General features: G+C 68.7%; 47 protein-coding genes, 1 tRNA gene and 1 riboswitch (2 of these 49 cut by a window edge). Of the genes, 12 read left to right on the forward strand and 36 right to left on the reverse strand.

The annotated features are described in order from the left end of the window. The 17 genes from G1H10_RS20170 to G1H10_RS20250 form a co-directional block, all read right to left on the reverse strand. Positions 1-1,295: the 5' portion of a glycoside hydrolase family 31 protein gene (locus G1H10_RS20170; RefSeq protein WP_216853473.1), read on the reverse strand. Its footprint begins 1,006 nt before the window's first position; 1,295 of the gene's 2,301 nt are visible here — the first part of the coding sequence; its start codon is at positions 1,293-1,295; the stop codon falls past the left edge of the window. After that, complete coding sequence (locus G1H10_RS20175; RefSeq protein WP_163741107.1) at positions 1,292-2,482, reverse strand: glycoside hydrolase family 15 protein; 1,191 nt, start codon at positions 2,480-2,482, stop codon at positions 1,292-1,294. Before G1H10_RS20175 ends, G1H10_RS20170 begins: the two co-directional genes overlap by 4 nt. Before the next feature lie 179 nt (positions 2,483-2,661). Further along, positions 2,662-3,927, reverse strand: coding sequence for an ABC transporter substrate-binding protein (locus G1H10_RS20180; RefSeq protein ID WP_163741108.1), 1,266 nt, complete (start codon positions 3,925-3,927; stop codon positions 2,662-2,664). A 38-nt stretch (positions 3,928-3,965) separates the two neighbouring features. Further along, a complete protein-coding gene (locus tag G1H10_RS20185; RefSeq protein WP_163741110.1) occupies positions 3,966-4,913 on the reverse strand; it encodes a carbohydrate ABC transporter permease in 948 nt (315 codons plus the stop codon). Continuing rightward, positions 4,906-5,748 carry a carbohydrate ABC transporter permease gene (locus G1H10_RS20190; RefSeq protein WP_376778646.1) on the reverse strand — a complete coding sequence of 281 codons (843 nt, stop codon included), beginning with the start codon at positions 5,746-5,748 and terminating at the stop codon, positions 4,906-4,908. The genes G1H10_RS20185 and G1H10_RS20190 overlap by 8 nt, the downstream gene beginning before the upstream one ends. Positions 5,749-5,861: 113 nt before the next feature. Beyond that, positions 5,862-7,070, reverse strand: coding sequence for an ROK family transcriptional regulator (locus tag G1H10_RS20195; protein ID WP_216853474.1), 1,209 nt, complete (start codon positions 7,068-7,070; stop codon positions 5,862-5,864). A 275-nt stretch (positions 7,071-7,345) separates the two neighbouring features. Next, on the reverse strand, positions 7,346-8,359 hold the full coding sequence (locus G1H10_RS20200) for an SIS domain-containing protein (protein WP_163741116.1): 1,014 nt from the start codon (positions 8,357-8,359) through the stop codon (positions 7,346-7,348). 5 nt (positions 8,360-8,364) lie between these two features. After that, positions 8,365-8,532, reverse strand: a complete 168-nt coding sequence (locus G1H10_RS20205) for a Trm112 family protein (protein ID WP_163741118.1) — start codon at positions 8,530-8,532, stop codon at positions 8,365-8,367. After that, entirely contained in the window at positions 8,533-9,975 is a 1,443-nt protein-coding gene (locus tag G1H10_RS20210; RefSeq protein WP_163741120.1) for a phosphomannomutase/phosphoglucomutase, read from the reverse strand. A gap of 54 nt (positions 9,976-10,029) precedes the next feature. Then, a complete protein-coding gene (locus tag G1H10_RS20215; RefSeq protein WP_163741122.1) occupies positions 10,030-10,485 on the reverse strand; it encodes a MarR family winged helix-turn-helix transcriptional regulator in 456 nt (151 codons plus the stop codon). A gap of 199 nt (positions 10,486-10,684) precedes the next feature. After that, positions 10,685-11,689 (reverse strand): S1C family serine protease, encoded by a 1,005-nt coding sequence (locus tag G1H10_RS20220; RefSeq protein ID WP_163741124.1) that lies wholly within the window; start codon positions 11,687-11,689, stop codon positions 10,685-10,687. A 171-nt stretch (positions 11,690-11,860) separates the two neighbouring features. Continuing rightward, the gene (locus tag G1H10_RS20225) at positions 11,861-13,312 is read right to left on the reverse strand and encodes an aldehyde dehydrogenase family protein (RefSeq protein WP_163741126.1); all 1,452 of its coding nucleotides are present in this window, start codon (positions 13,310-13,312) and stop codon (positions 11,861-11,863) included. Beyond that, positions 13,302-14,462 (reverse strand): mandelate racemase/muconate lactonizing enzyme family protein, encoded by a 1,161-nt coding sequence (locus G1H10_RS20230; protein WP_163741128.1) that lies wholly within the window; start codon positions 14,460-14,462, stop codon positions 13,302-13,304. Before G1H10_RS20230 ends, G1H10_RS20225 begins: the two co-directional genes overlap by 11 nt. Beyond that, the gene (locus G1H10_RS20235) at positions 14,459-15,457 is read right to left on the reverse strand and encodes an NAD(P)-dependent oxidoreductase (protein ID WP_246219728.1); all 999 of its coding nucleotides are present in this window, start codon (positions 15,455-15,457) and stop codon (positions 14,459-14,461) included. Before G1H10_RS20235 ends, G1H10_RS20230 begins: the two co-directional genes overlap by 4 nt. After that, the gene (locus tag G1H10_RS20240; RefSeq protein WP_163741132.1) at positions 15,345-16,310 is read right to left on the reverse strand and encodes an ABC transporter substrate-binding protein; all 966 of its coding nucleotides are present in this window, start codon (positions 16,308-16,310) and stop codon (positions 15,345-15,347) included. The genes G1H10_RS20235 and G1H10_RS20240 overlap by 113 nt, the downstream gene beginning before the upstream one ends. A gap of 86 nt (positions 16,311-16,396) precedes the next feature. After that, positions 16,397-17,212: an ABC transporter ATP-binding protein gene (locus G1H10_RS20245; protein WP_163741134.1), complete on the reverse strand. Its 816-nt coding sequence runs from the start codon at positions 17,210-17,212 to the stop codon at positions 16,397-16,399. Next, positions 17,209-18,033: an ABC transporter permease gene (locus G1H10_RS20250; protein ID WP_163741136.1), complete on the reverse strand. Its 825-nt coding sequence runs from the start codon at positions 18,031-18,033 to the stop codon at positions 17,209-17,211. The genes G1H10_RS20245 and G1H10_RS20250 overlap by 4 nt, the downstream gene beginning before the upstream one ends. Before the next feature lie 135 nt (positions 18,034-18,168). Between G1H10_RS20250 and G1H10_RS20255 the strand changes: the two genes are divergently transcribed. Continuing rightward, entirely contained in the window at positions 18,169-18,831 is a 663-nt protein-coding gene (locus tag G1H10_RS20255; protein WP_163741138.1) for a GntR family transcriptional regulator, read from the forward strand. A 64-nt stretch (positions 18,832-18,895) separates the two neighbouring features. Here the strand turns inward: G1H10_RS20255 and lysA are convergent, their stop codons facing one another. The 4 genes from lysA to G1H10_RS20275 all read right to left on the reverse strand — a co-directional run bounded on the left by lysA (position 18,896) and on the right by G1H10_RS20275 (position 24,162). Then, positions 18,896-20,320 (reverse strand): diaminopimelate decarboxylase, encoded by a 1,425-nt coding sequence (lysA, locus tag G1H10_RS20260; protein ID WP_163741139.1) that lies wholly within the window; start codon positions 20,318-20,320, stop codon positions 18,896-18,898. After that, complete coding sequence (gene argS, locus G1H10_RS20265) at positions 20,320-21,978, reverse strand: arginine--tRNA ligase (RefSeq protein ID WP_163741141.1); 1,659 nt, start codon at positions 21,976-21,978, stop codon at positions 20,320-20,322. The genes lysA and argS overlap by 1 nt, the downstream gene beginning before the upstream one ends. Beyond that, a complete protein-coding gene (locus G1H10_RS20270) occupies positions 21,975-22,271 on the reverse strand; it encodes a helix-turn-helix domain-containing protein (RefSeq protein ID WP_163741143.1) in 297 nt (98 codons plus the stop codon). The genes argS and G1H10_RS20270 overlap by 4 nt, the downstream gene beginning before the upstream one ends. Before the next feature lie 115 nt (positions 22,272-22,386). Then, positions 22,387-24,162, reverse strand: coding sequence for an LCP family protein (locus G1H10_RS20275; RefSeq protein WP_163741145.1), 1,776 nt, complete (start codon positions 24,160-24,162; stop codon positions 22,387-22,389). 134 nt (positions 24,163-24,296) lie between these two features. On the opposite strand from G1H10_RS20275, the gene map reads away from it, so the two are divergent. From map to G1H10_RS32475, 4 genes are all read left to right on the forward strand, one after another. Continuing rightward, positions 24,297-25,064 (forward strand): type I methionyl aminopeptidase, encoded by a 768-nt coding sequence (gene map / locus G1H10_RS20280; protein WP_163741147.1) that lies wholly within the window; start codon positions 24,297-24,299, stop codon positions 25,062-25,064. Between the two features lie 45 nt (positions 25,065-25,109). Beyond that, a tRNA-Arg gene (locus G1H10_RS20285) sits at positions 25,110-25,182 on the forward strand. A 375-nt stretch (positions 25,183-25,557) separates the two neighbouring features. After that, positions 25,558-25,863 carry an AAA family ATPase gene (locus tag G1H10_RS35090; protein WP_376778644.1) on the forward strand — a complete coding sequence of 102 codons (306 nt, stop codon included), beginning with the start codon at positions 25,558-25,560 and terminating at the stop codon, positions 25,861-25,863. Then, a complete protein-coding gene (locus tag G1H10_RS32475; RefSeq protein WP_216853476.1) occupies positions 25,838-26,470 on the forward strand; it encodes a DUF4143 domain-containing protein in 633 nt (210 codons plus the stop codon). The genes G1H10_RS35090 and G1H10_RS32475 overlap by 26 nt, the downstream gene beginning before the upstream one ends. A 31-nt stretch (positions 26,471-26,501) precedes the next feature. Here G1H10_RS32475 and G1H10_RS20295 read toward each other — a convergent pair whose 3' ends face one another. The 6 genes from G1H10_RS20295 to G1H10_RS20320 form a co-directional block, all read right to left on the reverse strand. Then, positions 26,502-26,939, reverse strand: a complete 438-nt coding sequence (locus G1H10_RS20295; RefSeq protein WP_163741149.1) for a tyrosine-type recombinase/integrase — start codon at positions 26,937-26,939, stop codon at positions 26,502-26,504. A gap of 28 nt (positions 26,940-26,967) precedes the next feature. Beyond that, positions 26,968-27,867, reverse strand: a complete 900-nt coding sequence (locus G1H10_RS20300; protein WP_163741151.1) for an alpha/beta fold hydrolase — start codon at positions 27,865-27,867, stop codon at positions 26,968-26,970. Between the two features lie 101 nt (positions 27,868-27,968). After that, positions 27,969-29,381 (reverse strand): erythromycin esterase family protein, encoded by a 1,413-nt coding sequence (locus tag G1H10_RS20305; protein ID WP_163741153.1) that lies wholly within the window; start codon positions 29,379-29,381, stop codon positions 27,969-27,971. A gap of 14 nt (positions 29,382-29,395) precedes the next feature. After that, the gene (locus G1H10_RS20310; protein WP_163741155.1) at positions 29,396-29,932 is read right to left on the reverse strand and encodes an anthrone oxygenase family protein; all 537 of its coding nucleotides are present in this window, start codon (positions 29,930-29,932) and stop codon (positions 29,396-29,398) included. A 58-nt stretch (positions 29,933-29,990) separates the two neighbouring features. Then, a complete protein-coding gene (locus tag G1H10_RS20315; RefSeq protein ID WP_163741157.1) occupies positions 29,991-30,512 on the reverse strand; it encodes a GNAT family N-acetyltransferase in 522 nt (173 codons plus the stop codon). Beyond that, positions 30,505-31,053: a dihydrofolate reductase family protein gene (locus tag G1H10_RS20320; protein WP_163741158.1), complete on the reverse strand. Its 549-nt coding sequence runs from the start codon at positions 31,051-31,053 to the stop codon at positions 30,505-30,507. Before G1H10_RS20320 ends, G1H10_RS20315 begins: the two co-directional genes overlap by 8 nt. Positions 31,054-31,427: 374 nt before the next feature. On the opposite strand from G1H10_RS20320, the gene G1H10_RS20325 reads away from it, so the two are divergent. Next, positions 31,428-34,160, forward strand: coding sequence for a helix-turn-helix transcriptional regulator (locus G1H10_RS20325; RefSeq protein WP_163741160.1), 2,733 nt, complete (start codon positions 31,428-31,430; stop codon positions 34,158-34,160). 386 nt (positions 34,161-34,546) lie between these two features. Here G1H10_RS20325 and G1H10_RS20330 read toward each other — a convergent pair whose 3' ends face one another. Beyond that, positions 34,547-35,140 carry a helix-turn-helix domain-containing protein gene (locus G1H10_RS20330; protein WP_163741330.1) on the reverse strand — a complete coding sequence of 198 codons (594 nt, stop codon included), beginning with the start codon at positions 35,138-35,140 and terminating at the stop codon, positions 34,547-34,549. A 102-nt stretch (positions 35,141-35,242) separates the two neighbouring features. Here G1H10_RS20330 and G1H10_RS20335 point away from each other — a divergent pair, with 102 nt between their 5' ends. Further along, positions 35,243-36,208 (forward strand): NAD(P)/FAD-dependent oxidoreductase, encoded by a 966-nt coding sequence (locus G1H10_RS20335; RefSeq protein ID WP_163741161.1) that lies wholly within the window; start codon positions 35,243-35,245, stop codon positions 36,206-36,208. 158 nt (positions 36,209-36,366) lie between these two features. Here G1H10_RS20335 and G1H10_RS20340 read toward each other — a convergent pair whose 3' ends face one another. From G1H10_RS20340 to G1H10_RS20350, 3 genes are read right to left on the reverse strand one after another with little or no spacing between them, the layout of a single operon-like run. Next, positions 36,367-37,191: an ABC transporter ATP-binding protein gene (locus tag G1H10_RS20340; protein WP_216853478.1), complete on the reverse strand. Its 825-nt coding sequence runs from the start codon at positions 37,189-37,191 to the stop codon at positions 36,367-36,369. After that, the gene (locus tag G1H10_RS20345; RefSeq protein ID WP_163741163.1) at positions 37,188-38,255 is read right to left on the reverse strand and encodes a FecCD family ABC transporter permease; all 1,068 of its coding nucleotides are present in this window, start codon (positions 38,253-38,255) and stop codon (positions 37,188-37,190) included. Before G1H10_RS20345 ends, G1H10_RS20340 begins: the two co-directional genes overlap by 4 nt. After that, complete coding sequence (locus G1H10_RS20350) at positions 38,252-39,208, reverse strand: ABC transporter substrate-binding protein (protein WP_174264532.1); 957 nt, start codon at positions 39,206-39,208, stop codon at positions 38,252-38,254. The genes G1H10_RS20345 and G1H10_RS20350 overlap by 4 nt, the downstream gene beginning before the upstream one ends. Before the next feature lie 73 nt (positions 39,209-39,281). After that, positions 39,282-39,427, reverse strand: a riboswitch (cobalamin riboswitch). A gap of 203 nt (positions 39,428-39,630) precedes the next feature. On the opposite strand from G1H10_RS20350, the gene G1H10_RS20355 reads away from it, so the two are divergent. The 3 genes from G1H10_RS20355 (at position 39,631) to G1H10_RS20365 (ending at position 47,552) form a co-directional block, all read left to right on the forward strand. Continuing rightward, positions 39,631-42,063 carry an Ig-like domain-containing protein gene (locus tag G1H10_RS20355; protein ID WP_163741165.1) on the forward strand — a complete coding sequence of 811 codons (2,433 nt, stop codon included), beginning with the start codon at positions 39,631-39,633 and terminating at the stop codon, positions 42,061-42,063. Positions 42,064-42,489: 426 nt separating this feature from the next. Then, complete coding sequence (locus tag G1H10_RS34650) at positions 42,490-44,751, forward strand: LPXTG cell wall anchor domain-containing protein (protein ID WP_163741167.1); 2,262 nt, start codon at positions 42,490-42,492, stop codon at positions 44,749-44,751. 479 nt (positions 44,752-45,230) lie between these two features. Further along, the gene (locus G1H10_RS20365; RefSeq protein WP_163741169.1) at positions 45,231-47,552 is read left to right on the forward strand and encodes an Ig-like domain-containing protein; all 2,322 of its coding nucleotides are present in this window, start codon (positions 45,231-45,233) and stop codon (positions 47,550-47,552) included. 196 nt (positions 47,553-47,748) lie between these two features. On the opposite strand, the gene G1H10_RS20370 is transcribed toward G1H10_RS20365, so the two are convergent. Then, on the reverse strand, positions 47,749-48,681 hold the full coding sequence (locus G1H10_RS20370; RefSeq protein ID WP_163741171.1) for a DinB family protein: 933 nt from the start codon (positions 48,679-48,681) through the stop codon (positions 47,749-47,751). A 49-nt stretch (positions 48,682-48,730) separates the two neighbouring features. On the opposite strand from G1H10_RS20370, the gene G1H10_RS20375 reads away from it, so the two are divergent. Beyond that, complete coding sequence (locus G1H10_RS20375) at positions 48,731-49,783, forward strand: helix-turn-helix transcriptional regulator (protein ID WP_163741173.1); 1,053 nt, start codon at positions 48,731-48,733, stop codon at positions 49,781-49,783. 22 nt (positions 49,784-49,805) lie between these two features. On the opposite strand, the gene G1H10_RS20380 is transcribed toward G1H10_RS20375, so the two are convergent. Further along, positions 49,806-52,658, reverse strand: coding sequence for an FAD-binding and (Fe-S)-binding domain-containing protein (locus tag G1H10_RS20380; protein WP_216853479.1), 2,853 nt, complete (start codon positions 52,656-52,658; stop codon positions 49,806-49,808). A gap of 126 nt (positions 52,659-52,784) precedes the next feature. Between G1H10_RS20380 and G1H10_RS20385 the strand changes: the two genes are divergently transcribed. Beyond that, entirely contained in the window at positions 52,785-53,873 is a 1,089-nt protein-coding gene (locus G1H10_RS20385; RefSeq protein WP_163741177.1) for a trans-sulfuration enzyme family protein, read from the forward strand. A gap of 110 nt (positions 53,874-53,983) precedes the next feature. Here G1H10_RS20385 and G1H10_RS20390 read toward each other — a convergent pair whose 3' ends face one another. The 3 genes from G1H10_RS20390 to G1H10_RS20400 all read right to left on the reverse strand — a co-directional run. Beyond that, positions 53,984-54,907: a type IV toxin-antitoxin system AbiEi family antitoxin domain-containing protein gene (locus G1H10_RS20390; protein WP_163741178.1), complete on the reverse strand. Its 924-nt coding sequence runs from the start codon at positions 54,905-54,907 to the stop codon at positions 53,984-53,986. Between the two features lie 842 nt (positions 54,908-55,749). Next, positions 55,750-56,913, reverse strand: coding sequence for an ABC transporter permease (locus G1H10_RS20395; protein ID WP_163741180.1), 1,164 nt, complete (start codon positions 56,911-56,913; stop codon positions 55,750-55,752). Further along, positions 56,910-57,671, reverse strand: partial view of an ABC transporter permease gene (locus G1H10_RS20400; protein WP_163741182.1) — the 3' portion only. Its footprint extends 393 nt past the window's final position; the window shows 762 of its 1,155 coding nt (coding positions 394-1,155); the start codon falls outside the window, past its right edge; its stop codon occupies positions 56,910-56,912. Before G1H10_RS20400 ends, G1H10_RS20395 begins: the two co-directional genes overlap by 4 nt.

Raw genomic sequence — 57,671 nt, forward strand, 5'->3', positions numbered from 1 at the left:
TCCTCGCCGTACGCGATCACCGGCGCGTCGTCGGGAACGTCGGCGCCGAGCTCGTGGCGGGTCTTCAGCAGCGGGATCTGCCACAGGATCACCTTGATGCCGCGGTCGTGCAGTTCGTCGACCATGGCCTTCGGATCCGGCCAGACGTCCTCGCCGAAGACGGCGAACGTCTGCTCGTCGCTCCATGCCTCGATGACGACGACGCCGACCGGGATGTCCAGGTCGCGGTGGCTGTCCATCCGCTCCATGACGATCCGCTGCGTGTTCCACTCGTTGCCGGACGCCCACAGCCGGAACACCCAGGACGGGAGCTCCTCGGCGCGCCCCACCTCGTCGGTGAACGCCGCCAGCACCTCACTCGGCGAGCCGTGGTACATGCCGACCTCGACCGACTCGTCGGCGGTACCGCCCAGGGCCACCTCGACGACGAGCCGCTCCGGCGTGGCGGCACCGACGTCGAACCAGGTCCGGCGCGACGTGCGCACGTGGAAACCCCAGCCGGAGCCTGACTCGGACACCACGTGTGCGAACGGCATCGGCAGGTACGTGCGGCCGTGCCGCCCCTGCGCCTTGTACTGCTCGAAGACGACGGCATCCAAGGTGCGGCCACGCTGGTCCACGGCGTCGAACCGCTCACCGAACCCGACGACGTGTTCATCCGGCTTCAGCCGCAACGCGAACCGCGCGCGGTGCACCGTTCCGTCCGCCACGAGCCATTCCACGCTGCCGTCGATCAGCCTCTCCGCTGCCCCGCCTGCTGGATGCGGCCCGTCCGTACTCGGCCCGTTCCCATCCTCCCGGGCCGTGTGCGGCTGGGCCGCATCCAGGGTCAGCATCCCTGCGCCTTGCACCCATCGCGCCGGGACGAACTCGAACCACCCGGTGCTGTCCTTCCGGCCGTCGTCGGCGACCGCGTGGAAGCGATACCGGTAGGAAGCACCGGCGACGACCGGCTCGGTGACCACCTCCCAGCCGCCGCCGTCCGCGGTGCTCGCCTCCGCCTGCGCCTCGGCCAGATGGCCCTCCCCACCCGCCAGGGCGGCGGCGTCCGCGCCGTCCGTGACCGCCCGGCTCAACGTGAGCACCGTCGAGGAAGCCTCGTCCGGTCCGTGCCATCTCACCCACTCGCAGGTCACGTCGGTGACGCCGGGATCGGCGACGACGCCGAGCCGCACCGGCTGTCCCGCCTCCGGCAACACCGGGTTCCGCTGATCGGGCGAGACCGCGTACGGATGCTCCACCCCATGCGGCCGGTGTCGCAGCAGCTGCTCCGAGTCGTTGATCGTCGTCGTCATCGCACGCCTCCGTGGTGGGCGGTGTCCAGCAGGCCGAGCTCGTCGGCGAGGATCAGGTACATCCCGTGTGACCAGAGCAGCGGCGTGGCCACCGGCCCCCACCGCTCGATCCATTCGGCGCGATGCTCGGGTGCCAGCAGGTGATCCGGGACCTGTTCGGGCAGCTCCCCGCGGTCGGTGGCGCGCTCCGCGATCCAGGTCAGGTATCGCCGGGCCGCCGCATGATCCCCCGCCACGGCGCGGTTCCAGCCCTGCAGGGCGGAGAGGAGCAGCCACTGGCCGCCGCCGTAGAACACGTCCGCGGAGAAGCGGTGCACTCCGCCGTCGACGTCGAGGTCCGCCGCGATCGCGTCCAGCGTCGCCGCCGCGATCGGGTCGTCGACGTCGACCAGTCCGAACGGGACGACGCAGGCGGCGAGCGAGGCGTCCACCGCGTCGGTGCCGAGCCACTTGGTCAGGTGACCGCCACGCACCCCTTCGTCCAGGGTGAGCTTGCGGATCTCGGCCGCGATCTGGCTCGCGCGCGCCGTCCGGACGTCGTCCAGCGCCCCGCTCGCGACGACGGCGGTCAGGCCGCCGTACAGGGCGCCGAGCGTGGAGACGTGACGCTGCTCGAGATGTTCCTCCCACCAGTCGTAACAGGGCCGGTCCCAGAAGGCGGCGACGTAGTCCACGCACAACTCCATGCCGGCGCGCCACCGCTCGAGATTCAGCCCGTGACGTCGGGCGTGGGTGGTGACCGCCCACAGCCACATGCCGTAGCCGTCGGTCTGGAAGTCCCACCATTCGACGGAGCCTTCCCCGCCGGAGAGGGTGAACCGGGTCGGCAGCATCCGCTCGACCGGAACCTCCTGCCCGGCGGCCGCCGCGGCGACCAGCGCCTCGATCTGGGCCTGCCGCGACGTCAGCACCCCGTTCACCCAGTCATGGAACCGGTCCGCGGACGCCACGTCGCCGTACCGGGAGATCCCCTCCGCGGTGAACGACCCGTCCCGGAACCAGGCGAACCCCTGATAGGCGGAGAACGTCGGCGACGCCGGGTACGCCCCCGATGGATGCTGGTGCTCGACGATCACCCGGTGGCTCCGGTGGGCGAGATCCACGAAAGCGCTCCTACCGGCGAATCCGGCCTGGCCGACGACCCCGGACCGGTCAGGGTACGGCGACGGGCGTTGCTGATGAGTCATGCGCGAGCAGTTCCTTTACAACGGTGTGTCATGATCAAACCCGAGCCTGGAAATGGGCGACGGCGAATTCGTCTCGCTCTCACGCGATCGGCGGACGGCCTGGTGAGTCTGGTTGCGTTCTCGTGCCGCCGATCGAAGATCGCTCGACGAGCTTCCCCGTCGCCCATTCCGCATGCATGTCAGAGCAGGTCGTTGACGCGTTGCTCGGCGTCGGCCAGCGCGTCCTCGACGCTCTTGCGGCCGGCCGCGGCGTTGCCGAGCTCCTCGCTGACGGCGTCCTGCATCTCCTGCTGCCGTTCGATGACGGGCGGCAGCACCACCGCGTCCAGCGAGTCCAGCACCGCCTGCCGGTTCTCCGGCGGGGTGACCTCCAGGTAGCCGGTCAGCTTCGACTCGTCCGCCACCGGCGGCAGCTCCCATGACGTCTCCAGCCGGATGTCAGCCGTCGTGTCCGACGCGGCCAGGAAGTCGATCCACTGCTGCGCCGCCTCTGGGTGCTCGCTGTCCGCCGATACCACGGCGCCGTTGGCGAACATCGCCGACGCGTTCTGCGTGTTCCCCGGCTCGACGACGATGTCCCATTCGAACGACGTGTCGGCCAGCCCGCCGAACATCCAGATGCCGGTGTGCCACATGGCGAGCTTGCCCTCAGCGAACAGGTTGGAGTCGAAGTCCGGGGTGCCCGCACCGTCGGCCTCGGTCGGCATGGTGGTACCGGACTTCTCCACCAGCCAGGTGGCCGCCTCGACACCGGCCTCGGAGTTGAATGCCGCCGCGGTACCGTCCTCGTTGAGGAACTCGCCGCCGGACTGCGCGAGCGTCTTGTAGAACTCGTGGAAGCTGATCGGCTGGTAGTCGCCCCAGACGCCCGCGTCGGCGTCGGTCAACGCCTCCGCGGCCGCCTTCTCGTCCGCCCACGTCCACTCGCCGGTGGGCAGGTCGACGCCCGCCTCGTCGAAGAGGGTCTTGTTGTAGAACAGCACGACGTTGGAGAACGACGTCGGCACGCCGTACTGGGTGCCGTCGCGGTTGAACGCCTCCAGCAGCGAATCCTGGTAGGCGTCGCCGTTGATCTCGTCCAGTGCGGCCAGCGAGCCGTTCTCCGCGTAGGTCACGAAGTTCTCGTAGTTCAGCTCGAAGGTGTCCGCGACCGTCCCACCCGCGACCGCGGTCTGCAGCTTGGTGAAGTAGTCGTCGTACGGGACGGTCTCCACCTCTACCTCGATGCCCTCGTTGGCTTCCTCGAAGGCCTCGACGATGGCGTCCAGATCCTCCTCGTGGCCGTCGTTGGCGGAGAAGTTCATGTACCGGATGGTGGTGGTTCCCTCGGCACTGTCCGAGTCCGAACTGCTGCTCGCCGAACCCTGCGAGCACGCGGCCAGGCCGAGCGCGAGCACGGCCGTGCCGGCCAGGGCGGTGAATCTAATGGAGCGTCGTCGCACCATGATCGTGTCCTTTCTGCTGATGGAGAGAGTTCGGGGGGTCATTTGAAACCGGTGTGCGCCATCCCCGCGATGATGTGGCGCTGCGCGAACATGTAGACGATCGCGATCGGCAGGATCGACACCACCGACCCGGCCATCACCACGTTCCACTCCGTGGTGAACTGCCCGTGCAGCGTGGACAGCCCCAGCGGCAGCGTCATCAGCTCCGGCGAGCGGACCACGACCAGCGGCCAGAGGAAGCTGTTCCAGCTGCTCATGAAGGCGAAGACGGTGAGTGTCGCCAACGCCGGACGGACCAGGGGCAAGATGACGGTGGCGTAGATGCGCAGGTGGCTGGCGCCGTCGATGGTCGCCGCCTCGTCCAGTTCCCGAGGTACGCTCTCCATCGCCTGCTTGAGCAGGAAGATGCCGAACGCGGACGCCACCGACGGCGCCAGCAGCGCGAAGTAGGTGTCGTTCAGGTTGAGCCGGGTCATCTGGATGAACAGCGGCACCACCAGCACCTGCAGCGGCACCATCAGCGTCGCCAGGTAGAGCGCGAAGATGACGTTCTTGCCCCGGAACTGCAGCCGGGCGAAACCGTAGGCGGCCATCGAGCCGGTCACCAGCTGGCACAGGGTGGACGCGACCGCGATGCCGAACGAGTTGAGCACGATCCGCCACATCGGCAGCGTGTCGAACAGCGTCCGGTAGGCGTCCATCGTCGGGTCCTCGACGATGAGCGACGGCCCGCCGGAGAGGTTCCCACCCGGCGTGATCGAGGTGACCACGGTCCAGAGGAACGGGAAGAGCATGATCAGCCCGCCGAGCCCCACACCGAGGTAGAGCAGCACACGGCCGACGTCGGCCCGGGGCGGCGCGCCGTCTCCGCCGCCGCGGGCAGACCATCGGCGCCGCACCGTCGGCGGCTGACCCGCCGCAGTCCCGGCGGTCGTGCCCGGCGTGGTGCCCGGCGTGGTGGTGCCCGGCGTCGTGGTCTCAGGCATAGTGCACCCACTTACGCTGGCCGCGGATCTGGACGGCGGTGACGGCCAAGATGACGGCGAAGAGCAGCCAGGACAGCGCCGACGCCTCGCCGGCCCGTCCATAGCGGAAGGTCAGCTCATAGATCTGCCCGACGACCACCTGGCTCGACCCGGCCGGGCCGCCGCCGGTCATCACGTACACCTGGTCGAACACCTGGAAGCCGTTGATCAGCGAGATCACGACGACGAAGAACGTCGACGGGGAGAGCAGCGGAAGCGTGACCCGCCGGAACTGCTGCCAGGCCGAGGCGCCGTCGATCCGCGCCGCTTCGTACAGCTCCTGCGGGATGGTCTGCAACCCCGCCAGCAGGATCACCATGACGAAGCCCAGGTCCTTCCAGGCCGAGGCGAGGATCACCGACGCCATCGCCCAGCTCGGATCCGTCCACCAGCCGGGCTGCGGCAGGTTCAAGAAGCCGAGGATCTGGTTGACCAGACCGTTGGACGGGTTCAGCAGCCACTGCCAGACCAGGGCGACCACCACCCAGCTCGTCACCACCGGCAGGAAGTAGGCGGCCCGGAAGAAGGTCCGCCCGGCCAGCCGACGGTTGAGCACGACGGCCAGCGCGAGGCCCCCGGCGTACACCAGCGGGAAGTAGCCGACGATGTAGAGGACGGTGTGGCCGAACACCTCGCGCGTCGTGGGGTCGGTCAGCAGGTGGGCATAGTTGGCGAACCCGACCCATTGCATCTCAGAGATCAGGTTCCACTCGTGCAGGCTCACCCACGCCGACGAGACCATCGGCACGAACGTGAACAGCAGCAGCGGGACCCCGCTCGGCAGCAGGAAGAACATCGCCCAACCGGCGGTGCGCAGCCTGGACCGGCGGCGGGCGGATCGCCTGCCGTCCTGTGGCCGCGGCGGGGTCGCCGCCGGGCGGTCGCGCACGATCTGGTCGGAGGCCATGCTCACCTCGCCGCCTGACCGGCGTGCAGCCGTTCGCGGACGAGCCGGCCCTGGTCGCCGGCGGCGCCGGCGATGTCGAACGGCGACGCGAAGACCAACGCGGCCGCCCCGAGCGCCCATTTGTCCTCCGCCCACGGCTCGACGACGTAGGTCAGGTCGCGGCGGGCGGGCATGAGATAACGCCGGAACGTCTGCTCGAACCCGGCGGCCCAGTAGGTCCAGGCGTCCACGCCTTCACCGAGGACCACCACGATCTCCGGGTCGACGGTGTGCACGACGCCGGCCAGCGCGCGGCCGAGCATCGCACCGGCGTCGGCGTAGATGGTCCGCGCGTCCTTGTCACCGGCGGCCGCGGCCCGCAGCAGGCCGTCCATGCCGGCGGCGGGGTCGATGACGCCGCGATCCACCGCCGCCCGGACGAGCGCGCCGGCGCCGACGTGTGCCTCCAGGCAGCCGTGCGATCCGCACTCGCAGACCGGTCCGTCGGGGGTGACGGGGATGTGCCCGATCTCACCGGCGCCGCCGCCGGCGCCCCGGTAGACGGCGCCGTCCACGACGATGCCGCATCCGACGCCGCGCCCGATGGTCACCACGAGGTACGAGGAGTGCGACTGGCCGATCCCGTAGAGCCGTTCGGCTACCGCAAGGGTGTTGACGTCGTTCTCCACCAGCACCGGGACGCCGAGGGCGGAGCGGAGCATCTGCCCGACGCGGGTCTCCGCCCAGCCCAGTGTGGGCGCCGAGACGACGCCGGTGGCCTGCGAGTCGACCGCCCCCGGGATGCCGACGCCGATGCCGAGCAGGTGCCGGTCGGTCTGGTCGGCCATCGCCTGCCGGAGGATGTCGGCGAGCCGGTCCAGCGCCGCCGGGGATGCCGGGTCGAAGGGGTACGTCTGCGACGAGCGCACCACGCCGTCCAGCTCGACGTCGACGACGGCGACGTGGTCCGCGGTGACCTTCGCGCCGATCGCTCCGCCGGCAGACCGGACGAGCCCGAGCAGGCGCGCCGGCCGTCCCCCGTGCGAGGGCACATGGTCGAGCTCGTGCACCAGTCCGCGGCTGAGCAGGCCCTTGATCGCCTGTGTCACCGTGGCCGGGCTGACCTGCAGGATCCGCGCGATATCCGCTCGGGATACCGGGCCTCTGGTGCCGAGGAGCCCCAGAATGGCCGACGGCACCAGATCACCGCGGGCTGCCGAACCGGAAGGCACGTCGCATCGCTCCATTCACACTAAATTTAGCTATAAATAAACACGCGAATGATGTGCCGTCAACACGTACATGGCAGAGCGAAACGAACCGTGACCAATCCGAAACATCGGCCACGTGAACCGAGGCACCGGGGCAGCGTGGAACCGAGACACCCAACGCTCGGCGAGCGTCAGGTACCGGTTGTGGCCCTTATCAGGGCACAAACCGGTACCTGATCACCGTCGCCGTACCGCGCAGACGGGCGGCCCCGGCGGCATTCGTGCCGGGCGGCGTGTCAGTCCTGGCGGCCCAGGCCCAGCCCGAGGTAGGCGGCCGCATAACGGCCCGTGGCCAGCAGGGTGGCGAACCGCGCCATCTGCGAACCTTCGACGGCCAGCACCGGCTGCACCCGTACGGAAGCCCGCTCGGCGGCCTCCTCCAGGCGGCGGCGCGCCGCAGCCGCGATCGCCGGCTCCGTCCCGTCGTCCAGGATCACCAGCGCGGGCCTCAACTCACTGGCGCCGTCCTCGAACGGATCGGCGAAGATGTCCGCCTCCGGCGCCCCGGCCAGCAGAGGGACGAGTTGCGCGTCGTCGCCGGCGACAGCTGGGCGGCCGCTGGCCGCACGCAGGCTCTCCGCGACCCGCCGGGCGGCCCGTGCGGCCAGCACCGAGCCGCCCCACACGACCGGGGTGCTGTCGGCCAGCGCCAGCGCCACGTTCTTCGCCGGATTGGCGTCGCTCTCGACGCTCGGTGAGCAGTCCTTCGCGACCTGGTCCAACGCCTCCGCGACCGGCTCCGCCTCCACCTCCGGCCCGAGCCCGAGCAGGTGCAGTGCGCAGAGCACCGGCACGGCCAGCGCGGTGGTGTCCGCACTGCCCGCCGGCAGGAAACACGTCTCCCGCCCGGCCGCCGCGGTGTGCAGCTGCGACCCCTCCGGCGCGGCGACCAGCAGCGAACAGCCACGGCGTCGCGCTTCCGCTGCCGCCACGACCTCCTCCTCGCGGTCACCTTCGGGGCAGACCACAACCACCAGGTCGAGCGGACCCGCCCACGCCGGCAGACCGCCGTACGGCCACACCACGAACGGCACCGGGCAGACCGGCTCGAGCACCGCCCGGAACAGCCGACCGTGCGGGCCGCTGGCGATGATGGCGCGCGGCCGGTCCATCTGGTCGACCTGCGCCAGAACGTCGGCCGCGGCCGTATGCGCGCGCCGGACCTCGGCACCCCAGCCGGCGATCCGCCGCAGCTCGTCATCGATCGTGTTCAGCGCCTGTGGATCATCGAGCGAAGCGTCGTCGAACATCGGTATCAGACCTGCCGTGCGTGGTCGACCAGCAGGACCGGGATGTCGTCCCGGACCGGGTACGCCAGGCCGCAGCTCTGGCACACCAGCTCGTCCGAGTCGATGCGCTCGTCCAGCGAACCGTGGCAGGCCGGGCACACGATCACGTCCCGTAGCACCGGATCGAGTCTCATCTACTCTCCCTTCGCCGCCTCGCGCACCAGCGCGAGAACGTCGTCGCGCACTGTCTCCATGGTGATGCGGTCGACGCCTTCGACGTTCAACCTGAGCAAGGGCTCGGTGTTCGACGGACGCAGGTTGAACCACCACATCGGACTTCCAGTGTGCTCGACGGTCAGGCCGTCCAGGTAGTCGATCGCGATATCCGGCTCGCCCGCGTACGCCGACTCCACCGCCCGCAGCGTGCCGTCGACGTCCTCGACCCGGCTGTTCAACTCGCCGGAGAGGACGTAACGCGCGTACGGGGCGAGCATCGAGGACAGTTCTTCCTCCACCGATCCGAGTGCGGCGAGCGTGTGCAGCGCCGCCAGCATGCCCGAATCCGCGCGCCAGAAGTCCCGGAAGTAGAAGTGCGCCGAGTGCTCGCCGCCGAAGACCGCGTCGGTCTCGGCCATCCGCGCCTTGATCAGCGAGTGGCCCACCGGCGTCCGCACCGGCGTGCCGCCGTTCTCGCTGATGATCTCCGGCACGGCATGCGACGTGATGAGGTTGTGCACCACGGCGGATCCGGGCGCGCGCCGCAACTCCCGCACGGCGATCAGCGCCGTGAGCGTCGACGGCGACACGATCTCGCCGCGCTCGTCGACGACGAAACACCGGTCCGCGTCGCCGTCGAACGCCAGCCCGAGATCCGCGCCGCGCTCGAGCACCGCGTGCTGCAGGTCGACGAGGTTGGCCGGTTCGATCGGGTTGGCCTCATGGTTCGGGAACGTCCCGTCCAGCTCGAAGTAGAGCGGGATCACGGTCAACCCGGGCACGTCGAGGACGGCCGGCACGGTGTGTCCCGCCATGCCGTTGCCGGCGTCGACCACCACGGTCAGCGGCCGGATGGTGGAGAGGTCGACCAGGCCATGCAAGTATGCCGCGTACTCGGCGAGCATGTCCCGGCGGTCGATCCGGCCCGGCGCCGCCGCCTGGCTATGCAGGCTTCGCTCGGCGGGCGTCTGCAACCGCGACACCCACGTGTCGCGGCGGGGACCGTCGTCGTTGAGGATCCGCTCAGCGATCTCGCGCACGTCCGCCAGCCCGGTGTCCCGGCCGACCGGAGCCGCGCCGGCCCGGCAGAACTTGATGCCGTTGTACTCGGCCGGATTGTGGCTCGCGGTGAACATGGCACCGGGCAGACTCAGCGCGCCGCTGGCGAAATAGAGCTGATCGGTCGACGCGAGGCCGATGTTGACGACGTCGACCCCACGCGCGGTGACACCGTCGGAGAACGCCGCCACCAGGCTCAGCGACGTCGGGCGCATGTCGTGGCCGACCACCATCGCCGTGGCCTCCGCGGCGAGGACATCCGCAGTGGCGGAACCGAAGGCGCGGGCGACGTCGACGTCCCACTCATCCGGAACGAGGCCACGGACGTCGTACGCCTTGACGATGGCACCGAGATCACGCACGCGGCGACTCTACCGCCACCCGCATGGTCGCCGTCCGCGGCCCTGACGACGATGTCACTCGATGATGCGCCGGAGGTACGACGTCAGCTGCGCGAGTTCATCGCCGGTGAACCGTTCGACCATGTAGTCCCGTACGCCGCGCTCGTGCGTCTCGGCCGCCTCGTCCAGTCGCCGCTGACCTTCGTCGGCGAGCGCCGCGTAGAACCCGCGACCGTCTTTCTCCGCCGGCACCCGGCGGACGAGACCTTCGCTGATCATCCGGTCCACCAGCCGGGTCAACCCGCTGGGAGACAGCATGACCTTGTCTGCCAGCTGTGACATGCGCAGACGATGCCCTTCTGCCTCGGCGAGCCGGGCCAGCACCTCATACCAGGCGAGCGGCAGCCGATGCAATTCGGTCAGATCCGCCTCCAGCTGACGAGCGACGTGTGAGTGGGCACGGTCGAACGCCCGCCATGCCTCGAGCTGTTCGGGGCTGACGCGCTCATCTGGGCCGGGCATAAGATCCATCGCTAAATGATCATAGGGGTCGCCATTACAAGATCAACAGGGCCATAGTGCTGCTGTAACAGTAATGAGAGCTGACGTGGACGCGTAGGGCCGAAGGTCCATATGACATGCCTCCCCGACGTGATAACAGTCGCCGGCCTCGGGACCGTAGAAACAGACATACCCGGCACCCGAGATGATCATGCTCGCCTGCGGCGTGCTACTGATCGATCAGCTCCACCGGATGCGCCACCACGTCCACCATCGCCCCGTTACGGAACGTCGTGATCGGCAACGGTACGTCGATGGCCTCGGCGAACATGCGGCGTTGCAGGGCCTGCGCATCCACCACCGGCTCCTGCGCGATGGTCACGATGAGGTCGCCGGCGCGCAGTCCGGCCACCGCAGCCGGACTGCCGGGCTCCACATGGGCGATGCGCACCCCTCTGCTCCGGCCGATCCGCTGCGCCAGCTTGGGCGGCAGCGGCGCCGGCGACGTGGCCACGCCGAGGAAGGCCCGACGCACGCGACCTTCTCTCATCAGGGTGGACACGATCCGGTCGCTGGTGGCGTTCATCGGGACCGCGAGACCGAGACCGACGCCGGCCACCGCCGTGTTGATCCCCACGATGCGGGCGGACGCGTCGGCCAGCGCACCACCGGAATTGCCCGGGTTGAGCGCCGCATCGGTCTGGATGACGTTCTCGATGATGCGTACCGTGCGGCCGCTCTGCGCCGGCAACGACCGGCCGAGCGCGCTGACCACACCCGCCGTGACCGACCCGGACAGCCCGAGCGGGCTGCCCACCGCCACCACCAGCTGCCCCACGGTGAGATCGTCGGCGCGTCCCAGCGTGGCCGGCGCAGGCGTCGGGCCGTCCGCCCGCACGACGGCCAGGTCGGAGAGCCGATCCCGGCCGACGACGGAGAACCGGGTCTCGGATCCATCCGAGTACGACGCGGTCCCGCTCGTCGCCGAACCGACGACGTGCGCGTTGGTCAGGATGAACCCGTCGTCGGTGAACACCACGCCGGATCCCGTCCCACCGCCACCTCGGCGGCCACCGCGTTCGGTCGTCACCGCCAGGCTCGCCACCGACGGCAACACGCGCCGCGCCACCCCGCTCACCACGCGCGAGTATGCGTCGAGCGCTTCCCCACCGACCTCGGCCGCTTCCCGGCCGGCCTCCTCGGAGGGACTCCATCCTGTCTCGTCCGGCACCATCGTGCGCACCTCCCCGCGTCCGAAATGCCGGGATAACGCGCGAGGCCGCGGCGGCTACTCCCGTGTACGCTCACAGCGCAACACGGGAGCAGCCCCGTCCGCACCGTCACGGCGTTCTGCGGCTCGAACCCCGGAACGCGTGCTCTGCCGGACGCGGAGGCGGGCGAAGGATCAGCGCGCGAAAGAGAGCGTCTGCTCCTCGGTGAACTCGTACAGGCCGGACAGCCCGCCCTCCCGGCCCATACCCGCGTAGCCGAACCCGCCGAACGGGACCTCCGGGGTGTTCGGTGCGCCGTTGTTGATCCCCACGATCCCGATCTCCAACCGCCCGGCGAGCCGCGCGGCGTGCTCGGCGTCGTCCGACATGACGTAGCCGCCCAGCCCGCTGCGCCAGCCGTTGATCTCGGCGACGATGTCGTCTTCCGCCGTGTACGGGCGCACGACACACACCGGCCCGAAGACCTCCTCGTTCCACAACCTGATCTCCGAGGTCGCCTCGACGAGCGTGGGAGCCACGAAGTAGCCACGGCCGCTCGGCTGCGGCGTCAGCGGCGCCCGCGACACCGGGCATCCGGCGGCCTCCGCCTCCGCCACCAGCCGCTCCAGCCGCTCCACGTGGGCGGGACGCAGCATCGGCCCGACGTCGACGGCGGCGTCCGACGGCGCCCCGGTCACCAGCGCCTCGATCCGCGAGCGCAGGGCGCCTACGAACCCGTCGTACATCGACTCGTGCACGAACACGTTGTTGGCCGCGATGCAGGAGGCCCCGTTGTTCCGGAACTTCGCCACGAGCAGCGCCTCCAGCGAGGCGTCCGGGTCGGCATGCTCGGTGACGATGAACGGGCCCTTGCCGCCGAGCTCCATCGTGACTCGGGTCATCGTCCGCGCCGCTCGCGCCGCCACGGACGCGCCGACCGCGGTCGAGCCGGTGAAGGTCACCGCGGCCACGAGGTCGGAGTCCACCAGGGCGGTGGTGAGCTTCTCGCCGTCGCCCACCACCACGTTGACCGCCCCGGCCGGCAGGTGCCGCTCGCAGATCTCGGTGAAAGCCAGGCTGGTCAGCGGCGTCAGCTCGGAGGCCTTCTGTACGACGGTGCACCCCGCCGCCAGCGCGGGCGCGACCTTGCGCGCCGGGATCGACAGCGGGAAGTTCCACGGGCTCACCGCGGCCACCACACCGACCGGCTTGCGCGTCACGGTGAAGCGTCGCAGCGCCGTGACCACACCCTCATCGCGAGGCACCGTGGCCGCGTCGGCGAACCATTCGAGATACAGCGCCGAGAAACCGACCTCGGCCGTCGCCTCGCTCAGCCGCTTTCCGGACTCCGCGCTGATCACGGCGGCGAGCGCAGCCGTGTTCGCGCGCAGGTCGGCCGCGATGGCACGCAGCGCCGCGGCCCGCTCGCGGGCGGGTGTCGCGCTCCATCCGGGCAGCGCTGCATAGGCGGCGCGGGCGGCGTCGTCCGCCGTCACCGGATCGACCCAGCCGACCCGAGCCAGCCGCTCGCCGGTGGCGGGGTCAGGGAGGTCGTGCGGCTCACCGGCGACGCCCGCGCCGGCGACCCGAGCGCCGTACGCCACGCTGCCCGCCTCGGGGATGAAGGTTCGGGTGTCAGCGGTCATGGATGCTTCGCTCCTCCTGGTAGACACGGAATCGGGCGACGGTCTCGGGGTCGAGCTCGACCCCCAGGCCCGGCGCCTCGGGCACGCTGAGCGCGCCGCCGCCCCATCCGAGCGGCGTCGTCAGCAGGTCCGTACGCAACGGATTGGGCCGGACGTCGATCTCGACCCAATCCACGTGGTCATAGGCCGCGGCCAAGTGCGCACTGGCCGCGACCCCTACCGCACTCGAGTAACAGTGCGGCGCCACGCGCAAGCCGGCCGACGCGGCGTACTCGGCCACCGCCCGGCCGACGGTGAAGCCACCGGACTTGGCCAGATCGGGCTGAACCAGGGCGACCGCCGACGAGTCCACGCACGCTTCGAACGCGTCGATGCCGTAGATGTTCTCCCCTGTCGCCAGCGGCAGCACACCGTCGGCCGCCAATTTCTGCAGATCCTCGATCCGGTCTCCGGACAGCGGCTCCTCGAGCCACCGCACGTCGTGTGCGGCCAGCATCGGCATCGTCTCCAGCGCCGCCCGCACGTCCCAGGCCTGATTGGCGTCGGCGAACAGCTCCACGTCGGCCCCGATGCAGGAACGGGTGGTGGACAGCGTCCGCTCGTCCCGCTCCGTGCCGAACCCGAGCTTGGTCTTCACCGCACGGTAGCCGTCCGCCATCGCCACGGCGCACAGCTGTTCGACGTCGGTGGGGCCGATGCCGCTGGCGTAGGCGGGCACCGTCGGCGCCGCGGCCGTCCCGCCGAGCAATCGGTGGACCGGCTGCCCGGCGACCTTACCGGCGAGGTCCCACAGGGCGATGTCGATGCCGCTGATCGCCTGCCAGATCGGTCCGATGCCGCCCGCCTGCCGACCCACCGGGAGCAACCGCTCGGTCAGGAGTCTGAGCACCGCGCCCGGATCCGACGCGTCGCCGCCCAGCAGGAGCGGCGCGACGCCTTCGCTGAACGTCGCGACGCGTTCGCTGTGTGCCCAGGAGGGATAGTTGATCCAGCTCTCACCGAGCCCGGTCACGCCACCCGCCTCGACCTCCACCAGGCACACGCGCCGATCCTTGAGCTGGCCGAACGCCATGTCCACCACACCGGTGATCGGCGCGGCGACGATGGTGATCCGCAGCCTCTCGATCGGGAGCGGGTCGCCCGCGGTCACCGGCCGCCGCCGAACTCGGCGTAGGCCCGGGCCAGCGCACCGCTGTCCCGGGTGCCCAGGCCGTGATCGAGGCCGATCTCGTTCACGTCGACGATCGCTCGGGCGAGCGGCGCGGGCGATCCTGAGGACTCGGCCAGTTCCAGCGCCAAGCGGTTGTCCTTCGCCAGCAGTTCCAGCGCGAACGCCGGATCGTCGTCGCCGCTGACCATCTTCGGCGCGATCTCCTTGAACAGGTTCGACACGGTGGCGGCGCCGGACTCGGCGACCGTCTCCACGAAGGTCCGCCCGTCCACGCCGTTGCGTTCGCACAACGTGATCGCCTCGGCGGTGATCGCGTTGATCGCACCGAACATCAGGTTGTTGGCGATCTTCACCACCGAACCCGCGCCCGTCTCGCCCACCCGGACGACTCTGGCGGCGACGGTGGACGTCAGGGCCGGACGGACTGTATCGATGACGCCGGCCGGCCCGCCGCATACCAGCGTCCACGACCCGCAGGTCGCCGGGCGGCCGAGCACCGGAGCATCGACGTAGGTGACGCCGTGCTCGGCCAGCTCGGCGGCGGCCGTACGTGCCGTACCCGGATCGATCGTGGACAGGTCGATGACGACGGCCCCCGCCGGCGCCTTGACCAGAACCTCCGCCGCCAGCGCGCGGACATGCTCGGGTTTCGGCACCGAGACCAGGATGAGGCCGGCGTCGGCGACCACCGACGCGGCGTCGTCGCTCACCGGAACGCCGGCGGCCTCGGCAGCCTCGCGCGCCGCCGGCGACGGATCGAAGCCGCGCACGTCATACCCCGCGGACGCGGCCCTCGCTGCGGAGCGTCCGCCCATGGTGCCGAGTCCGAGCACTCGTATCTGTGCTGCCATCACTGTCCCTTCACTGTTCTTTCCAGTCGGCGTAGGCGTCCATGTAGATGCGTGTGTCGACGAATTCGCTGGGCTCGACGAACTCGTCGATTCCACCGAGCTCGACGAAGATCTGCTCCACATCGCCGATGCTGGCTTCGAGGTCCCCCGACTCGTACTGCTGCGCCCAGGTGTCGTTGTCGTATAAGCGGGCGAACTCGAACTGTCGCAGCGTGTCCTCCAGTTCCTGGCTCTCGGCGTAGGCGGCCTCGTGCACCGTGGTCATCGCCGCGCGGGTGTCGGCCAGCAGCTCGTCGTTGATGTCGAGCCATGCCCGGGTGAGCTTGACCAGGGTCTCGCGCTCGGCGTCGTAGTAATCGTTGTTGGCCACCCAGCCACCGATGATCGAGGACTCCGGGTAGTAGTCCTTCGCCGAGCTGACCAGCTCGGCTTCGGGCATCTCGTTCATCACCGTCTTGTCGAACGGCACCCACAGCACGACCGCCGGGACCTGCCCGGAGACGAACGCCGTGACGGCGGACGGCATGTCCGCATTGGCCACCCTGACCTCGCTCGGGTCCACGCCTTCCTGCTTCAGCGCGTTGTGCAGGTACACATGTGCGGTGGTACCGGCGGCGGTGATCACCTGCTTGCCGGCGAGATCCTCGACGGAGCTGATCCCGGAACCGGGCGCGGCCCACAGCTGCGCGGTGTCGAACTCCACGTCGTTGGCGAGGAAGACCTTCCCGGTCCCCTGCGCCGGGAAGTTCGACAACACCGCCCCCATGATCGCGACGTCGACGGAGCCGCCGGACAGTGCTTGGCTGAGCGCCGTGCCGGTGTCGAACTCGATCGGTTCCAGCTCCACCCCGTGCTCTTCGAAGATCTCCTCCTCGATGCCGAGCCACATGTGCGAGTCGACGGCTACGGTGTGCAGGTATCCGACCTTGACCACGGTCAGCCCGTCGTCACTCGTGGCCGGTGCGCTGCTCTCCAAGGCACACGAGGATATCAATGCGGCTCCGGCCAGCCCGGCTATCATACCCGCGAGCCGTCTCGACCCGTGCGGCGCTCTCCATACCCTCATCGCACACGCTCCACGGACTCCGAGCGCAGCAGCTCCTCGAGATGTCTCCTCAGCTCGACGAACTGCGGAGACAACCGCGTCTCGGCCGACCGAGGCGCCGGTATGGCGACGTCGACGACCTCGCGCACGTCCGTCGGGCGCGCGCTCAGCACCACCACCCGGTTGGACAGGAAGATCGCCTCCTCGACGCTGTGGGTGATGAACAGCGCCGTGCGCCGCTCGGACAGCTGCGTCTCATGCAGCAGCTCCTGCATGCGCTCGCGGGTCTGTGCGTCCAGCGCGGCGAACGGCTCGTCCATCAGCAGCACCCGTGGATCCGTGGCGTAGGCGCGGGCGATGGCGACGCGCTGGCGCATCCCGCCGGACAATTCCTTCGGATACGCCGAGGCGAACCGTTCGAGGCCCATCAGGTCCAGATACCGCTGCACCACGTCCTTCCGTTCGGCCTTGGGCCGGCGGTTGGCGCGCAGGGTCAGACCGTATTCGATGTTCTTCGCCACCGTGAGCCATCCGAAGATCGCGTACTGCTGAAAGACGACGCCGCGGGATGGATGCGGGCCGTCGACGACGGCACTGCCCACCCGGACCGATCCGTCGTCTGGGCTGGTGAAGCCCGCCGCCATGTTCAGCAGCGTCGTCTTGCCGCAGCCGGACGGGCCGATCACGGAGACGAACTCGCCGGGCTCGACGGTGAACGAGCAGTCGTCCAGCACCTGAAGGTGGTCGCCATCGCGCGTGTAGTGCTTGCCTATCCCGTCGAAGACGATGCGGTCGGATGCGGTCGCGTGGTTCGCCTCTGCGGTGAGGGTCATCGCGTCTTCTCCTGCCAGGTAGTGAGCCGAGACTGGACGAGCTTGAGGACCAGGTCCATGAAGAGGGCGGCGAAGCCGATCATGGCGATGCCGACGAACATGTCAGGGATCCGGTAGAAGGTCGCCGCGTCTTGGACGGCCGCGCCGAGGCCGCGCTGCGCGGCGACGAGCTCGGCGGCGACGACCGTGGCCCAGGAGACGCCGAGAGCCACCCGCACGGCGGTGAACAGGTGCGGGATGGACGCCGGCACCACGGTGCGGGCGAACACCTCCCACCGATTGGCGCCGAGCACTCTGGCCGCCCGCACCAGCAGCGGGTCGATGCTGGAGATGCCCTCGAACAGCACGATCACCGCCGCGAAGAACGAGGCATAGACGAGGATCGAGATCCGGGCGTCCTCACCGATGCCGATGTAGACGATCGCGAGCGGCACAAGTGCGATAGGCGGCAACGCCCGGAAGAAGTTGACCAGCGGCTCGGCCATCGCACGCAGGGTCGGATACCAAGCGAGCAGGAACCCGATCGGCAACGCGAGCAGCGAGCCGACGGTGACGCCGATGCAGACCCGGGTCATGCTGACCCGGACGTCGAACAGCAGATCCTGCTCGGTGAACAGGATTCGGCCCGCCGACACCACCTCGTCGGGACGAGGAATGCCGCGCCCGGAGACGATCCCGGAGACGGACACGAGGTACCAGACTCCGATCGCCAGCGCGGCACCGAGAATGCCGAGCCCGACTCGGCGGGTGGTACCGCTCAGCGAGCCGGACGCCGGTGACCGGCGCCGTGGGGCGGAACGAGCCACGGTGGTCGTTGTCATCTCAAGCGCCCTTTCGATCGACGTTGTGTCGGGACGCTACGAGAGATTGCATGCAATTTCAAGCCCGATCCTGCTACTACGTCATCACGAAACCACGGTATGCTGCCTAATTACATGTAATTTCGCGGAGGTGTGATGACGACCGAGACGAGCAATCAGGAGCGTGGCCTAGCCGAACGGGCCTATCTCACGCTGCGCGCGGCCATCCTCGAGCACGAGCTCGCACCGGGGACGCGACTGTCGGTACCCAACGTCGCGGAGCGGCTCGGGGTGAGCCGGAGCCCCGCGCGCGAGGCCATCGCCCGCATCACGTACGAAGGGCTCGCGCATTTCGAGCCGAACAAGGGCGCCGTCGTCGCCGATGTGGACGCTGCCTCGCTCGTCGAGATCTACGAGGTCCGGGAGGCGCTCGAGGGACTGGCCTGCCGGCTCGCCAGCCGACGGATGAGCCCCCAGGACGTCGACGGGCTCCGCGACCTGCTGGCGCAGCACGCGGCCGCAGTGGAGGCAGGCGACGTCGAAACCCATTACAAGCTGGACATGCGCTTCCATGCCCGCATCCGGGAGCTCGCCGGGAACACCCGGCTGACCACGCAGCTCGAGCTGCTCCAGCGGCAGATCAGGCTGGCGATGTACACGACACATCGCTCGCCTGGCGGCATGCCACAGGCGGTGACGGAACACCGCCGAATCGTCGACGCCCTGGAGTCCGGCGACCCCGTCCTCGCCGAGGCCGCCGGCCGTTCTCACATCGGCCGGCTACTGCGCGACCTGTCCGCAGCCGAGCGGGTCGGCTAGCGCCCGGCGGCGGAGTGCGTGCCGTGACGCACCCGGTGCAGGACGCATGTACGGGTGGGCCGGGTCAGCCGACGTCGAGGGTGAGCAGGTCGTCCTCGGTCTCACGCCGGACGATCACCCGCGACTCGCCGGCGTGGACCGCGACGACCGGCGGACGCGGAACGTGGTTGTAGGTGTTGGCCATGCTCCGGGTGTAGGCGCCGGTTCCCGGCACCGCGATCAGATCACCTGGCTCGACGTCCGCCGGCAGGAACTCGTCCCGCACGACGATGTCGCCACTCTCGCAGTGTTTGCCGACGACGCGGGCCAGCACCGGCTCCGCCTCCGAACGGCGCGAGGCCAAGGTACAGGAGTAGTCGGCGTCGTAGAGCGCGGTGCGGATGTTGTCGCTCATGCCGCCGTCGACCGAGACGTAGCGGCGTACCGCACCACCGTCCAGCTCGACCGCCTTGATCGTGCCCACCTCGTACAGCGTGAACGTGCTCGGCCCGGCGATGGCGCGGCCCGGCTCGATGCTGATGCGCGGGACGGCCAGACCGTATCCGGCGCATTCGTGCTGAACGATCGCGGCCATACCGGCGGCCAGGTCCTCGGCGGGCTGGGGATCGTCCTGGCTGGTGTAGGCGATGCCGAAACCACCGCCGAGGTCCAGCTCGGCGAGTTCGACGCCGTGCTCGTCGCGGATCTCGGCATGCAGTCCCAGGACGCGGCGGGCGGCCACTTCGAATCCGGAGGTGTCATAGATCTGCGACCCGATATGCGAGTGCAGCCCGATCAGCTCCAGCGACGGCTCGGCGAGAATGCGCCGCACCGCCTGCGCGGCCGCTCCGCCGGCGATGGAGAATCCGAACTTCTGATCCTCGTGGGCGGTGGCGATGTACTCGTGCGTGTGCGCCTCCACCCCGACCGTCGTCCGGAGCATCACCGGAACGCGCACGCCGCGCTCCTCCGCGATCGAGCCGAGCCGGGAGATCTCGTCGAAGGAGTCGACGATGATCCGGCCGATTCCGGCGTCGACCGCACGAGACAGCTCGGCGACCGACTTGTTGTTGCCGTGCAGACCGATGCGCTCTACAGGGAAGCCCGCACGCAGCGCGACCGCAAGCTCACCACCGGAGCAGACGTCCAGATTCAGGCCCTCTTCGGCGATCCACCGCGCCACCGCGGTGCAGAGGAACGCCTTACCGGCGTAGTAGACGTCGGCCCCGCCGTCGATGGCCGCGAACGCACCGGAGAACGCGTCCCGGAATGCTCGGGCGCGGGAACGGAAGTCGAGCTCGTCGAGTACGTAGACCGGCGTGCCGTGCTCGGCCGCCAGCGCCCGGACGTCGATCCCGGCCACGCGCAGGGCGCCGTCGTCGCCGCGCATGACGGTCGCCGACCACAGCCCGGGATACAGCGCGTTGACATCCTCGGGGATCCGCAGCCAGGACGGGTGCCGCCGCTGCCCGGCCTCGGCGTGCAGCGCGCCCGCCTCATGTGTGTGCATCACATCCGCTCCGGAGCCGCGACGCCGAGCATCGCCAGACCGTTCGCGACCACGACCCGGGTGGCCTCGACCAGCCAGAGCCGGGCCCGGTGCACGTCATTGGGTTCCTCGTCACCCATCGGCAGCACCCGGCAGACGTCGTAGAACTTGTGAAAGGTCGACGCGGTCTCCTCCAGATACCGGGCGATCCGGTGCGGCTCGCGATACTCCGCCGCCGTCGCGACCACGCGCGGGAACTCGCCCAGCGCGGCCAGCAGCAGCGACTCTCGCTCGTGCTCGAGCAGCTCCGGCCGCAGCTCGCCGCGGTCGACGCCGAGTTCGTCGGCGTTACGCAGGATCGAGGACAGCCGCGCGTGCGCGTACTGCACGTAGAACACCGGATTGTCCGAGGTCTGCTTGGTGATCTGCGCGACGTCCAGCGTCAGCGGGGAGTCCGCCGGGTACCGGCACAACGAGTACCGCAGCGCGTCGACACCGGCCGCGTCGACCACCTCACCGAGAGTGAGCATGGATCCGGCCCGCTTGGACAGCCGCAGCTCCTGGCCCTCCCGCATGATCTTCACCAGCTGCCCGATCGGGATCTCGATGTTGTAGTCCGGGTCGTCGCCCGCACACGCCGCCATCGCCTTCAGCCGGCCCACGTAGCCGTGGTGGTCGGCACCGAGCAGATACAGGCAGATGTCGAAGCCGCGCTCACGCTTGTCCACGTAGTACGCGGTGTCCGAGGCGAAGTAGGTGTAAGACCCGTCCTGCTTGATCAGCACGCGGTCCTTGTCGTCCCCGTAGTCCGTGGTCCGCATCCACAGCGCGCCGTCGGCCTCGAACAGGTGGCCGTGCTTGCGCAGCACGTCCAGCCCGTGTTCCACCTGGCCGGAGTCGTGCAGTGTCCGCTCGGAGAACCAGACGTCGAAATGTGTCCGGAACTCCTCGAGCTGGCGCTGCTGCTCGGCGAGCTGCAGCTTGTACCCTTCCTCCCGGAAGACGACCAGCTGCTCGTCGTCCGGCAACGTGATCACGTCCGGCCGCGCGGCGAGGATCGCCTGCGCCAGGTCGGTGATGTACTCGCCGTGATAACCCTGCTCCGGCACAGCCTGGCCGTGCGCGCGGGCCATGATCGAGGCGCCGAAATGGTCCATCTGCACGCCGCGATCGTTGATGTAGAACTCGCGGGTGACCTCAGCGCCCGCGGCTTCCAGCACCCGGGCGATCGCATCACCGACGGCGGCCCAGCGGACATGCCCCAGGTGCAGCGGCCCGGTCGGGTTCGCGGAGATGAACTCCACGTTGATCCGGGTGCCGGTGAGCACGTCGCCGCGTCCGTACGTCGCGCCCGCGGCCACGATGGAGCGCGCCAGCTCACCTTGGGCGGCGGCGGAGACGGTGATGTTGAGAAAGCCCGGCCCGGCCACGTCGACCCGGTCGATCCCGGCGACCTCGCGCAACCTCCCGGCGAGCAGCTCCGCCAGCGCGCGCGGGTTGGTGCCGGCCCTCTTGGCCAGCTGCATGGCGACATTGGTCGCGTAGTCGCCGTGCTCGCGGTTGCGGGGCCGCTCGATCGTGATCTCGTCCGGCACACCGCCGGGAAGGGTGATGTCTCCTTCGTCGGTCGCGGCCGCGAGGACGTCACGCACCGCTTGGGAAAGCTGTTCTGGGGTCACCCCGCAAGGGTAGTCACTACCGTGGGCTCCTTGTCGCCCCCGTGGGCCACCTGGTCCATCACCTGAGACAGGACGCTGTCGAGCGACAGGCCGAGCGCGTCCGCAACCGCGGCGACGGTGAAGAACGCCGGGGTCGGGATCCGGCCACGCTCGATCTTGCGCAGCGTCTCGGCAGAAATGCCCGCCTCGCTCGCGACGTCGACGATGCTCCGCTCGCCACGCGCGGCACGCAGCGCCTGCCCGAGCCGCTCGCCACGGTCGCGCTCGGATACGCTCAACGGCACTCGAACCATAGAGGCGATACTAATACCGCTGCATCCGACGCCTGATGGGCTCATGTCGCACGTGGGCCGTGGTGAGGTGGTTCACCGGATGTCGATAACGCGAAGTCGTTCCTGCGTCTCAGGGTCAGCAGCCGGAACCCTCGTCCCCGTCGTCATCGCCGCTGCCGTCGTCGCCGTCGTCGCCGTCCGCCTCGGACTCCGACTCGGACGAGCCTGTGCCGTCGTCCGTGCCGTCGTCCGTGTCCGAGGTTCCCGTCGCGTCGCCGTCGGCATCCCCATGCTCGACGTCCGTCCCCCCGGGCGGGCCGTCATCCGATTCTCCCGCGAGCCCGTCGTCTCCAGACGAGTCCTCGCCGGCCTCGCCGTCGGTCCCGGATCCGTCATCGGACGGCGGATCGCCGGCGTCCTCGGGAGACTCCGCGTCGGGCTCGTCGACCGGATCTTCGAGCACCTCCGCCACGGCAGCATGTAGCCCCTCGTAATCCGGATTCGCGGCCTCGCCGCCGTGCTCGGCGAAGAAGTCGTCATTGATACTCAGGTTCTCGATCTCGGCGCCCTGGATCTTCATGGTGAGATCGATGACGTCCGGGAACAGGTCGGCCGGGATGTCGGTCTTGACCATGTTCTTCGTCGCGGAGGCGAGGCTCTGATACTGCGTCAGCAGCTTCTGCGGCTGGGCCTCGTCGATGATGGCCCGGATGACGCACTGCTGTCGCTCCATCCGCTTGTAGTTGCTGCTGCCGCATCGGGACCGCGCGTACATCAGCGCGTGGCTGCCGTCGAGGTGCTGGGCACCGGCCTCGATGTAGCTGGCGCGGGACTGACAGTACGCATCCGGCTCGCCGTAGTGGATGGGCACCGGCTCGGAGACGTCGACGGTGATCCCGCCCAGCGCGTCGATGATGGCGGAGAACCCGTCGAGGTTGACCATCATGTAATAGTCGATGTCGAGTCCGAGCGCGCCCTCGACGGCCCACTTGTTCGCATCAGAGGCGGAGACCTCCAGGTCCGGGTACAACGCGGGGATGTTGTTGTACACGGAGTTGAGCATGGAGTTGCCGTTCAGCGGGTCGGCCGTGGTCTGGTCGATGTACCCGTAGGGGTAGTACTCAGCCAGCGGGCTCTCCTCAGGAAAGGGCATCTGGCTGAGGTTCCGCGGCAGTGAGATCAGGGTGGTATCGCCGGTGGCCGTGTCGATACTGGCCATGATCTGCGTGTCGACGCGCACGCCGTATTCCTCGGCTTCGCGGCCCAAGCCCACGTCGGCGCCGAGCAAGAGGAAGTTCAGCGTCGGCTTGTTGGCCCACGGGTCCTTCTTGTCGATGTCCTTGGGCGTGGTCTGGCTTTCCTCGTCGTCGTCGGCCGCGATGGAAGAGATGAGATCCCGCTGAGTGAAGGCGTTGCGGGAGGCGAGCGACATCGGGGCGATGACGCAGGAGACAGCCAGTACGACGACGACGGCACCGGTCAGACGTTTCGGCGCCGGGAGCCCGTCCGGCTCCAGCGAGCGGTGCGAGACGAGCGCCGCCAGGAGCCACAGTACGGCCAGCGCGGCCGTGCCCACGCCGATGTAGAGCAGTTTCTCCCGGTCGCCACCGTAGGACGCGAGTTCGTTGAGGGGCACCAGCACGAGGACGGCGCCGGCCGAGCAGGCCAGCAGTCCGACGAGAACCAGCAGCGCTACGCCCGAGCGACGTCGACCCGCGGCCACGAGCCCGACACCCGGGACCAGACTGCCCAGAAACGCGAAGCCGAGAAAGCGGCCGTACCGGCTGTTGCGTTGCCGTCGGCGCCGCTCGAGCCGCGAGCGGGAGGCGGCGGCCGCGCGGCGTCCGCCGCCCGGATGTGAGGAGCGTGCATGTGACCGGTGGGGCATCCGGTCATTGCTGTTGCGCGCCATCGGGTCAGCATCTCATTCGTCGTGTCGCGGGCGTGCAAGGTGTCACGGCGGCGCGCCTGGCGTCGGGCGGTATAGTTATTGGATACTGCACGTCAGGGCGACTACCTGATCTCAATACCACCGAAGGACACCTCATGGTTGAGCTGAAGACACCAGGCGAGATCGACGCCATCGCCGCATCCGGGCGGGTCGTCGCGGCGGTACACGCGGCCGTCCGGGCACATGCGGCGGTCGGAGTGTCCCTGCTGGAGCTCGATGACGTCGCGCGCGACGTGATGGAGAGTGCCGGCGCGGCGTCGTCCTTTCTCGGCTACCGTCCGGGTTTCGCCTCGACCCCCTACCCCGCCGTGCTGAACACATCGGTCAACGACGTCATGCTGCATGGGATCCCGACCGGATATCGGCTGCGGGACGGCGACCTTCTCGGCGTGGACTTCGGCGCGCACATCGACGGCTGGCACGCCGACGCCGCCGTGAGCTTCATCGTCGGCACCCCGGATCCGGCGGACGAGAAGCTCCTGGAGACGACGGAGCGCATGCTCGCCGCCGGCATCGCGGCCGCACAACCCGGCGGCAAGATGGGCGACATCGGCCACGCGATGTCGCTCATCGGCCGCGGCGCGGGTTACGGCATCCAGAACGACTTCGGCGGCCACGGGGTGGGCCGGGCGATGCACGAGGCCCCCTTCGTGCCCAACGAAGGGCGGCCCGGTCGCGGCTGGCCGCTCAAGCCCGGGCTGGTCATCGCCATCGAACCGAGCCTGATGGCTGGCGGCGACGACGGCTACTACGTCGACGACGACGGCTGGTCCATACGCACCATGGACGGCAGCCGTGGAGCGCACGTGGAGCACACCGTGGCCATCACGGCGGACGGCCCGAGGATCCTCACCACGGCCTGATTGGGGATCTGGCCCGATGTCCTGATAGCCTAGCTGCGGTTCCCGGCCCTCGTAGCTCAGGGGATAGAGCGTCTGCCTCCGGAGCAGAAAGTCGCAGGTTCGAATCCTGCCGAGGGCACACATCGAAAATGGCTGGTCAGCGGCTTGTGGCCAGCCATTATTCAGTTTTTGCCAACCACGTTACGACCATGAATCACTTCACCCCGCAAACACGACATTGAGTGGTCGGCATCACGCCTTGCCCCGCCGGTTGATGCGACCAACGCGAAGCTCCTACTTCTGCGTGGGATGAGTATGAGGCAATGCGTTCGAGCGGTATCGGCAAGTGCGGGAGAGAGGTACTGAACCCTGCGGGAGAGCGGTAGCATCGCCGCATGGCTACGTCTTATGTCGCTCGCTTGTCGATCCGCTAATCGAGGAGCTGCTGGCCGGATTCCCTGCAGTATTGGTCGTGGGACCTCGTGCGTGCGGGAAACAACCACTGCTGCTCGTCATGCTCGCACAATCGTCCGGCTGGACAGCTGAAGCCGCGGCCGTTCGCGCCGATCCCGATGGCGCGCTGGAGCTCGCAAGACCGGTGCTGCTAGACGAATGGCAGCTGGTGCCCGAGGTCATGACCGCGGTCAAGCGGGCAGTCGATTCGCGGCCTGGCCCAAATAACTTCTTGATCACCGGGTCGGTGCGATCGGAGCTCGAAGGCGAGGGTTGGCCTATGACAGGCCGCGCACTTCGAGTGCAGATGTATGGCCTGACTGAGCGTGAGATCGGCGGAGATGCGCGCTCGGCACGGTGGGCGTGATCCTGTACGCCTGCGCCGCTATCTGCATGCTTTGTGCCTGAACACGGCGGGCGTTGCCGAAGCCAGGACGCTGTATGAGAATGCCGGCGTCAACCGGAAGACCGCACTCGCCTACGACCGGCTGCTCGCGAACTTACTGGTCGCGGACGAAGTGCCTGCCTGGTGGACGAACCGGCTCAAGCGTCTGATACAGATGCCGAAGAGGTACATCATCGACCCAGGCGTCGTCGGTGCCGTGCTGCGAGTGGATGTGCCTGGAGTGCGTAGAGACGGCGACCTGCTGGGACGGGTGCTCGACACATTCGTCATGGCGCAACTACGCGTTGAGGCGACCGTATGCCAAACCGAACCCAGCCTTTACCACCTGCGCACCGAGCAGGGAAGACACGAGGTCGACATCATTGTCGAGTACGCCGGTGGCAACGTCTTCGGTTTCGAGATCAAGGCCAGCAGCGGCCCTGGTTTGAAAGACACCAAGCACCTCCAATGGCTCCGAGACGAACTCGGCGACCGCTTCATCGGGGGTGCCATCCTGCACTCAGGACCGCGTCTCTATCCGCTGGCCGACCGCATCGTAGCGGCACCGATCTGCTCACTCTGGACTTGACCATGGCCCGCCAGCACCTTCTGACAGTGGTTCATTTTGTCGCGCTGAGCACGGTAGCGGCGCGTGTGGAAGCCACACCCCGTCCCATATGGACGTTTTGGGTCATGCTGGGGTCTTCGTGGCCGAGGTGGTGGGCGATCTCGCGGGCGGTGAGACCGGCCTGGTCGAGGCGGGTGGCGACGGTCTTGCGGAATGTGTGAGAAGTGACCCAGTCGTAGCCGCCGATGCGGTCGAGGGCTATGCGCAGAGCGCGATCGGCGTTGGTCGGCAGACGCACTCCGCAGGTACGGGTCGGGAAGAGCAGGTCGTGTTCATTGGCGCGCCAGGTCATGGCCATGCGTCGGCGGCACGGCTCGACAATGTGGTCCGGAAGGGCGATGACACGCCAACCGGCAGCGGTCTTGGGTCGCTCCTCGAGAACGGCGCCATGGCCCTTCTTGTACGTGGCTTTGGCGTTGACGTCGAGCACGCCGCCGACTTGGACGTGGTTGCGTGAATCAGTCGGCTTCCTCGATCGGCCCAAGTCGCGAGCTCATCGAGATGGCGTCGATCTGGTCGGCCAGCATGCCTGGTGCGTCGAGCTGGACGAACGTCTTCGCCCCCGGAACCTCAACGAACTCAGCGTCCTTGAACACTCGCTGCAGACGCCTGCCGAGGCTGGGGCGGAACGCGCGGTCGGCCATCCCCCACACGATCCGGGCGGGGCCGTCGAACCGGTGCAGCCTGGTCGACACGTCGAGCAGATCCTGCGGGTCGGCAGCACGAAGGAACCGCACGGCGTCCTCGCGGATTTCCTTATCGGTCAGACACGGCTCGACCCACGCCCGGGCCTGGTCGGGATCGATCCGGTTGGCCAGCAGGCCGAACCCGAGGGGTGAGTGCCGGAAAGCGCGGGCACGCATCGGTTGCAGGTTGAACCACATCCGCCGGGAACCGCTGAGGAGGCGGAAGATGATGCTGAACGGGAAGGGCGGGAACGTGTCAAATGCGTCGCAGTTGGTGAGCACAAGACGCCCGATCCGGCTGGGATCGGTATCGATCAGAAACTGGCACAGCGCGCCCCCGGTGTCGTTGCCCACCAGAGTGACATCGCGCAGGTCGAGCGCCTCCAGGAACGCGAGGATCTGCTTCGCGATGCCGCGAGGCGACTGATCTGCATCACGACGAAGGGGTGTGCGATGGGCCCCGAGCGGACAATCGGGTGCGTATGACCGGATTCCGCGTGCCGCGAGCAGGTCGGCGACCTCCGACCAGACTGAGCCGTCCACGAGAAAGGCGTGGACGAAGACAACCGGCGGCGCGGCCGAGTCCTCAGGGCCGGCCGACCGGTAGGCCACGGTGCCGTGCGGGAGCTCAATCGTCGCAGCCGTCTCGGGCCGCTTGGACTTCCTCGGCATGATTTCTCCGGTTTCTTCACATCGTCTCGTGGCATCCTGCTCGGTCTCTGACCTCTCGCACCGCTGCGCGCGATACCGCGTAGTGCGGAAGGTGTTGTGTGTCAAAGCATGCGACTGGCGGACACGCTTCTGAGGTGGAGGATTGCGTCGAACCCGGTGCTCCAGTCCGGGACGATCGTGTAGTACTCCGCATCACGGTCGGGGTCGTACATGGCGCCTCCGATGACACGCAGTGTTCCGTCCTGATGAAGCCACGAACGGACCCGGGCTGGTGCTGGGCGCCCGAGCGGGAGGATGTAGTCGGGGTAACGGCACATCCCGAGTTCGTGGTCCACGAAGCCGGCCGGTGGGACGGGCACGGAGAACACGTCCGGCTGGCCCGTGTGCCACCCTGCCAGGATCTCTCCGTGGTTGAACGTGAGCGCAATGCTCACATATCGCTCACCGAGTGCGGCGCGCAGCCGGCCCCCGGCCATCTTCCGCGGCAACGCGGGCACGGGCGGGAACGAGATGATCTGCTTCTCCGCGGCCACGGTGTGCACGTGCGCGGCGCTGTAGATCATGGGCCGCGGATCGTTCGCGCGCCAGCGTTCGATGATCAGGGTGATGTAGAGATCCCGCAGGTCCTGCATGTCGCCGTTCTCGGTGCTCGACTCATAGAACCCCAGCAGCGCAAGGGCGTGCAGATCGACGTCTAACCGCGATACCGGTGCCGCCGCTTCGATGGGAACTCTCCGGACGAGGTCCTGCACAGCTCGGGCATGTGTGATCAGCCGCTGCTGCTCGGCCGCAGGCTGCTCCCGGTACCACCGGACGTGGTTGTCGCGGATCCGAAGTTCCCAGAGGTGGCGGGCGAGTGCCTGACCCTGGTCCGGGGCGGCATGGTCCACGTAACGCTGGAGCTCGTCGAACTGGACCGGCCGCAGCTGAACGACGTCGGCTCCGACGAACCGCACCTGGTCGGCCGGCCGCCTGCGGGTATTGAAAGCGCGCAGCCAGGCCATCAGGTCCAGCATCGCCGTGTTCTGCAGGTTGTAGCCTGCCTGCGCAAGGACTGCCCGGGGGTCCCCTACTCCTCCGGTGATGTAGCGATCAACGGGTACGCACGCTCCCCAGGCGTCCTCCCAGGCGACCGTCCGGACGCCGTGCTCCCGTACCAGGTGGCGGATCAACCGGTGCTTGAGAACGAACTGATCGTGGGTGCCGTGAGCGGATTCCCCGAGCCCGATCACCGCCGCCCGCCGCACGAGCCTGTCCAGCGCGCGCAAATCGCGCGTTGGCAGAGCTGGGTCCGTGCCCGCAAGCGGACGCGCCGTCCGATCCAGCCAGCTCCGGACCACGCTCGCCGCCCGGTCCTCCGCGGCCGGAGCCGGGACTGCGAAACCCGGAGCCACTGAACCCATCGCGCCGAGCGCCGCGCCGGCCGAGGCAGCGCGCAACACGCCCCGACGGGTGATCACTCCGGCGCCCGGGCCCGTCCGGTCCTCACTCGTGTACTGACGTTCTTCTGGCATCGCATCTCCAACCTTCACGATTGTGGGCGGGGTGTTCTCGTGGCCGCATCGGGCCGCCCTCGATCCCACGAGGCCGAGCGTGGCCCGCAGACCTGCTGCCGATGGATCGCCACCGCCCAGGCCAGGCATCCGAAGGCGAATATCGAGGCAGCTGCCCGCACTGTGTTCCATGCCGTCCAGCTCGCCTCCTCGAGGCGGGCGCGTGCGGCTGTGAAATCGGCGGCGCTAGTGGGCTCTGCAACCTCCCGCAAGCTCGCGTTGAGCGGCTCATGGACGCCGAAGGTGATCACCAGCACCGCGAGATACAGGATCAGCGCCAGCCCGATCCAGGTCGACGCGCGTCGATGTCCGCCGACAAGATGCAACACGAGGGCGAGGCCGGTGAGAATCAGGGCGCCCATGAATCCCACACCGAGGAACAACGGGTTGGTGATCGCAGAATCAAGCGAACGGAAGGCGGTGACGAACGTGCGGTCGTCGACCTCACGTAGGCCCGGCATGATCGCATTCGACCAGTCCGCGAAGACGCCCGCGGTGAGTCCGGTCGTCATGGTAGCGAGGATCAGAACCGCGGTTCTCGTTGCCGCCGCGGGCTGCTTGACGAACCCCTCAGTGGGCACCTCGATCCTCCGGCGGTCTCTCGACGTTGGAGTAGAAGGGGCGGGTGAACGGATAGTCCTTCACCACCCACCGCCGCAGGCCGCGGTAGGCCTTCTCGTAGTAGCCGGTCGCGTACGCGTCGGGAGTGACCCACCAGCTGACGTCGACGTCGTATACGGCGAGGTCCTCGGTCAGCGGGCGCCGCAGACCCATCGGGTACAGATACGCGCAGCCCAGGTAGCCACCTGCGTCGTCGCGCAGCACGTAGGTGAACGACTTGTTGTCCCGGAATTCACACTCGTGCCAATACTCGTCGACGATGATCTCGCTCTCGGTCACCGGCTCGGTGGGCCACCTTCCGCCCCTGGTGCGGCGGATCAGGTCCATGCTGGCGTTGATACCGCGCACATCCTCAGCCACGTCGTCGCGGGTGATCGCTCGCGCGACCAGGTCGTCATACCTGAGCTCGTGGGGCGCCTCGAAGCCGTCAGGCAGGGGCAGCTTCTTGACGAACTGGCTGTAATCAGTCATCGCGCTTGACCATCGACATCACGACGATGCCGTTGTCGAACACCTCGGCGCCTGTGGTTCGGAAGACGGCATGTAGGCCCTCGGTCAGTAAAACGTCGTCGGGTCCGCCCACCCCCGCCAGCACCGGGTGGTACCACAGGTGCAGCTCGTCGAGCAGCCCGGCGCGGATCATTGCCTGTGCTACCGGGCCGTAACCATGCATGAGGATGTCGCCGCTGTGCTCGTCCTTGAGCCGGGCCACGGACTCCACGAGGTCGCCGGACAGGACCTGGGTGTTGTTCCACTCCGGGTCGGTGAGCGTTGTCGAGGCGACGTATTTCCGCATCGCGTTGATCCGGTCCGGATACTCACCGTCTCGTCCCGGCCACGCGCCGGCGTAGACCTCGTAGGACCTTCGGCCCATCAGAAGCGCATCCGCAGCACTCAGCTGCCGCATCGCCAGCTGGTCGGACTCGTCGCTGAGATAGTCGAAGTGCCACTTGTCCATGTGGTTCACGACGCCGTCGAGACTGACGAAGGTAGAGTTGACGACCTTGGCCATAAAAGGCTCCTTTGCTTTGGTTCGCTGACGCATGAACTCCTGAACCGGTGGTGGAACCACCGGCCTCACGTGGGCAGGTTGAAGGTGGGTAGGGAGCCCTGAGCGGGAGGAAGCGATTCACTCAGGGCCGAGACGTTCGTTGTCAGACCAACGAGCTACCGTCGACCGGTCCAGGCGGTCTGGAGAGCGTGCATGTCATCGCTCGACACTATGTGCCGCAGGGACACGTTGGATCAGCGAAATCGCCGGTCTTGAACAGTCCTCGGTCACGGCGGCCTGAGTTCGCGAATCCGACATTTCCGCTGGAGTACCAGGCGGCATGGTGAAGAGATCATCGACGTGATGACCTCCCTCAGCTCCGTAAGCTGGGAAGCGTGTTGCTCGGTCGATCGCATGAACAGGCTCTCGTTCGTGAGCTACTCGACAAGGTGCGCGCCGGTCGCGGTGGCGGCATGTGTGTGACGGGAGAGGCCGGAATCGGTAAGAGCGCGCTGCTGCGAGACGCCGCCGATCACGCAGTCGGCATGCAGGTGCTGACCACCGATGGTGTTCCGCCGGAGTCTGACCTCGGCTACGCCACGTTGCACCGGTTGCTACTACCTGTCGCAGGCCGGCTCGACAAGCTACCGCCACACCAGGCTCGCGCTCTCGGCGTCGCCCTTGGCCGGTCCGATGGACCAGCACCTGATCGGTTCCTCGTCGCCCTGGCCACCTTGTCATTACTATCGGAGGCCGCCGTCGACAGCCCTGTCCTCTGCCTGGTGGACGATGCGCAGTGGGCAGACAAGGCGAGTCTGAGCGCCTTGTCGTTTACCGTACGTCGGCTCCAGAACGAACCGATCGGTGTGTTGCTGGCCATGCGCTCAGGAGAAGGTGACCACCAAGACTTCCAGGGTGCCGTCGAGCTACCACTGGCCGGCTTGGACCTTGACGCCGCAGCAGAACTGCTCGCCGAGCATGATCGTGGCCGCCTCACCCAAGCCCAGCGTCGCAAGATTCTCGCGGTGGCGAACGGCAACCCGCTGGCCCTCCAAGAGCTTCCGCATGCCGTGCGACAAGTTGGGCTCAACGAGCCGATTCCACTGACAGCACGGCTCCGAGACGCATTCCTGGCGCGAGCCCGCCAGCACGATGAGCACGCGCAGCGCCTGCTTCTCCTCCTCGCCGCCGACGGGTCCGGCCATCTCGAGACGATCTCCGCCGCGGCGGAGCAGCTGGGAATCAGAGCTAATGACGCCACGATCAGTCAGCTGAGCGACCTCGTGCACTACGACGCTGCACACATCCGGTTTCACCATCCGCTGATGCGTGCCGCGATCTATCACGCAGCACCCGCGTCCGAGCGCATCGCCGTACACCGCGCGCTCGCCATGGCACTGCGCGACCATCAGAGCGAGCTCCACCGCTATGCGTGGCACCTGGGACAGGCTGCCCACGGCCGGAATGAGGCGGCCGCACGCGAGCTGGAGCGCTCCGCGTCGCAGGCCGTGCAGCGCGGTGGACAGGCAGCCAGCGCTGCCGCCTTAGCACGAGCAGCCGAACTCAGTGAGTCAGACCAGGAACGTGGTCGCCGCCTCCTGGATGCAGCGGTCGCGTACTGGCATGGCGGTGACATCGCGCAAGCCCGGGAGCTATTGAGCCAGGCAGAGGAACTCGACGAGCTGCCCGACGTCGCGCAGTTCGGGCGGGCAGAGTTGCGTGCGCTGTTGGAGTCCAGCGTCGGTTTCCCCGCTGACGCCCTCGATGTTCTGCGGCCCGTCATTCCCCACGCCCTCCGGCGCGACGTCCGCTGCGCATTGCCATTGCTGCTCCTCTACGGCGAAGTGGGATACCGGACGAACAGTCCTGACGTCTGGGCCCAGATCGGCGAATGGCTCGATTCAGTCGATCTCGGCGGCAACAGTGCCGAGGACGCCCTGCTCCGACTGTTGCGTGCAAGCATCCACGCACGCACGGCGCAGGACCCATACCTGCGTCCTGGTGATCTTGAGGCGATCGTCGACCTCAGCGACCCGATCAAGCTGACCAGAGCAGCCGGCATGAGCTGGGCACTGGGCGAGCACGGTCTGAGGGGTCGGCTGCTGCGGAAGGCGGTGAAGCGCGCCCGTGCAGTCGGTGCCGCCGGCACGCTGGCCTGGTCACTGGAGTTCGTGGTCTTGGATGAACTGGCGAACGGTCGATTCACCATCGCCGAGGCGTTCGCTGAGGAAGGCTTCCGCCTCGCGACCGAGACCGGGCAGGAGAACACAGCGTGCCGGCACCGGACGATGCTTGCGTGGCTGGGTGTCCTGCAGGGCCAGGACACAGCACGCAAGCTGGCGGAGGACGTTCTCGCCGAGGCCAGCCGGCGACGGCTGGCCGACAGCCTTGGTTACGCACATCTGAGTCTTGGCCACCTCGAACTGGTCGGCGGCAACAACAATGAAGCCGTCCGGCACTACGAGACGATGCAATCGCGCGGCCTGTCGCCCGTGCAGTCGGGGCTGGCCATGCACAGCGTGCCTGAACTCATCGAAGCGCTCGCCCGATCCGATCAGACTGAGCGAGCATCCGAGTACTTGCAGCGATTCGAGGATTGGACCATGCGGATCTCCTCGCCGTTTCTGCAGGCCATGACCGCCCGATGCCGCGCTCTCGTGGCATCCGGCGTCGACGTGGACGGCGAGTTCGAACATGCACTGAGAATGATGGACGAGTCCGCCACACCTTTCGAGCTGGCCAGGACCGAACTGCTTTTCGGCGAGCACCTGCGGCGAGAACGGCGGCGGGCCGAAGCCCAAACCCATCTGAAGGCCGCATTGGACACATTCCGTCGGCTCGGTGCGTCGTCGTGGGCCGATCGTGCGCGAAATGAGCTGCGCGCAGCCGGCGGTTCCGGCCCTCGACGCCGACCGTCTCTCATGGCGACACTTACTCCCCAGGAACGCCGGATCGCGCTCGCCGTCAGCGAGGGCTCAACCAACCGTGAGGTCGCCGCGCAGCTGTTCCTCAGCCCGCGGACGGTCGATTACCACCTACGCAAGATCTTCCAGAAGACCGGCATCAGCTCCCGCACCGAACTCGTTCGGCTTGCACTCACCGACCACGACCAATCCGACGACGCTTAGGCGCTGAGCGTAGAGATATCCCACGTCGCGTCCGTCGGCGAGAGCGTCGGCGAGCCTGGTCCGTTCGGTCAGGTCCGGGGGTGGAACCCGGCGCGGACTTCGCGGGGTGTAATGCGCCGTGCACCATTGACAGGCCTGTCGAGGCGTTGTTGCATGTGGGTTGGGATCATCGTTCCGCACGGCCGTTCGTGATGCGCGCCGGCGGGGACTGTGGTAACGATTGGTCTTCACCGGTAGCCGCTCAGGTGCGCTGCCGGCACGACGAGAGGGGGTGACTCATGCGACGTGCACTCGCCGTCGCGGCCACACTGATGGCCGCGCTCACCGTCGGGCTGTTGGCTGCACCGGCTGCTTCCGCGTGGCCCGGAATGTGCTGCTGACCGCGGTCAGGTCACGCTGCGCCGACCTGGTGCGCGCGGCTTGGCCCTGACATGCATCCGCTCACCTTGCTGACCGAACAGGCTCAGAATCTCCACCGGGCCGGCGCCCGTGCTGCCGAACCAGTGCGGGACGCGCGTGTCGAACTCGGCCGCCTCGCCTGCGCCCATGATCAGGTCATGCTCCGCCAAGCGCAGGCGTAACCGGCCCGACAGGACATACATCCACTCGTACCCATCGTGCACGCGGAGATCCGGCTCGCTCTGCCCCGGCGGAATCGTGATCTTGTATGCCTGCACCGCCGCCGGCTGTCGGGTGAGCGGAAGGATGGTGCGCCCGTCAGTGTTCCGGGGCCGCGGCCGGATGCGCGGGTCCTCCCCCCGCGGCGCCGCGATCAACTCATCCAGCGGAACCTGGTGCGCCATCGAGATCGGGAGCAGCAGCTCCAGGCTCGGCCGTCGCTGCCCGGACTCCAGTCGTGACAGCGTGCTCTTGGAGATCCCAGTTCGTTCGGCGAGTTCCGCCAGAGTCACGCCGCGCTGCGTACGCAGACGCTTCAGGCGCGGCCCCACGTCAGCCAGCACGCTGGCGATGGCAGGCATCTGATCCACCCGTACATTCCATCGCAGCTGTCCCGGAAACAGCAACACAAGTTGTCGGCTCAGCATCCGCCGGAGCAGGGTCGGCCACGGAGGTGGTTCCCGATGAACGCGATGGACTATGACGTGACCGTGATCGGCGGCGGAGCAGCGGGGTTGAACGCCGCGCTGGTGCTGGCCCGGGCACAACGCGCGGTGGCAGTGGTGGATGCGGGCGAGCCGCGCAACGCTCCGGCCGAGCACATGCACGGTTTCCTGTCCCGGGACGGATCGTCGCCGTCCGACATGCTCAGCATCGGCCGGGAGGAGGTGCACCGCTACGGCGGGCGGATCCTCGCCGACCAGGTCCGCGACATCGAAAGGTCCGGGGACGGACGGTTCGCCGTGCGGTTGGCTACGGACAGCGTGCTGCATGCGCGCGCCGTTCTGGTCGCCACAGGGCTACGAGACGAGCTGCCTGAGATCCCTGGAGTGCGGGAGCGATGGGGATCCGATGTGCTGCACTGCCCGTACTGTCACGGTTACGAAGTGCGCGACACGGCGCTCGGCGTGCTGGGCGGTGACGTCCGGGAGTTCTCCCTGCATCAAGCCTTCCTGCTCCGGCGGTTCTCCACCGACGTGACGTTCTTCCCGCATCGCATCGAGCTCAGCGACGACGAGCGCACGCGACTCATCGCCAACGATGTGCGGATCGCCGACGGCGTCGTGACCGGCCTGGTGGTGCAGGACGGCCGGCTGCGCGGCGTGGAGGTCGACGGCTGCCGTACCGTACCGCGGGCTGCGGTCTTCGTCGCTCCCCGTTTCATCCCCAATGACGTGTTGCTGACCGGCTTGGGCTGCGCCGTCGGAGAGAACGGCTGGGTGGTCACCGATCCCGGCGGCCGGACGAGTGTGCCCGGGGTCTGGGCGGCAGGAAACGTCGTCGACCCACGCGCCCAGGTCGTCACCGCTGCCGGTGCCGGCTCAGCGGCCGCGATCGCGCTCAACGGCTACCTGCTGGAGCAGGACGTCCAGCGGGCGACCGCCAGACATCAGAACCGCACCGGCGGGGTCGGCGCCGTACCCGGCTGATCGCGTGCCAGGCAGAGATTTGGCAACGACTTGGTTCCAGGGATTGCGCTGGGACTACGCCAGGGCGCATCCTCGTAACAGCGGTGCGGCTCACGCCCTACCCACCCCGCACCGTGGATACCGCCTCGCCCGCCTTTGCGAGCGAGGCGGTTCCGTGTCTAGGCCACTCCGGCCCGGCCGTCGTGGATCTTCCCGTCGGACTGCGAACGCGCCTCGCGCAACGGCACCACCACGACGCCGCCCTGCGGGTCGGCGAGAATCCGCACGCGAGCACCGTAATGCGCGCCGAGCAGCTCCTCGGTGAGTACGTCGTGCGCGGCACCCTGGGCCGCGACACGACCGCCCGCGAGCAGAACCAGGTGGTCGGCGAATTGGCCCGCCATCGTCAGATCATGCAGCGCGCTGACCACGGTCAGGCCGCGTTCCCCGCGCAACTCGTCGACCAGCTCCAGCACCTGTTGCGCGTGCCCGAGATCAAGCGAGCTGGTCGGCTCGTCGAGTAACAGCAGCGGCGCCTGCTGCGCCAGGGCACGGGCGAGCACGGCGCGTTGGAACTCGCCACCGGACAACGACGTGACCGCGCGGTATGCGAGGGCGCTCAACTCCAACGTCTCCAGCAACTCACCGACGACCGTGAGGTCTTCCGCGGATTCCACGCCCAGATAGGACACGTACGGAGTCCGGCCGAGCAGAACGTAGTCGAGCACCGTCATCCCGGCCGGCCGTGCCGGCTCCTGCGGGACGACGGCCACCGTCCGGGCACGTCCCCGCGACCGCATCCCACGTAGCTGTGTGCCGGCGAACTCGATATCGCCGTCGTAGTCCACCGAACCCGCCACGGCGCGCAGCAGCGTCGACTTCCCGCCACCGTTCGGGCCGACCAGCGTCATCCAGCTGCCCGCCGGGATGGACAGGGAGACGTCGTCGACCACCCGGTTCTCCAGCAGCGAGACGCCGACCTGATGAAGATGGAGTCCGCTCACCACACCCTCCGCGAGGTCCGCAAGACGAGCGTGAAGAACGGCGCGCCGATGAACGCCGTCACCACACCGACCGGAAGTTCGCCCGGCGAGATCAGCGTCCGCGCCGCGAGATCGGCGCTGACCAGGAATGCCGCACCGAACACCGCGGAGAGCGGCAGCACGATCCGATACGAGGTACCGGCCAGCATCCGCACGATGTGCGGCACGACGATCCCCACGAACCCGATCAGGCCGCTCACCGCAACCGCGGCCGCGGTGCCGAGCGTCGCGGCCAGCACCACGAAGAGCCGCACCCGTCCGGCCGGCACCCCGAGTGTGCCCGCCTCGTCCTGGCCGACGCTGAGGACGTCCAGCAGGCGACGATGGGCGAGCAGTACCACCGTCGAGACGGCGATGTACGGGAGCACCGTGAGCACCTCGCCCCATCCGGCGGTGAGCAGCCGGCCCAGTATCCAGCCGTACACCTCGCGCAGCGATTCCACATTGCGCTGGTTGATGTAGGTCTGCAGCGCCGTGAGGAAGGCGGCCACCGCGACCCCGGCAAGGATCAGCGATGTCGTGCTGCGGCCGCCCACGCTCCGCCCGAGCGCGTAGGTCGCCGCCACCCCGGCGATGCCGCCGGCGAACGCCGCGAGCGGTACCAGCAGGCGACCGCCGCCGGAGACGATGGCGAACGTCGCGCCGAGCCCCGCCCCGGCGGCCACACCCAGCAGGTACGGATCGGCCAACGGATTGCGGAACACGCCCTGATACCCGGCCCCCGCCATCGCCAGCATCCCGCCGACCAGCATGCCGAGCACGATTCTCGGTGCGCGCAGCTTCCACAGCACGGCCGCTTCCCGCTCGTCCAGCCCGCCGTCGAGTTCCACCCCCGGAAGCTGATTCACCATCTCGACCAGTACCGAGCGCAGCGGCAGACCGGCCGGACCGGTCACCATGGCCAACAGCACCACGAGTCCGAGCACGCCGGTGGCGAGCAGCAGCCACCGGCGCGGCAACCGTACCGGCCTCAGCCCTGGCTGAGGCTCCGGAGTGTCGACGGAAGGGGTGACGACGGTTCTCATCCGACCGGTTCGAGCAACGCCACGCGCTGGTCCACCAGGAACCGGACGTAGTCGACCACGCGCGGCCCCCAGCGGCTCGCGATGTCGCTGTCGACCTCGAACACGCGGTCCTGCTGGACGGCGGTCAGCGCGTCCCACCCCGGGCGCGAGGCGATGTCCTGGACGGTGACGCCGCCCTCGGCACCGTCGGCGAAGAAGATCATGTCCGGGTCGGCGCTGACGATGAACTCGGGAGACAGCTGCGGGTAGTCGCCCCCGGAGCCGGGCGCGTCGTCGGCGATGTTGGTCATGCCGGCCAACGTGTACAGCTCCCCGACGAACGTCGAGCCGGTCACGGTGTAGAGGTTCGCATCCAGCTCGTGGAAGTACGTGGCCTCCTCGGCGTCGTCGGGCACCTCCGCGGTGATCTCCTCGATGTCGGAGCGCATCCCGGCTACCAGCTCAGCCGCCGGACCCACGTTGCCGGTGGCGACGCCGAGTTGCTCGATCTGGGCGTACGTATCCTCGAGCGACCTCGCCGGTGGCAAGATCAGGGTCGGCACCTCCAGCTCGGACAGTCCGGCAACGAGATCACCCGGGTCGGCGGACGCCACCACCAGGTCGGGGTCGTACCCGACGATCGCCTCCACGTTCGGCTCGAAGCCGGACAGGTCCGTCGTCGGCGCGTCCTCCGGGTAATCCGAGTACTCGTCCGCGGCCACCACGGCATCACCCGCGTCGATGGCGAACAGCATCTCCGTCGCGGTCGGGGACAGCGACACGATCCGGTCCGGCTCCGCTGGGATCTCCACCGCGGTCTCGCCCTCCCCCACCGTCACCGGGAACGACGCCTCGTCCGCGGCAGGCGTCTCGCCGCCTGCGCCCGCGTCGTCCGATGCTTCGTCGTCGCCACCGCACGCCACCAGCACCATCGGCACGGCCGCGAGCACGGCAAGCCGGGGGAAGTACTTCATCTCACGCCTCCTTCACCACGGCGAAAGGGCGCGTGGGCGATGTCCCGCCCCGCGAACCGCCCTTCAACCGAGGACGAATCCGGGCCGCGAGGCTGGCGACCTGGCTCGTCCCACCGTCGGCGCGGCGGGCTTCACAGTTGCGGGACAGCGCCGGATTTGCGGACCGGCTTCGCAGACACTCGCGGCACCCGGGAGAAAACCCAGGCATCACCGATCCTACCGTGTCTTAACCGTTCCGCGGCGCGTCGGTGCTTGACAGAAAGGGCCGGAGACGGCCCCAACCAAACGATCCGGTCGCAAAGAGCCCCTATCGCGGGTAACCTTGCTCGGGTTTGCAGGATCCCGTACACGCGCGTGATGCAGTGTCCGCTAGTCTCACGACTCGCGCGGGTCAGGATCCATACGGGGATGAGGAGAGTCGCATGAGCGGAGTGGCCGTAAGCCGCTGCATGCTCGCTGTGTGTGTCTCCGTCGCCGGCGCCCCGCTGGCGGCTGCCACCGTGAACGCCGCAGAGGAGGTAGCTCAGGCGCCGGAGGCGGACGTCACGATGGCCGAGTTCGAGCCGGATGACTTCGCCGATCAGGCCGCCGAACTTCCGGGCGGCCTCATGGAAGCGATCGAGCGTGACCTGGACACCACCGCCGAACGGTACCTGGCGCAGGCGGCAACGGCGCACGTCGCCGACGACGTGATCGATTCGCTCGGCGACCTGGTGGTGGCCGCGTGGCTCGATCATCAGACGCTGCACGTGGTGGTCGAGAGCCGTTCCGACCAAGCCGCGGTAGCGGCCACCGGCGCCCGTGTGCACGTCGGCGACGCCCTCACCGACGCCCAGCGTGCCGCGCATGAGCAGGGCAGAGTCGCCTATATCGACCGAACGGAAAGCCGGGTCGTCCCGGTGGAGTCCGAGCTGATCAGCGCCGTGCGGCGGGGATCCGACCTCGACGGCCGCAGAGGTGAAGCCGGGTCCTCCGGCGAAACCGGTGAGTCGGAGCTGAGCGGCGGTTACGGCTACTGGACCCGCGACGAGGAGACGGCCTACGACTGCACGGCCGGTTTCACCGGCGTGACCGATGACGGCGATACGCTGACCGCTACAGCGGGCCGCTGCACCCAGGGAGAGTCGGGCCCGCTGGACGGTCCGGTCGCCCTTCGAGGCTTCCCGCTGGCCGGCGATCCCGATTCGGACGAGGAAGACAGCGAGGAAGACGAGGAAGGCCTGCTCCCGGACGATCTCCTCGACCTGACGTCCGACGAGGACGACGAAGGCCACGAGGCCGGCGAGGACGAGCACGACGAGGACACCGCTCCGGGACCGCTCGGCCGGTTCTTGACCGACACCGCACACGTCGGCGACGGAGCGGACGCGGCCCTGCTGGACGTGACGTCCTCGGCGTGGGATCTGCAGCCGACGGTTTCGGCCGGCGCGCCCCGCGACGGCGATCAGGCCGCCATGCCGGTCTACGACTCGATCAAACCGATCGCCGGCGCACCCGTCTGCGCGGCGGGCGCCTCGTCCGGCTGGACGTGCGGCAGAGTGCTGGACGCCGGCAGCGACATACCCGTCGGCGGCAGCGACCGCGTGAACGGCTTCCTGATCGATGCCTGCGTGTTGCCCGGCGACGGCGGTGGCCCGATCATGACCGGCCACTATGCGGTCGGGATCGGCTCCGGCACGACCTGGAACGGCACTGACTGCACGGACGGCGGTGCGGAGAACGGCCTGGACGTCGCCGCCGGTTTCGCCGTCTCCGGAGGCGAGCAGAGCCTCCAGTCGCTGTATGGCGACGACTGGCGCCTGGCCGTCCACGTCGGCGCCCCGACCGTCACGGCACCGACCGACGACGACGTCACGGGCCGGCACCCCACCATCCGCGGACGCGCCGACGCCGCACCCGGGTCCACCGTCGTCGTGACGATCGGCGGCTCGGATCCGGTCGAAGCCGAGGTGGGCGCCGACGGACGGTGGCGTGCCGCCGTGCGGGACCCGCTCGCTCCAGGCAGGCACAGCTACAGCGCGACCATCACGCACACCCCGGCCGGCGCTGAAGAACCGCTGATCTCCGATACGGTGAACGGCAGCTTCACGGTCGCGGAGGTGGCCTCCCTGGTGGTGCTGACGCCCTCGGCAGGCGAACAGACCAGCAACGCTAAGCCTCGATTCGCCGGCACCGGCGACCCTGGTGCGCAGATCACGCTGACCTTCGACGACCAGAAGGTGTCGACGGAGGTGAACGACGACGGCACCTGGAGCGTGGAGCCACCCGACGGGATCCGGGCCGGGCGCTTCGACGCCACGGTGACCCAGGACGTCGCCGGCACTATCGACAACGTGGAGGTGGAGGACGTCGGGATCACGCCCGGCGCGCCTCTGGTCAGTGCACCCGAGGAGGACATCGACGACGGCTACGTCGTCACCGGAACCGGGATCCCGGGCAGCACCGTGGCACTCCGGATCGAGCCGGAGGCCGGCGACGATGCCGCCGTCACCGAGACGGAGCCCGCAACCGATGGGCACGATTCCGGTGAGGCGGAACTCGCCCCCGCCGACTACCTCGCGCAGACCGATGACACCGGCAGCTGGCAGGCCGATATCGGCGACCTGCCCCCCGGCACGTACTCGATCACGGCCGTGCAAGCCGTCGACGACCTGACGTCGCCACGGTCCGCGGCGACCACCCTGGAGATCGCGCACCCGTCCAGGCAAGGCATGCGTGCAGCCCCGGACGACGATCTCGTCGACACCGGCAGCGGCTCCACGCTGATGCTGCTGACCGGCCTCACGCTCGCTGTGCTGGGCGGCGGAGCGCTGCTCTGGACCCGGAGCCGCCGCGCGCCTCTCACCCGCTCCTGAACGGTCACAGCGGGCCGGATCCGGCAGGTTCCGGCCCTGGCTGTTCCGGCCCCGGCCGTTCCGGCGCCGACCGTTCCGGTTCCGGCTGTGCACGCTCCGGCCGTCTGGGCGACGTCACGCCCTCCCCGCCCGCAAGCCCACGACGTGTTGCCAGATCCCCCCCGATCGGCTGCGTTATACGCACGCGCGCGCGTCGCTATACGCCCACTTACATGACAAATTAGGACAAATCACCATAATTTTAGGCTCTATACCATATGTCCGCCTTACTCAGCACATTGGGGGTGGGTACAAAAACGACATCTCCTCCGGTAGCGTGACGCCGGTTCCGGTCTGTTGGCGAATGCGTCAACAGTGTGCTTTCTCCGGATTTCTTTGGGGGGCCTACCGGAACGTGATGTTCATGACACAGAACTGGAGATGTGCGTGAGTAACTCCAAGTACCGCTACCGGCGCGGTGCGAGACGGCTGGCCGGCGTGCTGGCCGCTACCGCCGTCGTCGGCGCGGGCGCAGTCGCCACAACCGGCGTCGCGTACGCGGACGAGAACGAATCCCTTCCCACCCTAGAGACGTTCGACGCGGCGGACTTCGCCTCCCAGGCAGCCGAGCTGCCGACGGGCATGGTCGACGCGATCGAGCGGGACCTCGGCCTGTCGGCCGAGCAGTACCTGGCCAACGCGGAGGCCGCTAAGGTCGCCGCCGAGGTCGTCGCCCAGCTCGAGGCCGACGGCGTCGGCATCAACGGCGCCTCCATCGACGGCCAGGACGTCACCATCTACGTCTCGGCCGAGGCCGAGGTGGAGCTGCTGGCGTCGATCGGCGCCACCATTGAGGTCGGCGAGCCGCCGGAGAAGGACTACTCCGACTACGAGGTCGAGCCGAAGGACGACCTCAAGGGCGGCTACGGCTACGTGTCGTTCGTAGGCGAGGAGCCCAACTCCCGGTGCTCGATCGGCTTCAACGGCTACGACGGCGGCGGCAGCGACCGCGTCCTGACGGCCGGCCACTGTGGCGTCGACGGCCCGGACGGGAACGACCTGGGCGACGTCTACCACCTGGATCTCGACGAGCCGGTTGGGCCGGACGGCGTGGCCAGCCTGGACGATCTCGGCGAGTTCATCGGCGCGCACGTGCCGGGTTCGAACCACTTCGGCTTCGAGGTCTGGCATGACGGCGGCCTGATCGACGCCACCGGTGACTGGGGCAACGTTCCCCAGGTCTCCCAGTGGGGCGGCGGCGCGGGCAGCCCGCAGGACGGCGCGGTGACGGTCTACGACCACATCGCTCCGATGGTCGGCCAGGAAGCCTGCAGCTCTGGCGCCACCACGGGCTGGACCTGCGGCGAGGTCTTCGCTGAGGACGAGCAGGTCAACTACGGCGACGAGGCCCACGTTCAGGGCTTCATCTTCGGCGCCTGCATGTTCGGCGGCGACAGCGGCGGCTCGATCGTCGTCGGCAACTACGCGCTGGGCGTGAACTCCGGCGGTTCGGTGCTGCCCGACGGTTCGACGTGCGCCGACTGGGTGCCCGGCGACCACATCGGCATCGGCTACGCGCTGACCGGCACCGAGTACAACGCGTTCGAGCTGTTCGGCTCCGACTGGGAGCTGAACGTCGAGGTCGCCACCCCGGAGGTGGACGCCACGGCGAACGAGTCGGGCGCGACGCTGGACGGCACGGTGGCGAACGCCGCCGCCAACCACAGCGTGTCGGTGACGGTCGACGGCCTCGGCGACTTCGAGGCTGACGTCAACGCCGACGGTGAGTTCACCGTCGAGATCGACGAGGCGCTGGAGGTCGGCGCGGAGTACTCCTACACCGCCACCGCTTCCTACGGCGCGTACTCGCAGTCGGAGGCTGCCACCGGCACCTTCACCGTCGAGGAAGGCGAGCCGGAGCCGGACGTCGCCGAGCTGGTGATCGACTCCCCGAGCGATGGGCAGACCACGAGCAACACCCGCCCGCCGTTCGAGGGCACCGGTGAGCCCGGTGCCGAGCTCACCCTGACCGTCGGCGACAACGAGTTCGGCGCCGCGACCGTGGGTGACGAGGGTGACTGGACCCTCGAGCCGGACAGCGACCTTCCGGTCGGCCAGCGGTTCGACGCCACGGTGACCCAGGTTGCCGGCGAGGACGTCCAGGAGGCCACCGTCTCCGACCTCGGCATCGAGGCCGACGAGGTGACCATCACCGTCCCCGAGGACGGCGCTGAGGTCTCCGGCGACGTGGTCTTCGAGGGCACCTCCTTCCCGGGTGCGTCGATCGGTCTGCAGATCGAGGGCGAGATCGAGGTCAGCGCCGGCGAGCTTGCCGCCGCGGACGACCACCTGGACGACTGGCCGGGTGAGTTCGAGATCGACGACCAGGGCAACTGGACGTTCGACCCGGACGAGGACCTGGAGAACGGGTCCTACACCCTCACCGCCATGGCGACCATGGAGGGTGGCGACCCCGAGCTGACCGACTCTGAGGCCAGCGTCGACTTCACCGTCAATAACGACCAGGGCGGCGATGAAGACGGCGGCGACGAGAACGGCGGCGACGAGGGTGGCGACGAGGACGGTGGCGACCTGCCCGACACCGGTTCCAGCAGCATGCCGATGATCCTCATCGGTGTCGGCCTGCTGGCTGCCGGCGGTGGAGCGGTGGCGCTGCGCGCTCGCCGCAACGCCGCGAGCAACGCCTGAGGTGATCACCACCTGACAGGCAACGCCTGAAGTAACACGACGAGGTCCGGCCCCGGGGAGCTTTCCCCGGGGCCGGACTTCTTTGTCGTCCGTCACCGCCCGGGCCGCGGGTGCCTTTCAGCCGTACTGTGCTGGACTTTTCGTGATCCGGCGACACCGCGGCGGCGCATCCGGAAAGCGCAAGCACGTTTGTAGCGACAAATACCTACAAGTGCGGACATAGATTCACTCTCGTCACGTGCGCCTCTTAAAAAACTTCTGTCACTTCCATCACACTCCGCACCTGGTTCCGCTGGTAGAGCGATCGTTACCGAACGGTTATTTCTGGCAGCACGGCGGGGTGGATGCGAACGGCGCACTTCCTCCGGTACCGTGACCCCGGTTCCGGTCTGCTGGTTCTCAGGGCCAGCAGGCCGCCTTCTGCGAACAGCAGCGGGCAACCGGGACACGATGTTCATGACAAAGAACTGGAGATGTGCGTGAGTAACTCCAAGTACCGCTACCGGCGCGGTGCGAGACGGCTGACGGGCGTACTAGCCGCCACCGCCGTCGTCGGCGCGGGCGCGGTCGCCACAACCGGCGTCGCGTACGCAGAGGAAGACGAATCCACACTGCAAACTGTTCTGGAGACCTTCGATCCGGCGGACTTCGCCGCGAAGGCGGCCGAACTCCCCGCCGGTCTTCAGAAGGCCATCGAGCGGGATCTCGGCATCTCTGCCGCGGATTACCTGGCCAACGCGGAAGCGACCAAGGTCGCCGCCGAGGTGAGCGCGAATCTGAAGGCCGACGGCGTCGGCATCGAGGGCACCGCGATCGACGGCCAGGCCGTCACCATCTACGTCTCCTCCGAGGCGGACGTCGCCGCAGCTGAGGCAACCGGCGCCGCGAACGTGGAGGTCGGCAAGCCCGAGGCCAAGGACTACTCGGACTACGATTTCCAGCCCGCGGAGGACCTGCGCGGAGGCTACGGGTACACCGGCTACGGCTCGGATGACTACCTGTGGCGCTGCTCGGTCGGCTTCAACGGCTACGACGCGGGCGGCAACGACCGGCTTCTCACCGCCGGCCACTGCGCCTTCGACGGCAACGACGAGGAGATGAGTGACGTCGACCACATCGACGTCGACGGTCCGATCTGGGACGACGAGAGCTGGGTCGAGCAGATCGGCGAGCCGATCGGTGCATTCGTCCCGGGCGCCAGCCAGTTCGGCGACAACCACGACGCCGGCCTGGTCGATGTGACCGGTTCCAACTGGGACAACGTGCCCCAGGTCTCCGAGTGGGGCGACGGTGAGGGTGACCCGACCGACGGCGCCGTCACCATCTACGACTCGGTCGACGCGGTCGAGGGTGCTCAGGCTTGCAAGTCCGGTGCCACCTCCGGCTGGAAGTGCGGCGAGATCACCGAGACCGAGACCACGATCGACGTGGACGGCCGTGACGTCGACGGCTTCACCTTCACGGCATGCCTGTTGGGCGGTGACAGCGGCGGTTCGATCATCGTCGGCAACTACGCGCTGGGCGTGAACTCCGCTTCCACCCACGGTGGCCGCACCGAGTGCGACAGCTGGGACGGCGGCGGCTCCGACTTCAGCCTCGGCTACGCCGTCTCCGGTGGAACCAACAACGCGTTCGACTTCTACGGCGACGAGTGGGAGCTCAACGTCGAGGTCAACACGCCCGTCGTGGAGAACGCCACTGCAACCGAGTCCGGCGCGACGCTGAGCGGCACGGTCGAGAACGCGGGCGCCAACCACCGCGTGCTGGTCTCGATCGAGGGCGTGGGCGACTACGAGGCCGACGTCAACGCCGACGGTGAGTTCACCGTGGAGGTCGACGAGACCCTCGAGGCCGGCGCCGAGTACTCCTACACCGCCACCGCCTACTACGGCCAGTACTCCGAGTCGGAGCAGGCCGCGGGAACGTTCACGGTGGAGGAGGAGCCTGAGGTCGCCGAGCTGCAGGTGGAGTCCCCCTCCGACGGTCAGACCACCGGCAACACCCGCCCGCCGTTCAACGGCACCGGCGAGCCCGGGGCTGAAGTCGTGCTGAGCATCGGTGACAACGAGTACGGCTCGGCCACGGTCGGGGACGACGGATCGTGGACCATCGAGCCGGACAGCGACCTTCCGGTCGGCCAGCGGTTCGACGCCACCGTCACCCAGACGGCCGGCGAGGACGTCCAGGAGGCCACCGTCTCCGACCTCGGCATCGAGGCCGACGACGTGACCATCACCGTCCCGGAGGACGGCGCTGAGGTCACCGGTGACGTGGTCTTCGAGGGCACGTCGTTCGCGGGCGCCACTGTGAGCCTGCAGATCGAGGGCACCATCGAGAGCAGCAACGACGCCGAGTCCGCCTCCGAGTTCAGCGCCGCGGCCGGCGAGGTCGCGCCGGCTCAGGAGGACGAGCCGGGCAACTGGCCGGGTGAGTTCGAGATCGACGACCAGGGCAACTGGACGTTCGACCCGGACGAGGACCTGGAGAACGGCGAGTACACGCTGACCGCCATGGCCACCATGGAGGATGGCGACCCCGAGCTGACCGACTCCGAGGCCAGCGTCGACTTCACCGTCCAGAACGACGAGGGCGGCGATGAAGACGGTGGTGACGAGAACGGCGGCGACGAGAACGGCGATGAGGACGGCGGCGACGAGAACGGTGGTGACGAGGAGGGCGACGACCTTCCCGACACCGGTTCCAGCAGCATGCCGATGATCCTGATCGGCGTCGGCCTGCTGGCCGCGGGCGGTGGAGCGGTGGCGCTGCGCGCTCGCCGCAACGCCGCGAGCAACGCCTGAGAGGTCAACGCTTGACAGGCAACGCCTGAAGTAACACCACGAAGCCCGCCCCGGGAAACTGTTCCGGGGCGGGCTTCTTCATGCCCGCCGGCGCCCCTAAATGATCATGTGAAGTGGGTTTTCTCCAGCACTACCATGCCTGCAGACCTGGTACGGCACGAGAAAACCCACTTCACGTGATCATTTAGGGCGGGGGTTAGCTGGGGTGGCGGAGGTAGTCGGCGGTGGCGGTGTGGCCGAAGTGATCCGCCCAGCCGGCCGGCGGAAGGCCGAACTCCGCGTCCGTGGCAGCGAGGTCCGCGCCATGCTCCACCAAGAATCGGACCTCGTCCAGAGCGCCCGCCGCCGCGGCGGAATGCAGCGCCGAGATCCGGCCGCCGTTCACCTCGAACCCTGCGGTCACCAACTCGCGGACGACGCTCCAATGACGTAGACCGGCTGCCTCCGCCACCAGCTCCGGCCGTGCCGCCCGGACACCGGCGACGTCGACGTCACCGTGCCACCCGGCCAGCACCGCTGCGACCGTCGCCGCGTCCCCGGCCAGGCACGCCGCCACCAACGGGTCCTCACGATCGCGATGGGCCTGGTAGAGGTCGCGCAGCAGGCAGATCTCGGCGCCGTGCGCCATCACCTCGCGGTTGATGTGCAGCACCAGCTTGGCCATCGGCTCCTCCGCGAACGCCGCGCCCTTGGGCCCCAGCGGCTGCCGGAGCTCCTCGTCGGAGAGGGCCGCTACGCCGTCGTGCCAGAGCGTGTACGCCTGTTCCAGAAACGCGATCGCATCGGCTCCGGTGTGCGGCAGCGGTTCCGGCCAGTGACGTGTGTCATACATATCGGCGTCGTCCGGGCCGGGCGTCGGACCGAAGAAGGCCCGGGCACGGGTGCCGAAGATGTCCCGGCCGACATGGACCACGCGCCAGGCGATGGTGGTCAGCGGCGGCGTCGGCGGATCCGGTGAGAACTGTTCGAGGTGATATTCGCCGTCGGTGCCGGGCCGCACGCTCCAGCACCCGCTCACCGGCTCCCAGAAGTACTCGTCGTCGGTGAGACCGGCTAGGCGCGGCATCAGGTGAGCCGCCCAGTAGAACTCGAGCTGATCGAGCAGATCGGTTCGCCATGTGTCGTTCATAGAGACGACGGTAGGGGCCTAATAGGACACGTCGTGTCATATTAGGTTCATGCGTGCGGACCGCCTCGTCGAGATCGTGCTCCTGCTACAGGCCCATGGCCGGCTCACCGCAGCGGAGATGGCGCGACGCCTCGAGGTCTCCGCCCGCACCATCCAACGGGACCTCGACGCGCTGAGCTCGGCCGGCGTCCCGGTCTACGCCGATCGCGGCCATGCCGGGGGTTGGTCCCTGGCGGCGGACTATCGCACCCGGCTCAACGGGCTCACGCCTGCCGAGGCGGCCTCGCTGTTCGTCTCCACCACCGAGCACATACTGACCGACCTGGGATTCGGCACCGCCGCGCGCAGCGCGGCCGCGAAGCTGCTCTCCACCGTTCCGGCGAGCGCACGCCGTGCCGCCGATTTCGCCCGGGAACGCATCCTGGTCGACCACGCGGACTGGACCGGCGGCCGCGAGTCCGGGACTTGGCTACCGGTGCTTCAGCAAGGTCTGTGGGACGAGTTGCTGGTCCGTATGGTCTACGGCGCGGCCGATCACCGTGACGCCGCCGAGCACGGTACGGATCAGGACGCCGGGTCCGGCACCGGTTTCGTCGTCGCTCCGCTCGGCCTCGTCGCCAAGAAGCGTGCCTGGTATCTCGTCGCCCAACGCGACGACGGCGCGTTGCGGACGTACCGGGTGTCCCGGATCCGTCACGTCGAGCTCACCGATGAGCGGTTCCAGCGCCCGCCGGGATTCGATCTCGCCGAACACTGGACACAGACCAACGAGCAGTACTTCGCCGGCCTCCGCGACACGCCGGTACGACTGCGCGTGCGGGACGCGGCCGGGCACCGGCTGCGGTGGGCGCCGAACGCCGTCATCGACGAGGCCACGCAGCGCGACGACGGCTGGTGGGAGGTGGCGATGACGTTCGAGAAGAGATACGAGGCGCGCGTGTACCTGCTCGGCCTCGCCGGCGACGTCGTCGTGCTGGATCCCCCTGAGCTCCGCGCGGACATGCTGCACGCGGCCCGCGCGTTCGTCGACGCACACGACCACGCCACATCCTCGGCGTCGACCTCGTCACGGCGGGACTCGGCACCGCCACTCTCGCCGTGACGACGGACGCCCGGCCGAGCAGCTACCGGGCCTCGCGGGTCGCGAGCTCGAGGAGCTCCAGGATGTGGTGGTACTCCTGGCCGGTCGCCTGGCTCATGCCCAGCTCGCAGGTGCGGTTGGTGGAGGCGTATCCGACGACGTCCGCACCGGCCAGCTCCGCAGCCTCCGCCTCGGTGGCGCCGGCCGTCAGCTCCGGGTAGAACATGCCGCGGTCTCCTGCGTAGCCGCAGCATCCCCACGCCTTCGGCTCGACGACGCGCTCGGCCACCGCCTCGGCTACCACGCGCAGGTCGCCGCCGGTGTCCATGTGCACGGTCGAACAGGTGGGATGGACGGCCAGCGACGGCAACCGCCGGCGAACCCGCAGCCGCGGCAGCAGCGTCTCCCGCACGAACGTCACCGCGTCCAGCACCCGCAGCCGCTCGAACCGTTCCCGCGCCACGCCGTCGAGCTCCGCGCCGAGGCCCTCGAGGCCGTGCGCGCACGACGACGCGTCGCACGCGACGGGTAGCTCACCTCCCCGGGAGGCGTCCCACACGGCGGTGAACACCCGGCCGGCCATCTCGGCCGCCCCGTCCGTGAATCCCTTCGACGCCCATGGTGTCCCGCAGCACAAGCCCGCGATGCCGTCGGGGATCGCCACCGTCACCCCGGCCCGCTCGCACAACGCCAGGAACGCCGCCGTGGCCCCGATTCCGGCGAGCTCGCCGCCGGCCGGGCCGAACAGGGATCCGATGCAGGCCGGGAAGAAGACCGCCGATGCGTCGGCCGGTGCCCGCGGCGCGGGACGTGCGGCTCCGGCGTTCGGCAGGCCGGCGCTCGCGTCCGGGACCACACCTGTGCCCAGCACCCGGCGGCCCGCCGTCGTGACACCGCGCAACACCGGATCCGGTACACCCTCGGCTACCTTCAGACCCGTGCGGAGCCCACGCACCGCGCCCGCCCAGTGCCTGGCCGCCGTCACGCCGGCGCGCTGGGCGGCCGGACCATGCCGCTCCGCGCGCATGCCCTTCATCACCTTGCCGGTGTCGATGTTGACCGGGCAGGCGGTGACGCAGAGCGAGTCGGCCGCGCAGGTGTCCACGGCGGCGTAGCGGTATTCCTCCTCCAACCGGCGTCGCCGTTCACCGGTCGCCGCCGCGATCTCGCGCATCAGCACGATCCGCTGCCGCGGCGTCGTCGTGGTGTTCCGGGACGGGCAGACCGGCTCGCAGTACCCGCACTCGACGCAGGCGTCCACGTCCACGTCGACGGCCGGGACGACCTTGAGGTTGCGCACGTGCGCCTGCGGATCGTCGTCGATCACCACCCCGGGATTGACCAGCCCGGCCGGATCGAACAAGCGCTTGATCTCGCGCATGACCTCATACACGTCGTCGCCGAACTGCCGCCGGACGAACGGAGCCATGATCCGGCCGGTGCCGTGCTCCGCCTTCAGCGAGCCGTCGTGGCCCAGGATCAGGCCGACCAGATCATCGGTGAACGCCTCGTACCGCGCCAGCTCCTGCGGGTCGGCGAGCATCGGGTTGATCATGAAATGCAGGTTGCCGTCCTTGGCGTGCCCGAAGATGACGGCGTCGGAGTAACCGTGGGCGTCGAACAGGCGGATGAGCGTGTTCGCCGTGTCGGTCAACACCGGCACCGGCACGACGACGTCCTCCAGCAGCGCGGTGGAGCCCACCGGTCGCGCGCCGGCCACCGCCGTGTACAGGCCTTTGCGTACGCGCCACAGCTGCGCCCGAGTGGCCGGGTCCCGGCTCAGCGCGGCGGGAGCGGGGTCATCGGCGGCGCCGAACGTCAGCCTGTCCAGGGTGTGCCGTGCCACCTGCACCGCGTCGTCCAGCTCCGCCGCCGTCTGCGCCTGATATTCCACCAGCAGTGCGGTGTGCCCGCGGACGTCGATCCCCCGGATGGCCTGCGGCGCCTGCGGATCCGTCTGAGCCACTCGCAGCGACGCCGCGTCCAGGAGCTCGACCGCTCGCGCGCCGGAGGAGATCAGCGCCTCCAGCGCATCGGTCGCCCGCGGCAGGGAGTCGAAGACCAGCAGCGTCGTCGCCGCCTGCGGCAGCAGCGGCACTGTACGCAGGGTGACCTCCGCGACGAAACCCAACGTCCCTTCGCTGCCCACCATCAGGTGCGTCAGGATGTCGACGGGCTCGGTGAAGTCGAGCAGCGCATTGACCCCGTACCCCATGGTGTTCTTCATCGAGAACTGGTGCTCGATGACCGCACGCATCCCGGCGTCGGCGCGGACGCGATCCCGGAGCCGGACCAGCCCGCCATACAGGTCCGGCTCGAGCGCTCGCAGCCGATCGTCGGCGTCGGACGCACCGGTATCCAGGACGGTGCCGCTGGCCAGGACCACCACCATCGACTCGACGGTCCGGTATGCCGTGTCGGTGGTTCCGCAGGACATTCCGCTGGAGTTGTTCGCGACGACGCCACCGATGGTGCAGGCGGACTCGCTCGCCGGATCCGGGCCCAGGCGGCGCCCGTACGGGGCCAGCCGGGCGTTGACCTGGCGCAGCGTCAGGCCGGGCTGGACGCGGACACGCGCGCCGTCGTCCAGGATCTCGATGCCGGAGAAATGCCTCCTGGTGTCGACCAGCAACCCCGACGACGACGCCTGCCCGGAGAGGCTGGTGCCCGCCGAGCGGAAGGTGACCGGCAGGGAGTGGCGTCCCGCCGTCCGCAGCGCATCGGCGACGTCGGAGGTGTGCCTCGCCACGAACACTCCACGGGGATGCAGCAGATAGTGCGACGCGTCGTGGGCCATCGCGGCGAGGTCGGTCACGGTCGTCCGTACCGCGTCAGCACCGGCCACCGTACGGAGTTCGGCGAGGGCAGCATCGTCCTTGACGAGAGCACTGGTCATTTCCCCACCGTACCGTCGGGACCCCTGGCGCCCAGCCGCCGTCCCTTCGGCGACCTCCGGGACCATCGGCCCGGTATGTCGCCGGCCGCCGGCTCACGTCCAGGACGCGTCACGGATACTGGCACCATGGCGATTTCCCGCGATCCGGCCCTGTCCGCGCAGACCCGGTTGGTGGCCGACGGCCGGCCGGATCCGGCTCCTGACGCGCCGCTCAACGAACCCGTGGCCTTCGCCTCCACCTACCATGCCGGCGGTGAGCGCGGGTATGGCCGCTACGGCAACCCCACCTGGGAGGCGTTCGAGGAGGTGCTCGGCGGCCTGGAACAGGGACGTGCGCTGACGTTCGCGTCGGGCCTGGCCGCCAGCAGTGCCGTGCTGGCGCTGTTGCCCGACGCCGCTGCCGACGCCGACGCCGTCGTCGTCGCCCCGCAGACCGCATACCTGGGCGTGCTCGACCAGCTTCGGGAACGACGCGACGCGGGCCGGATCGAGCTGCGCCAGGTGGATGTCAGCGACACCGACGCCGTCCGCAAGGCCGCCGTCGGCGCGGCGATGATCTGGCTCGAGTCCCCCGCCAATCCCACGTTGGAGGTGGCGGAGATCGACGCGATCAGTGCCGCCGCCCGCGACAGCGGGGCGCTGACGGTGGTCGACAACACCTTCGCCACGCCGCTCCTGCAGCGCCCGCTCGAACAAGGCGCCGACGTCGTCGTGCACAGTGTCACCAAGCTGCTCAGCGGCCACTCGGACGTCCTCCTCGGTGCCACCGTGGTACGCGACGATGATCTGTTCGCTCGGTTGGATCGGCACCGTCGCCTGCACGGCGCGATCCCCGGCCCGATGGAGGCGTACCTGGCGCTGCGCGGCATGCGCACACTCGGTGTCCGGCTGGAACGCGCCCAGGCGACCACCGCCGAGCTGGTACGCCGTCTGCGTGACCATCCTGCCGTCGACGTCGTGCGCTATCCCGGGTTCGGGACCATCTGCTCGATCGAGGTCGACGGCGGGGCCGCCGGCGCTGACCGGGTGGTGGACGCCGTCCGGCTCTGGGTCAACACGACCAGCCTCGGCGGGGTGGAGTCCACCCTGGAGCGGCGACGGCGGTGGCCGGCCGAGAGCGAGACGGTCGACGAGTCGCTGATCCGCATGTCCGTCGGCATCGAGGATGTCGACGACCTCTGGCGCGACCTCGCCCGAGCCCTGGACACGGCGTAGCCCCGCGACCGGACCAAGGTCCCACGTCGTGACCGGCGTTTGCCCTGCCCTCGCCGCAATCTCTTGACGCCGTCTGGGCTATACGTCCGACGTTGTCGGGAGCTTCGGGCCTAGCCCGGCCATCCCGCGTTGCGGAGCGCCTCCACCAGGATCGCGCCGACATGTTCCGGCCGGTGCCGGACGGCGTAGGAGGTGAATGGGAGGACCGTCTTGCCACCTGCCACAAGCATCGCCTGCCGGTTTAGGTCAGCGTCCCAGTTCACGATCTCCATGTGCTGCGTGCCGTGTATCTCGGCGCTGACGTTGTACCGGCGCCAGTACGCGTCCAGGTAGAACCGTCCGTCGGGGCCTCTAACCACAGCCTGGCGCTCGGGTTCGGGCAGCTGGAACCGCCGCCGGATCTGTTCGAACTGCCGCTCCGGGACTGACGTGATGCCTCCCTCGGCGTCGTCGATGGACTCCGCGATCACCCGCCGGTGCCGGCACGGCCCGCGGCGGCTCAGCGCATCACGCAGGTCGTCGGGCCGCACCAGACGCTGCTGCACGCCCGCCAGGATGACCGCCCGTGCCCGTGACTTCGCCGCCTCCCATGACGCGCCGTCCACCAGACTGCGTGGCATCCGGGTTCGCAACGGCGTACGCGACGGATGGACGTCCTCCTCGCCGAGCCGGCTCGACATCTTCACGACCAGCCGCGCGCGTGTGGGCGCCCGTGCGCCGTCCGGCACGATCAGGTATCGCTCGGGCACCTCGAAGCCCTGCAACCCGTCGAGACCAGCCGCGGTCAGGCCGCCCAGCACCGAACCTGGCGGCCCAGCCAGCAGGCAGACCCATAACTCTTGCCGTTCGGTGAGCTCGCCGTTATGCAACGCGTACACACCACGATGCGGTCGCGACCATCGCCCACTCCGCACCGCGTGGTTCACGGCCGCCCAGGTCAGCGGAGGGGCGATCTGGCTCAATCGGAACACGCCGTCCTGTTCCCGCAGGATTCTGGCGAGTAGCCGGTGGATGTCGTCATCCTCGTCATGCATCCTTATATCCTGCGTAATCGGATGTTCAGTGTCTACACATTGCGTTTGCCTGTGGATATCGCAGTTGGATGGTCCTGATAGCTCTTGACATCGTCTCGGCTATAGGTCCGATGATGTCGACAGATGCCACGCGCCGAGGGCCTATGCGCGGGTTACCACCGCGGAGGAGGAACACGCATCAGACACGCGGTGACGCCTCGCGTCACGTACGGAACCGCCAGCCGGCGTCAGGCATGACCTGGGCGTTGTTCGATCTTGACGACACGGTGCTCGACCACGACTCGTCCGAGCGTTTTACCTCACGCCTGCCCACATGTGCGCGGCTGGGTTTGGGCCGGGCCGGTGCCGCCCGGGGCCCGGGGGGACTGCTGCACGACCGCCGTCGCCCTTCCGCGCCGCGATGAGCGGTGGGTATCCCGCTGTGAACCGGATCGTTCTCGTCGGTCGACGCGGAGCCAGAACGGTCGGCTGCGCGCAGTTGTGTAGGCCGTCGTGGGAATCGCTGCCGATTCATCGCCCCGTGTTACCGGTCGTGCGGGGTCTGACCGCTATACGCGGCCAGAACGCGCACGGCGGGCCGCACGGCCGTGGAAACCCGGCCTACGGCGGTCAGAGTTCACACGACGGTGCACACAACCGTGTCTCGACCGGCAGACATTCACACGACCACCCTCACGAGCCGGTTGTGTGAGGAGACGTGTGGGAGACGGCCGCGTTCACGGCAGACCGTGTGGTCTGTCGTGCGACTGTGAACCGGTCCACGGCAGACTGTGTAGTCTGTCGTGCCGAAATACGCGGCCCGGCCACGCCGTTGTTCGTGCTGATGCTTGAGCCGCGCGCTCTCACAGGCGGGTGAGTGTCAGGCGTAGGCGCCATGCGGCCAAGGCGAACAGGACGACGGCGAACGCCGCCAGTACGCCCAGCTCGGGCAGGATGTCCGCCACCGTGCCGCCGCGCCGGGTCAGCTCCGTGAACGCGTCGATCGCCCACGCATGCGGCGTGAAGTGCGCGACCGTGTTCATCGTCGACCCGAACAGCTCCAGCGGCAGCATCGTCCCGCCCAACGCTCCCAGCCCCAGGCCGACCATGACCGTCACACCGGCGGCCTGCTCGTCATTGTGCATCACGGCACCGACGAGCATCGCGGCGCCGGCGGCCACGGCGGCGAACAGGACGAGCACCACCACGGCAGCCGGTATGTCACCCCACGTGACGCCGAAGATCAGAGCCGACGCCACCATGATGTAAAGCGCCTGGAACATCCCGACACTCCACCGGCCGGCTCCCTCGCCGATCACGATGGTGCGCAGGCTGGTGGGCGTGCCCATCATCCGGCGGCTGACGCCGTGCTTGCGGCTCTGGATCAGCGACGCCGCGCCGGTCAACGCGTTGAGGAAGGTCATCAAGAGCAGCATGCCGACCGCGACCTGGTCGATGCCGTACTCCTCCTCGTCGGGATCACCACCCCCGGCCAGTACCCGCTCGATCTCGACCGCGGGCAGCGCCTCCGCCATCCCGGCGACGACGCTAGACGCCTCCTCCGGGGACGCATCCATCCGGCTCACCAACTCGCCGGTGGCTCGCGGAACCACGGCCTCCGCTTCGACGGCCCGCGTCAGCACCCCTTCGAGCTGCGCGGCATCCTCTCCCGATCCCAGCATGACGACCGGTTCGAGCGTCCGGCCGTCCCGCAGGACCGCCTCCGCGTCGTCGGGCACGACGATCCCGGCCGGCAGTGTCTCGTCGACCACAAGGTCGCGCAGATCCGCCGCGGTGTCCACCCGCCGGACATCCGCGGCGCCCGTGTCCTCCAGCCGGTCGGCCGTCCGCTCGGCGAGATCACCCGTGCCGACCAGACCGACTTCGGGCGTGTCCTCCCCGGCGAACTGCGTGCCGATCACCGCGATGATGGCGATCGGGAAGACGAGCACGAAGAAGAGGTTGGCTCGCTCCCGGAACATCCGTACCAGGTTGTACCGCGCGATCGTGACGATCTTGGTGATCACGGCGTCAGCCTCCGCCTCAGCAACACGGCCGCGGGCACGCCCGCCACCACGGATATCAGTGCCATGACGGCCACCGGAGTACCCACCACGGTCCACGAGTCCGCGTCGGCGAGGTCCTCCAGCCCGCCGAGGAACCAGTAGTGCGGCGTGAGCCTCGCCAGCGACCCGACCAAGCCCTCGCCGGACACCTCGAACCATGAGCCGCCCAGCATCGCCAGACCGACGGCGATGATCGCCTGCGCCGCTCCCGCGCCCTCCGCCGTCTTCGCCACGCCGGCGACCACGGCCATGAGTGCGACGGCGGTCAGCACAGCGCCGAGCACCAGCAGCGTGACCCCGAGCCACGATCCCCACGAGGCTCCGATCAGCAGCGTCGCCGCCACCATCAGGATCATCGTGGCCAGCACGCCGAGCACGTAGCTGACCACACCCTTCGCCGCCACGATGGAGTCGCGCGGGATCGGCGCCGCGAGCAGTCTGGTCAGCGTGCCGTTCTCCTTCTCGTTCAGCAGCGTGGTGACCCCGAACTGGACGGTGAAGAAGACGAACATCACGGCCATGCCGGCCATCATGCGTGCGCCCATGTCCAGGCCTTCGCCGCCCGGGGTCTCCCGCTCCGGGGCGACTCCGGAGTCGGAGAGCTCGACCCGCTCCGACAGACCCAGCTCCGCGCCGGCCGCGTTGATCAGCCGGGTCCGCTCCAGGTCGGCGACGAAACCGTCCAGAATCGACTCCGCCACGCCCGCCTGTACCGGCCG

Origin of the sequence: Phytoactinopolyspora halotolerans (assembly GCF_010550675.1) — a bacterium.
Lineage (GTDB): Bacteria > Actinomycetota > Actinomycetes > Jiangellales > Jiangellaceae > Phytoactinopolyspora > Phytoactinopolyspora halotolerans.

Coding starts and splice junctions, on each gene's coding strand:
- G1H10_RS20270 (WP_163741143.1), bottom strand. CDS start 22,271: ATGGTTCGAGTGCCGTTGAGCGTATCCGAGCGCGACCGTGGCGAGCGG.
- G1H10_RS20275 (WP_163741145.1), bottom strand. CDS start 24,162: ATGGCGCGCAACAGCAATGACCGGATGCCCCACCGGTCACATGCACGC.
- G1H10_RS20180 (WP_163741108.1), bottom strand. CDS start 3,927: ATGGTGCGACGACGCTCCATTAGATTCACCGCCCTGGCCGGCACGGCC.
- G1H10_RS20345 (WP_163741163.1), bottom strand. CDS start 38,255: ATGAGAACCGTCGTCACCCCTTCCGTCGACACTCCGGAGCCTCAGCCA.
- G1H10_RS20310 (WP_163741155.1), bottom strand. CDS start 29,932: ATGACGACCGGACTCACCGCGGGCGTCTTCGCGGACTGGTCGAATGCG.
- G1H10_RS20385 (WP_163741177.1), top strand. CDS start 52,785: ATGGCGATTTCCCGCGATCCGGCCCTGTCCGCGCAGACCCGGTTGGTG.
- lysA (WP_163741139.1), bottom strand. CDS start 20,320: ATGCACACACATGAGGCGGGCGCGCTGCACGCCGAGGCCGGGCAGCGG.
- G1H10_RS20390 (WP_163741178.1), bottom strand. CDS start 54,907: ATGCATGACGAGGATGACGACATCCACCGGCTACTCGCCAGAATCCTG.
- G1H10_RS20330 (WP_163741330.1), bottom strand. CDS start 35,140: ATGCCTGCCATCGCCAGCGTGCTGGCTGACGTGGGGCCGCGCCTGAAG.
- G1H10_RS20225 (WP_163741126.1), bottom strand. CDS start 13,312: ATGACCGCTGACACCCGAACCTTCATCCCCGAGGCGGGCAGCGTGGCG.
- G1H10_RS20355 (WP_163741165.1), top strand. CDS start 39,631: ATGAGCGGAGTGGCCGTAAGCCGCTGCATGCTCGCTGTGTGTGTCTCC.
- G1H10_RS20220 (WP_163741124.1), bottom strand. CDS start 11,689: ATGGTGCCGGACGAGACAGGATGGAGTCCCTCCGAGGAGGCCGGCCGG.
- G1H10_RS20190 (WP_376778646.1), bottom strand. CDS start 5,748: ATGTTCTTCCTGCTGCCGAGCGGGGTCCCGCTGCTGCTGTTCACGTTC.
- G1H10_RS20235 (WP_246219728.1), bottom strand. CDS start 15,457: ATGTGGAGCAGATCTTCGTCGAGCTCGGTGGAATCGACGAGTTCGTCG.
- G1H10_RS20245 (WP_163741134.1), bottom strand. CDS start 17,212: ATGACCCTCACCGCAGAGGCGAACCACGCGACCGCATCCGACCGCATC.
- G1H10_RS20335 (WP_163741161.1), top strand. CDS start 35,243: ATGAACGCGATGGACTATGACGTGACCGTGATCGGCGGCGGAGCAGCG.
- G1H10_RS20320 (WP_163741158.1), bottom strand. CDS start 31,053: ATGGCCAAGGTCGTCAACTCTACCTTCGTCAGTCTCGACGGCGTCGTG.
- G1H10_RS20370 (WP_163741171.1), bottom strand. CDS start 48,681: ATGAACGACACATGGCGAACCGATCTGCTCGATCAGCTCGAGTTCTAC.
- G1H10_RS32475 (WP_216853476.1), top strand. CDS start 25,838: ATGCGCGCTCGGCACGGTGGGCGTGATCCTGTACGCCTGCGCCGCTAT.
- G1H10_RS20200 (WP_163741116.1), bottom strand. CDS start 8,359: ATGTTCGACGACGCTTCGCTCGATGATCCACAGGCGCTGAACACGATC.
- G1H10_RS20375 (WP_163741173.1), top strand. CDS start 48,731: ATGCGTGCGGACCGCCTCGTCGAGATCGTGCTCCTGCTACAGGCCCAT.
- G1H10_RS35090 (WP_376778644.1), top strand. CDS start 25,558: ATGCTCGCACAATCGTCCGGCTGGACAGCTGAAGCCGCGGCCGTTCGC.
- G1H10_RS20185 (WP_163741110.1), bottom strand. CDS start 4,913: ATGCCTGAGACCACGACGCCGGGCACCACCACGCCGGGCACCACGCCG.
- G1H10_RS20380 (WP_216853479.1), bottom strand. CDS start 52,658: ATGACCAGTGCTCTCGTCAAGGACGATGCTGCCCTCGCCGAACTCCGT.
- G1H10_RS20350 (WP_174264532.1), bottom strand. CDS start 39,208: ATGAAGTACTTCCCCCGGCTTGCCGTGCTCGCGGCCGTGCCGATGGTG.
- G1H10_RS20300 (WP_163741151.1), bottom strand. CDS start 27,867: ATGCCGAGGAAGTCCAAGCGGCCCGAGACGGCTGCGACGATTGAGCTC.
- G1H10_RS20205 (WP_163741118.1), bottom strand. CDS start 8,532: ATGAGACTCGATCCGGTGCTACGGGACGTGATCGTGTGCCCGGCCTGC.
- G1H10_RS20175 (WP_163741107.1), bottom strand. CDS start 2,482: ATGACTCATCAGCAACGCCCGTCGCCGTACCCTGACCGGTCCGGGGTC.
- G1H10_RS20315 (WP_163741157.1), bottom strand. CDS start 30,512: ATGACTGATTACAGCCAGTTCGTCAAGAAGCTGCCCCTGCCTGACGGC.
- G1H10_RS20305 (WP_163741153.1), bottom strand. CDS start 29,381: ATGCCAGAAGAACGTCAGTACACGAGTGAGGACCGGACGGGCCCGGGC.
- map (WP_163741147.1), top strand. CDS start 24,297: ATGGTTGAGCTGAAGACACCAGGCGAGATCGACGCCATCGCCGCATCC.
- G1H10_RS20215 (WP_163741122.1), bottom strand. CDS start 10,485: ATGGATCTTATGCCCGGCCCAGATGAGCGCGTCAGCCCCGAACAGCTC.
- G1H10_RS20250 (WP_163741136.1), bottom strand. CDS start 18,033: ATGACAACGACCACCGTGGCTCGTTCCGCCCCACGGCGCCGGTCACCG.
- G1H10_RS20255 (WP_163741138.1), top strand. CDS start 18,169: ATGACGACCGAGACGAGCAATCAGGAGCGTGGCCTAGCCGAACGGGCC.